At 73.0% G+C, this 57,671-nt stretch carries 44 protein-coding genes and 1 riboswitch (2 of these 45 cut by a window edge); of the genes, 17 read left to right on the top strand and 27 right to left on the bottom strand.

Annotation, left to right across the window (positions count from 1 at the left end):
• Positions 1–657, top strand: the 3' portion of a protein-coding gene (locus BKI49_RS22960) for a bifunctional helix-turn-helix transcriptional regulator/GNAT family N-acetyltransferase (RefSeq protein WP_095936150.1). It extends 270 nt beyond the left edge of the window; only the last 657 of its 927 coding nucleotides appear in the window; its start codon lies beyond the left edge, outside the window; its stop codon occupies positions 655–657.
• Here BKI49_RS22960 and BKI49_RS22955 read toward each other — a convergent pair.
• From BKI49_RS22955 to BKI49_RS22925, 7 genes are all read right to left on the bottom strand, one after another.
• Positions 654–1,646, bottom strand: a complete 993-nt coding sequence (locus tag BKI49_RS22955) for a hypothetical protein (protein WP_257004914.1) — start codon at positions 1,644–1,646, stop codon at positions 654–656. The genes BKI49_RS22960 and BKI49_RS22955 overlap by 4 nt on opposite strands.
• 33 nt (positions 1,647–1,679) lie before the next feature.
• Positions 1,680–2,042 carry a hypothetical protein gene (locus BKI49_RS22950; RefSeq protein WP_095936149.1) on the bottom strand — a complete coding sequence of 121 codons (363 nt, stop codon included), beginning with the start codon at positions 2,040–2,042 and terminating at the stop codon, positions 1,680–1,682.
• Positions 2,042–3,718: a hypothetical protein gene (locus tag BKI49_RS22945; protein WP_095936148.1), complete on the bottom strand. Its 1,677-nt coding sequence runs from the start codon at positions 3,716–3,718 to the stop codon at positions 2,042–2,044. Before BKI49_RS22945 ends, BKI49_RS22950 begins: the two co-directional genes overlap by 1 nt.
• A 204-nt stretch (positions 3,719–3,922) precedes the next feature.
• The gene (locus BKI49_RS22940; RefSeq protein ID WP_095936147.1) at positions 3,923–4,912 is read right to left on the bottom strand and encodes a malate dehydrogenase; all 990 of its coding nucleotides are present in this window, start codon (positions 4,910–4,912) and stop codon (positions 3,923–3,925) included.
• Between the two features lie 1,087 nt (positions 4,913–5,999).
• On the bottom strand, positions 6,000–7,244 hold the full coding sequence (locus tag BKI49_RS22935) for a helix-turn-helix domain-containing protein (protein WP_095936146.1): 1,245 nt from the start codon (positions 7,242–7,244) through the stop codon (positions 6,000–6,002).
• A gap of 784 nt (positions 7,245–8,028) precedes the next feature.
• Entirely contained in the window at positions 8,029–8,697 is a 669-nt protein-coding gene (locus BKI49_RS22930; protein ID WP_095936145.1) for a response regulator transcription factor, read from the bottom strand.
• Positions 8,694–9,866, bottom strand: a complete 1,173-nt coding sequence (locus tag BKI49_RS22925; RefSeq protein WP_095936144.1) for a sensor histidine kinase — start codon at positions 9,864–9,866, stop codon at positions 8,694–8,696. Before BKI49_RS22925 ends, BKI49_RS22930 begins: the two co-directional genes overlap by 4 nt.
• 245 nt (positions 9,867–10,111) lie before the next feature.
• Between BKI49_RS22925 and BKI49_RS22920 the strand changes: the two genes are divergently transcribed.
• The gene (locus BKI49_RS22920) at positions 10,112–10,552 is read left to right on the top strand and encodes a hypothetical protein (protein WP_095936143.1); all 441 of its coding nucleotides are present in this window, start codon (positions 10,112–10,114) and stop codon (positions 10,550–10,552) included.
• Positions 10,553–10,626: 74 nt separating this feature from the next.
• Here BKI49_RS22920 and BKI49_RS22915 read toward each other — a convergent pair whose 3' ends face one another.
• Together BKI49_RS22915 and BKI49_RS22910 are read right to left on the bottom strand one after the other, a co-directional pair.
• On the bottom strand, positions 10,627–11,148 hold the full coding sequence (locus tag BKI49_RS22915) for a DUF3017 domain-containing protein (RefSeq protein ID WP_095936142.1): 522 nt from the start codon (positions 11,146–11,148) through the stop codon (positions 10,627–10,629).
• Positions 11,138–11,992: a bifunctional methylenetetrahydrofolate dehydrogenase/methenyltetrahydrofolate cyclohydrolase gene (locus BKI49_RS22910; RefSeq protein WP_095936141.1), complete on the bottom strand. Its 855-nt coding sequence runs from the start codon at positions 11,990–11,992 to the stop codon at positions 11,138–11,140. The genes BKI49_RS22915 and BKI49_RS22910 overlap by 11 nt, the downstream gene beginning before the upstream one ends.
• Positions 11,993–12,260: 268 nt before the next feature.
• Here BKI49_RS22910 and BKI49_RS22905 point away from each other — a divergent pair, with 268 nt between their 5' ends.
• The 3 genes from BKI49_RS22905 (at position 12,261) to BKI49_RS22895 (ending at position 15,445) form a co-directional block, all read left to right on the top strand.
• Positions 12,261–12,899 carry a hypothetical protein gene (locus BKI49_RS22905; RefSeq protein WP_095936140.1) on the top strand — a complete coding sequence of 213 codons (639 nt, stop codon included), beginning with the start codon at positions 12,261–12,263 and terminating at the stop codon, positions 12,897–12,899.
• 150 nt (positions 12,900–13,049) lie between these two features.
• A complete protein-coding gene (locus tag BKI49_RS22900; RefSeq protein WP_095936139.1) occupies positions 13,050–13,796 on the top strand; it encodes an FHA domain-containing protein in 747 nt (248 codons plus the stop codon).
• Entirely contained in the window at positions 13,793–15,445 is a 1,653-nt protein-coding gene (locus BKI49_RS22895; protein ID WP_095936138.1) for a serine/threonine protein kinase, read from the top strand. Before BKI49_RS22900 ends, BKI49_RS22895 begins: the two co-directional genes overlap by 4 nt.
• Before the next feature lie 122 nt (positions 15,446–15,567).
• On the opposite strand, the gene purH is transcribed toward BKI49_RS22895, so the two are convergent.
• Both purH and purN read right to left on the bottom strand, forming a co-directional pair.
• Positions 15,568–17,157, bottom strand: a complete 1,590-nt coding sequence (gene purH / locus BKI49_RS22890) for a bifunctional phosphoribosylaminoimidazolecarboxamide formyltransferase/IMP cyclohydrolase (protein WP_095936137.1) — start codon at positions 17,155–17,157, stop codon at positions 15,568–15,570.
• Positions 17,154–17,822: a phosphoribosylglycinamide formyltransferase gene (purN, locus tag BKI49_RS22885; protein ID WP_095936308.1), complete on the bottom strand. Its 669-nt coding sequence runs from the start codon at positions 17,820–17,822 to the stop codon at positions 17,154–17,156. The genes purH and purN overlap by 4 nt, the downstream gene beginning before the upstream one ends.
• Before the next feature lie 364 nt (positions 17,823–18,186).
• Here purN and BKI49_RS22880 point away from each other — a divergent pair, with 364 nt between their 5' ends.
• Entirely contained in the window at positions 18,187–19,032 is an 846-nt protein-coding gene (locus BKI49_RS22880) for a hypothetical protein (RefSeq protein ID WP_095936136.1), read from the top strand.
• Positions 19,033–19,372: 340 nt separating this feature from the next.
• Here BKI49_RS22880 and BKI49_RS22875 read toward each other — a convergent pair whose 3' ends face one another.
• Positions 19,373–21,457 carry a cell division protein PerM gene (locus tag BKI49_RS22875; protein ID WP_306453570.1) on the bottom strand — a complete coding sequence of 695 codons (2,085 nt, stop codon included), beginning with the start codon at positions 21,455–21,457 and terminating at the stop codon, positions 19,373–19,375.
• Between the two features lie 96 nt (positions 21,458–21,553).
• Between BKI49_RS22875 and BKI49_RS22870 the strand changes: the two genes are divergently transcribed.
• A complete protein-coding gene (locus BKI49_RS22870; RefSeq protein WP_095936135.1) occupies positions 21,554–22,693 on the top strand; it encodes a helix-turn-helix domain-containing protein in 1,140 nt (379 codons plus the stop codon).
• Positions 22,694–22,804: 111 nt separating this feature from the next.
• Here the strand turns inward: BKI49_RS22870 and sucD are convergent, their stop codons facing one another.
• The 7 genes from sucD to BKI49_RS22830 all read right to left on the bottom strand — a co-directional run bounded on the left by sucD (position 22,805) and on the right by BKI49_RS22830 (position 33,524).
• Positions 22,805–23,689 (bottom strand): succinate--CoA ligase subunit alpha, encoded by an 885-nt coding sequence (gene sucD / locus BKI49_RS22865; RefSeq protein WP_095936134.1) that lies wholly within the window; start codon positions 23,687–23,689, stop codon positions 22,805–22,807.
• Positions 23,690–23,711: 22 nt separating this feature from the next.
• Positions 23,712–24,890, bottom strand: a complete 1,179-nt coding sequence (gene sucC, locus BKI49_RS22860) for an ADP-forming succinate--CoA ligase subunit beta (protein WP_095936133.1) — start codon at positions 24,888–24,890, stop codon at positions 23,712–23,714.
• A 453-nt stretch (positions 24,891–25,343) separates the two neighbouring features.
• Entirely contained in the window at positions 25,344–27,005 is a 1,662-nt protein-coding gene (locus BKI49_RS35100; protein ID WP_095936132.1) for a hypothetical protein, read from the bottom strand.
• 192 nt (positions 27,006–27,197) lie between these two features.
• Positions 27,198–28,265: a hypothetical protein gene (locus BKI49_RS34825; protein ID WP_179332530.1), complete on the bottom strand. Its 1,068-nt coding sequence runs from the start codon at positions 28,263–28,265 to the stop codon at positions 27,198–27,200.
• A gap of 218 nt (positions 28,266–28,483) precedes the next feature.
• Positions 28,484–29,611 (bottom strand): VWA domain-containing protein, encoded by a 1,128-nt coding sequence (locus tag BKI49_RS22840; protein WP_095936307.1) that lies wholly within the window; start codon positions 29,609–29,611, stop codon positions 28,484–28,486.
• Positions 29,612–29,763: 152 nt separating this feature from the next.
• Positions 29,764–32,373, bottom strand: coding sequence for a DUF5682 family protein (locus BKI49_RS22835; RefSeq protein ID WP_095936129.1), 2,610 nt, complete (start codon positions 32,371–32,373; stop codon positions 29,764–29,766).
• Positions 32,370–33,524, bottom strand: coding sequence for an ATP-binding protein (locus tag BKI49_RS22830; protein WP_095936128.1), 1,155 nt, complete (start codon positions 33,522–33,524; stop codon positions 32,370–32,372). Before BKI49_RS22830 ends, BKI49_RS22835 begins: the two co-directional genes overlap by 4 nt.
• 133 nt (positions 33,525–33,657) lie before the next feature.
• Between BKI49_RS22830 and BKI49_RS22825 the strand changes: the two genes are divergently transcribed.
• Positions 33,658–35,010: an SWIM zinc finger family protein gene (locus BKI49_RS22825; protein WP_095936127.1), complete on the top strand. Its 1,353-nt coding sequence runs from the start codon at positions 33,658–33,660 to the stop codon at positions 35,008–35,010.
• A 61-nt stretch (positions 35,011–35,071) separates the two neighbouring features.
• A complete protein-coding gene (locus BKI49_RS22820) occupies positions 35,072–36,694 on the top strand; it encodes a DUF5691 domain-containing protein (protein ID WP_095936126.1) in 1,623 nt (540 codons plus the stop codon).
• Positions 36,695–37,624: 930 nt separating this feature from the next.
• On the opposite strand, the gene BKI49_RS22815 is transcribed toward BKI49_RS22820, so the two are convergent.
• Positions 37,625–38,041, bottom strand: coding sequence for a coenzyme B12-dependent isobutyryl CoA mutase small subunit (locus tag BKI49_RS22815; protein WP_095936125.1), 417 nt, complete (start codon positions 38,039–38,041; stop codon positions 37,625–37,627).
• A gap of 641 nt (positions 38,042–38,682) precedes the next feature.
• On the opposite strand from BKI49_RS22815, the gene BKI49_RS22810 reads away from it, so the two are divergent.
• Together BKI49_RS22810 and BKI49_RS22805 are read left to right on the top strand one after the other, a co-directional pair.
• On the top strand, positions 38,683–39,543 hold the full coding sequence (locus BKI49_RS22810; RefSeq protein WP_095936124.1) for an esterase/lipase family protein: 861 nt from the start codon (positions 38,683–38,685) through the stop codon (positions 39,541–39,543).
• Positions 39,544–39,876: 333 nt separating this feature from the next.
• A complete protein-coding gene (locus BKI49_RS22805) occupies positions 39,877–41,472 on the top strand; it encodes a M23 family metallopeptidase (protein ID WP_095936123.1) in 1,596 nt (531 codons plus the stop codon).
• 207 nt (positions 41,473–41,679) lie between these two features.
• On the opposite strand, the gene pcrA is transcribed toward BKI49_RS22805, so the two are convergent.
• Positions 41,680–44,130, bottom strand: coding sequence for a DNA helicase PcrA (pcrA, locus tag BKI49_RS22800; RefSeq protein ID WP_095936122.1), 2,451 nt, complete (start codon positions 44,128–44,130; stop codon positions 41,680–41,682).
• A 655-nt stretch (positions 44,131–44,785) separates the two neighbouring features.
• A riboswitch (cyclic di-AMP (ydaO/yuaA leader) is annotated at positions 44,786–44,957 on the top strand.
• An 8-nt stretch (positions 44,958–44,965) separates the two neighbouring features.
• Here pcrA and BKI49_RS22790 point away from each other — a divergent pair.
• Positions 44,966–46,159: a C40 family peptidase gene (locus BKI49_RS22790; protein WP_095936120.1), complete on the top strand. Its 1,194-nt coding sequence runs from the start codon at positions 44,966–44,968 to the stop codon at positions 46,157–46,159.
• Positions 46,160–46,269: 110 nt separating this feature from the next.
• Positions 46,270–47,232 carry a tellurite resistance/C4-dicarboxylate transporter family protein gene (locus tag BKI49_RS22785; protein ID WP_095936119.1) on the top strand — a complete coding sequence of 321 codons (963 nt, stop codon included), beginning with the start codon at positions 46,270–46,272 and terminating at the stop codon, positions 47,230–47,232.
• Between the two features lie 77 nt (positions 47,233–47,309).
• Here BKI49_RS22785 and BKI49_RS22780 read toward each other — a convergent pair whose 3' ends face one another.
• Positions 47,310–47,663 carry a hypothetical protein gene (locus BKI49_RS22780; RefSeq protein WP_095936118.1) on the bottom strand — a complete coding sequence of 118 codons (354 nt, stop codon included), beginning with the start codon at positions 47,661–47,663 and terminating at the stop codon, positions 47,310–47,312.
• 425 nt (positions 47,664–48,088) lie between these two features.
• Here BKI49_RS22780 and BKI49_RS22775 point away from each other — a divergent pair, with 425 nt between their 5' ends.
• Positions 48,089–49,150, top strand: a complete 1,062-nt coding sequence (locus BKI49_RS22775) for a C40 family peptidase (protein ID WP_095936306.1) — start codon at positions 48,089–48,091, stop codon at positions 49,148–49,150.
• 19 nt (positions 49,151–49,169) lie between these two features.
• Here the strand turns inward: BKI49_RS22775 and pdxR are convergent, their stop codons facing one another.
• Positions 49,170–50,792 carry a MocR-like pyridoxine biosynthesis transcription factor PdxR gene (gene pdxR, locus BKI49_RS22770; protein WP_095936117.1) on the bottom strand — a complete coding sequence of 541 codons (1,623 nt, stop codon included), beginning with the start codon at positions 50,790–50,792 and terminating at the stop codon, positions 49,170–49,172.
• Between pdxR and BKI49_RS22765 the strand changes: the two genes are divergently transcribed.
• On the top strand, positions 50,791–51,627 hold the full coding sequence (locus BKI49_RS22765) for a methyltransferase domain-containing protein (protein ID WP_095936116.1): 837 nt from the start codon (positions 50,791–50,793) through the stop codon (positions 51,625–51,627). The two genes, pdxR and BKI49_RS22765, sit on opposite strands and share 2 nt — an antisense overlap.
• 29 nt (positions 51,628–51,656) lie before the next feature.
• Here BKI49_RS22765 and BKI49_RS22760 read toward each other — a convergent pair whose 3' ends face one another.
• Positions 51,657–52,409 (bottom strand): LuxR C-terminal-related transcriptional regulator, encoded by a 753-nt coding sequence (locus BKI49_RS22760; RefSeq protein ID WP_095936115.1) that lies wholly within the window; start codon positions 52,407–52,409, stop codon positions 51,657–51,659.
• A complete protein-coding gene (locus BKI49_RS22755; protein ID WP_095936305.1) occupies positions 52,406–53,731 on the bottom strand; it encodes an ATP-binding protein in 1,326 nt (441 codons plus the stop codon). Before BKI49_RS22755 ends, BKI49_RS22760 begins: the two co-directional genes overlap by 4 nt.
• Positions 53,732–53,871: 140 nt before the next feature.
• Here BKI49_RS22755 and BKI49_RS22750 point away from each other — a divergent pair, with 140 nt between their 5' ends.
• Both BKI49_RS22750 and BKI49_RS22745 read left to right on the top strand, forming a co-directional pair.
• A complete protein-coding gene (locus tag BKI49_RS22750; RefSeq protein WP_095936114.1) occupies positions 53,872–55,251 on the top strand; it encodes a PspC domain-containing protein in 1,380 nt (459 codons plus the stop codon).
• A complete protein-coding gene (locus BKI49_RS22745) occupies positions 55,238–55,444 on the top strand; it encodes a hypothetical protein (protein WP_095936113.1) in 207 nt (68 codons plus the stop codon). The genes BKI49_RS22750 and BKI49_RS22745 overlap by 14 nt, the downstream gene beginning before the upstream one ends.
• Here the strand turns inward: BKI49_RS22745 and BKI49_RS22740 are convergent.
• Both BKI49_RS22740 and BKI49_RS22735 read right to left on the bottom strand, forming a co-directional pair.
• Entirely contained in the window at positions 55,441–55,971 is a 531-nt protein-coding gene (locus BKI49_RS22740; RefSeq protein ID WP_095936112.1) for a DoxX family protein, read from the bottom strand. The genes BKI49_RS22745 and BKI49_RS22740 overlap by 4 nt on opposite strands.
• A gap of 973 nt (positions 55,972–56,944) precedes the next feature.
• A protein-coding gene (locus BKI49_RS22735) for a hypothetical protein (protein WP_095936111.1) crosses the window boundary here: on the bottom strand, positions 56,945–57,671 show its 3' portion. The gene runs 635 nt beyond the window's last position; 727 of the gene's 1,362 nt are visible here — the last part of the coding sequence; its start codon lies off the right edge, out of view; its stop codon occupies positions 56,945–56,947.

The raw sequence follows: 57,671 nt of genomic DNA, 5'->3' as shown, positions 1-57,671 counted from the left end.
ACGGTCCACCCGCACGACAACCGGTTGCGGGTCGCCGAACTCACCGCGGCCGGACGGACCGAGGTGACCGAGCAGAACCGGCTGGCCGACGAGCTGGCGGAGGGACTGCTCGCCGGACTCGGCGGTCGGCAGCGCGACGAGCTGACCGCCGCCCTCGGTGCCGCCCAGCGGCTCCTGCGGCTCGCCGCGATCACGGTCGTACGCGTCGACGGCGCCTCGCGCGACGCCCGCGACTGCCTCGCCGCCTACGCCGCCGACATCGACGCCCGCTTCCCCGAGGGCTTCGACCCCGCCGCCCTCGTCCGGCCCCACGAGGTGTCGGGGGACGCCGGCGCCTTCCTCGTCGCCTACGAGGAGGGACGGCCCGTGGCCTGCGGGGCACTGCGCCGGCTCGAACCGGGAGTGGGCGAGATCCGGCATGTGTGGGTGCACCCCGACGCCCGCCGCCTCGGCCTCGCGCGGCGCGTCTTGCGCGGCCTCGAGGAGCACGCCGGCGCACTCGGCTGCACCGTCGTCCGGCTCGACACGCACGCGGTGCTCACCGAGGCGCAGGCCATGTACCGGGCGTGCGGGTACACGGAGATCCCGCGGTACGACGACAACGTGTACGCGGCCCACTGGTTCGAGAAGCGGCTGCCCTCCGCGGCAAAGCCCTAGGAACCGTTCGCGCAGTCGGCGCCGGTGGGGCAGAAGGAGTTCACGGCCGTCGTCAGGTCACCGGTCATGTCGCCGCCCTCGGGGCCGCTCGCGTTGATCGCGTACAGCGTGCCGTCGGCGGCCCGGAAGCGGTGGTCGACGACGTGCGTGGGTCCGTTGTCCTTGCTGTCGTAACGGTAGGTGACCTCGATCCAGTCGGAGCCCGACTGCCGTCCCAGGAACTGATAGCCGTTCAGCTTCCCCCAGATCGTCTCGGCCTTGTCCATCGACTCGGCCAGGGAGTTCTCCTTGACCTCGAACAGCATCAGCCTGCGGTCACCACCGGGGGACGTGTACGTGACGACCTGCGCCAGCTTGCCCCGCTCCTCCTTGCGCGCCCACCCGTCCGGCACGTCCACCGTGTAGCCGACCGGGTCCACCGCCCGGCTGTACCCGGGCGCGGGTGCCGCGACGGTGGGCTGCGCCGAGTCGGCGAAGGTGTCGTCGCTGCCGGAGGCCTGCCCGGTCTCCTGCGGGGGCGCCGGCTGCGTGGCCGTGACGGTCACCGCCGGCGACGACGCGCCGGCGTCCGTACGGCCTCCCTTGTCGTCCCTGGTCAGCGCCCATACTCCGCCGCCCACCCCGCCCGCGAGGACGGCCACGGCCACGATCACCACGAGCAGCCGGCGCGAGTCCGCCCCGCCGGAGGGCGGGCGGCCTCGGCCGGGAGCCGGACCGGGCACGGGCGGCTGCGGAAACGGGTACGGCGCCTGCTGCGGCAGCTGAGGCGGCTGCTGCGGGAGCTGTGGCGGCGGGGGAGGAACCGCGGGCGGATACCCGTCCGGGCGCAGGGTCCCCGCCTGGGTCGGCGCGGACGCCCACCACTGCGCCTGCGCGTCCGGCGGCGCCCCCGCGGCACCGGATCCGCCCGCGGCGCCGCTCCCGTCGCGCACGCCGGTCCCGTCGTCGTCGATCCACCGCTGACGGTCCGCGTCCCACCGCTGTGTCATCTCGTCACCCCCGTTCTTTCCGGACCGCTGCCGCTAGCCCGCGAGCTGTGCGATCACCTGCACGACGGCGGCCGTCGAGGCCAGCCCCGCGACCGCCGCCGCGGCGGTCTCCAGCCGCATGCGCAGCCGTCCGAGCCGCGCCGGGTCCGCCCGGCCCGTGCGCTCGATCTCCCCCTGCACCACGGCGAGTTCGCCGTCGAGCCCGGCCGTGTCGTCCGTCGCGGTGAGCAGCCGCAGATGGTCCCGCAGGGTGCGCACCGCCTCCAGGAGCTCCGCCGCGGTCCCGTCGGCGGCGCTCGCGCGCGGCGCCTCGTGGTACTCGGCCCTGCCGTGGTCACCGAAGTTCACCGCGCTGCGGGTGATCCGTTCGACCCGTCCGTCCGTACCGTCGCCCATCACTGGTCCCCCTCCGTGTACGACGCTCCGCCACTGCCCATGGCGACCGCGCTCTTGCTGATCCGGCCCACCACGTTGCCGCCGCTCATCTGCCCGATGAACTGGCCGCCCGCGGCGACGTTGACGATGTTCTGCTCGAAGAGTCCCGTCTCGCAGCCGCTGCGCCGCAGAGCCTCACGGACCCCGCTCGCGATGCGGTCCTGGACGGTCTTGATGTAGCGGCTGACGTCCATCTCCTGGAAGAGGGACAGCCGATCGGTGCTGCCCATCTCCCGCACGGACACCAACGGCGCGTCCGGCGGGGCCTGTTCGGGCCGGGCCAGCCAGACGCGCAGGCACTGGACGAGCGTGAACAGCCCGGACAGTCCGGCCACCACGCCCGTCGCGGGGGCGGACAGCAGGGTCCGCACCACCTCACGGCGCGTTCCGCCGTCCCGGGCGGCCGCGATGGCGTCCACCCGCCGATACTCCTCGTCGACCGGCCCGAGGACGTGCGGCACGACCTCCAGGACGAGCATGCCGCCCTGGGTGTGCACGCGGACCAGTACCGACACCACGACCTGCTCGTCCCACGCGCCGATCCGGATGCGCAGGAAGTGGCGGCGGGCCTCGCCGCCCTCGTCCACCGCCCCGTCGAGGTGCGCCCGGGCGGACGACGGCTCGTACACGCCCTCGTACCGGCCCACGCCCGACGGCAGATAGACGAATTCCTCCACCTCCAGGTCCTTGAGCCGGTCCCGGCTGGTCCGCGCGGCGGAATCGCGCAGCGCCTCCAGCTTCGGCACGACCAGGTCGAGGATCTGCCGGTTCGTCAGCCTCACCGCGGTCCGCTGCCCGTTCGCCGACCCGTCGACGCGCTGGTCCGGCAGGAGTCCGTCCAGACTGTCCCCCGCTTTCCGGGCGGGGGTGATCTCCATGGCGAACGACCAGGGCTCGTACGGCTTTCCGGCGCCGACGAAGGGCCGGTACGCGTCGTAGAGCGCGACGCCGGCGTGCTGCTCCCAGGTGACGGCACGCGCGATACGCGTCTCGCGCTCGCTCCCCCTGGGCAGCGGGACCGAGGTGCGGGCGAAGGCGTCACGGGCGAGTTCGACGCCCATGACCTCGGCCACGCGGGCACGGTGCAGGCCGACCACGAAGGCCATCAGGAGCGGGAAGAGCAGCGCGAAGGGGTCGTCGGGAAGGCTGGCGAGCGCGTAGGTCCAGTAGCCGAGTTCCAGGAACCGCGCCACGAAGGTGAGCCCCCAGGCGGTCGCCCGCCGCGGCAGGTGGAGGCGTGCGGTCTCGTCCCGGCTCACGGCGTACATCGTGGTGCCCCAGCCGGAGGCGGCCCGCGCGAGCCAGAGGAGCACGCAGACCGACGCGTAGTACAGCACCGCGACGGAGCCGGACAGCATCGCGATGCCCCCGGGGTCCGCCACCGACGTCTCCACGGCGAGGAACGAGGCCCAGATCACGAGCAGCGCGACCCCCGTCGAGGCCTCCCGGCGGCGCGCCCGTAACGCGTGGGCGAGCACGGCGACGACGTCCACACCGAGGGACGGCGCCGCGGGGCGCTCCTCGTGCCCGACGAGTTCGTCGATCACCCTGGCCCGGAAGGCCGAATCCAGATGGGCCCCGGCGCACAGCAGCCGAGTGGCCTCGCTGTGCGCGTACCGTCGCCCGGATCCCGTCACTGGGACCACCCCCGCCGTGTTTCCCCCGGCCGCCCCCCGGTTCTCTGGGCGGCTCGCACGTCACGACGATAGTGAGGTCTGCCCCTGCTGCACCCTTCTTTATGGCGACAAAGCACGCATGTTCGATACGTACTTTCCCTACGCACGCGTCGGCCCCCGCCCGGTATCGCTTCCCGGGCGGGGGCCGACGCAGGTGCGGGTGGCTCAGATGAGGCCGAGGGCGCGAACGGCCTCGCGCTCCTCCTCCAGCTCCTTCACCGACGCGTCGATGCGGGCGCGGGAGAACTCGTTGATGTCCAGGCCCTGGACGATCTCGTACTGGCCGTCCTTGGTGGTGACGGGGAAGGAGGAGATGAGACCCTCCGGCACACCGTAGGAACCGTCCGACGGGATGCCCATCGAGGTCCAGTTGCCGTCCGCGGTGCCGTTGACCCACGTGTACACGTGGTCGATGGCGGCGTTGGCGGCCGAGGCGGCGGAGGACGCGCCACGGGCCTCGATGATCGCGGCACCGCGCTTGGCGACGGTCGGGATGAAGTCCTCGGCCAGCCACTTCTCGTCGCCCACGACCTCGGCGGCGTTCTTGCCGGCGACCGTGGCGTGGAAGATGTCGGGGTACTGGGTGGCGGAGTGGTTGCCCCAGATGGTCAGACGCTTGATGTCGGCGACCGTGCTGCCCGTCTTCTTCGCGAGCTGGGTCAGCGCGCGGTTGTGGTCCAGGCGGGTCATGGCCGTGAAGCGCTCGGCCGGTACGTCCGGGGCGGCGGCCTGCGCGATGAGCGCGTTGGTGTTCGCCGGGTTGCCGACGACCAGGATCTTGACGTCGTCCGCGGCGTGGTCGTTGATGGCCTTGCCCTGCGGCTTGAAGATGCCGCCGTTGGCCTCCAGGAGGTCACCGCGCTCCATGCCCTTGGTACGCGGGCGGGCGCCGACGAGCAGACCGACGTTGGTGCCGTCGAAGGCGACGTTCGGGTCGTCCGTGATGTCGATGCCCTGAAGGAGCGGGAAGGCGCAGTCGTCGAGCTCCATGGCGGTGCCCTCGGCGGCCTTCAGCGCCGGCGTGATCTCCAGGAGGCGCAGCTTGACCGGCACGTCCGCGCCGAGCAGCTGGCCGGAGGCGATGCGGAAGAGCAGGGCGTAACCGATCTGGCCGGCCGCGCCGGTGACGGTGACGTTCACGGGAGTGCGGGTCATGGCGTTCTCCGTATGACAGCTGGCGGTGGGGCGTCCCTGCCCCGGGTGCAGGATCGTCCCTGGCAACCGCCGCAATGATCGATCAAAGGTTCCGATGATCGATCTCTCGGCGTCAAGAGAGATCCGCCCGTCAGGCTATCGCGCCTCCAGCACCCCGGACGTCCGGGTTCGTGTGGCCCAGCCCACAGACCGCCCGAGCGGTGGCGGCCGCCGGTCCGGGAGAGGGGGCGCGGCGGCCGCCACCGGGGTCACCGGGGCGGTGTCCGGGAGGGTTGCCCCTCCCGGACGACGCCGGATCCCGTGGGGTACGGAACGCCTGCCCCGATCCCTCCGGACCATGCGCCCCGCGTTCCCGCGCCCTCTGTACGTCCCCGGCCCCGATCGGCCTGAACGGCCTCGTCCTCAAACGCCGGACGGGCTGAGGGGGGCGTCCTCTGCTCCCGGGCGGGACGGGCCGGGGGCCCACCGGAACTCGTAAGGCACCCGGACCTGACCCAGATCGGCCTGGACGGCCTCGTCCTCAAACGCCGGACGGGCTGGAGGGTGGCTCCCTGCCCTCAAGGCGGGGCGGGACAGGAGCCAGCGCCGGACGGGACGGGAGCCGACGTCGAAAGGCGCAGGAGCTGCCGCCGGACGGGACAGTAACTGCCGCGGGGCGGGACGGGACGGGAGCTGCCGCCGGACAGCACGGGGCTAGCGCCGGATGGGAGCTGCCGCCGGACGGGCCGTGGCTACCAGGCCCCCTGGCCCCACTCGCACCCGTATCCGGACCCGCACGCGTATCCGCACCCCACTCGCACCCGCGCCCGTATCCGCACCCCACTCACACCCGCAGTCGCCCTTTCACGGAAGGGGCCGTGCCGGTGCATCACATGCCCGTTGCGGACGGCGCCACCAACCCACCGCACTGACTCGCCGGACCACACAAGGGCTGCAACGGGCGGATCACCGGCACGGACCCGACCCACCCACCGGACCGAAGGCGACCGAACCACCCACCGGCGGAACGCGCACGGCCCCGACCCACCCACCGGACCGGCGGCAACCCACCCACCGGACAGACAGCGAAACGCCCCCGCGACAACCGCTACTTCGTGCAGCCCTTCTGCCCGGACTTCAGCGTCGCGCACGCCGTCGCGTCGCCCGCGTCCTTCACCGCCACCATCGGCGTGTAGGCGTCCGTGTCCGCCTGGACCGCCCCGGTCTGCTTCGCCGCGCTGCCCGAGGACACGTCCACCTGGTCACCGGCCGCGGCCTGGGTGATGCGGGCCCAGGCAGCACCGCAGGTCTTGCTGTAGCGCACCTCGACGAGCGCCGTACCGACCGTCGCGCTGGACGTCGTCCTGGCCAGTTCGCCGCCGCAGCCCATGTTCTCCGGGTCCTTGCCGGTGCACTCGGCCCCGCTGCACTTGACCCCGGCCGGCAGATCGGGATTGGCGGCCGCGGAGGTCGCGGGCGACTTCGGCGTACCGCCCGCCTCCTTCTTGTCGTCCCCATTGGTGAGGAACACGGCCACAGCGACCACCACGAGCGCCCCCACGACCCCCGCGAGGAACATCGTCAGCCGCCGCTTCCGCCGCGCCGCGTCCGCCGCCGCACGGCGCGCTCCTGGGGGCCGCGCGTCCTGAGGCCCGCCCGGCCCCTCGCCCGGCCCCGCCGGTCCACCGGGCCGGGCCGGTCCGGCCGACGCGGAGGGCCCGTACCGCCCCACCGGATCCGACGGCGAGGGAACGACTCCCCAACTGCCGCCCCGCGCACCACTCCCGTACGAGGACGACTCGCCCGCGTCCGGCCCGGTCGGCTGCACCGGCACGGAGGACACAGAAGACCCCGACGAGCCGGACGATCCCGACGGCCCGGACGACGGCGCCGTGGGCGACACCCCCGCAGGCCCGGCGACCCCGGGCGTCACGGTCGTACTGCCGCCCTTGCGCGTGGCCTGCCGCCCGCTGCCCCCCTTGCCCGGAGCCGCCCCCGGCCCCGGCCCCGGCCCGAACTCACCGAGCGCGGCACGCGCCTGGGAGATCCGGATCGCCTCCATGGTCATGTCGTGGCGCATCTCCGAGCGGCTCCACGCACGCTCGGCCAGCTCCCACATGGTCGTCAGATGGACGGGATTCGTCCCGGTCACCTCGGCGAGCGCGACGATCGCGCCCTTGGGCGCGAGAAGCCGTCCGTTGAGGTATCGCTCCCAGGACGTCTTGCTGTAGCCCGTGCGGTCGGCCACAGCGGCGACGCTCAGACCGCTCCGGTCCACAAGCCGGCGCAGCTGACTGGCGAACTCCTTGACCTGCGGATCGAGTTCATCCGGCAAGGCCCTCCAACGAGGCATTGCTTCCCCCCTCTTCCCCCCGTACATGCACGACTGTTCCCCCTGCGCACGGCGCCTCCGCCGAGTCCCCGTTCTGGCTACCCACAGGGATGCGCACGGTCAGGATCTCAGTTCCCGGGATGGGGGCGCACGGGAGCATCGAACCGGGGCATGCACCGTTGCACGCCCGCCGGACCGCGGTCCAGTGTCCCACCGGCATCTTGTACGACCGGCCGAACCCCCTGCCCCCATCAGGACGCCCCAACCGCCCGGATTGCCCACGTTATCCCGGCTGTTGCCGTGGATCAGTGCACATCCTCCAACTTGTCAAGACATCGACACAACGGGAACACAAGAGCGACCTCAGGGACCACGGAAGCACTCGGCTCCCCCGGCAGCGACGGCACCACCGCGGACGGCGGGACGGAGCAGGAGCGTCGGGACGGAGCAGGAACGGCGAGCCGGGAGCGAGAACCGGACGGCACCCGCCGCCCGGCCGCGGTTCCCGGAGCTCAACGCGGACTCCGTACCGGAATGGTCACTTCCGTGCCACAGCGAACTGCCAGGTGTTGAAGAGCCTGTCGGCGGTGCACAAGGGTTGACCCAGGGCGGAACACCCGCCCGGCCGCGGCCCGTCCTTACTCGGGGGAGAGGACGGGCCGCTCTCGTACCCACCCCGCCCCAGGCGCTGCGGTACCCACGCGCCGCCACCACGGCCCCGGGCGGTGCCGTACCCGCGTGCCCCGCCCCGACTCCACCCGGAACGGCACCACCCCGCCGCACTCGGCCCCGAGGCGCGACCAGCTCAGCCCCGAGGCGTGACCAGCCCGGTCTCATAGGCGACGACGACCGCCTGCGCCCTGCTGTCCAGGTCGAGTTTGGTCATCGTGCGGTTGAGATGGGTCTTGACGGTCGCCTCGCTGATGTAGAGGCGGTCGGCGATCTCCAGGTTGGACAGACCGCCCGCGATGAGCTTCAGGACCTCCACCTCGCGCGAGGTCAGCGCGGCCAGGTCCGGCGGCGGCGCGGCATCCGGGGCGGCCCCCGCCTGCCGGGCGAACGCCTCGACCAGGCGCCGGGTGACGCTGGGCGCGAAGAGCGTGTCACCCCCGCCGACGGCGGCCACCGCGGCGAGCAGCCGCTCGGGCCCGGAGTCCTTGAGCAGGAACCCCGAGGCGCCGGCCCGCAGCGCCCCGTACACGTACTCGTCGAGGTCGAAGGTGGTGAGGACGAGGATGCGCGGGGCGGGCTCGGCCGCCTCGGCCAGGATGCGTTCGGTGGCGCGGATGCCGTTCGTGCCGGGCATCCGGATGTCCATCAGGACCACGTCGGGCCGCGTCTCGGCGGCGAGCCGGACCGCGTCGTCGCCGTCTTCGGCCTCCCCGACGACCTCGACGCCGGGCGCCGCGTTCAGCAGCCCCACGAGCCCGGCCCGGATGAGGTACTGGTCGTCGACGACGAGCACTGTGGTCATGCCGTGGTCTCGTCCCCCCGCCGTTCGGTCCGCGCGGAGGCGGGCAGGGTCAGCCGCACGGCGAAACCACCCTCGCTCTGCGGGCCGATGCTGATCGTCCCGCCGTAGAGCTTGGCCCGCTCCCGCATGCCAATCAAGCCGTGCCCGCCGGCTCGGGCCACTCTGTCCGGAATCACCTCCTCTCCGTCGTTCGTGACGGCGACGGTCATCTGGTGCTCCTGGTAGTGGAGTTCGACGGACGCGGTGGCATGCCGGGCGTGCTTCAGGATGTTGGTGAGGGCCTCCTGGACGACGCGGTAGGCGCAGAGTTCGACGCCGGGGGCGAGCGGGCGCGGGGCGCCCCGGACGTGCAGCTCGACGGGTACGCCCCCGGCGCGCACCCGCTCGACGAGGTCACCGAGACGTGCCAGTCCGGGCATGGGCGCGGCCGGGCTCCCGTCGCGTTCCTTGAGGTCCTCCTCGCGCAACACCTGGAGCATGCGGCGCAGTTCGTCGAGGGCCTCACCGCTGGTGTCCGCGATGGTGCCGAGCGCGGTGCGGGCGGTGGCCGGGTCGGAGTCGAAGACGAACCGGGCGAGGCCGGCCTGCACCGATATCACCGACATGTGGTGGGCGACGACGTCGTGCAGTTCGCGGGCCATGCGGCCGCGTTCCGCGGCGACTTCGCGGCGCGCCCGCTCGGCCTGCTCAACGCGCAGCCGACGGGTGAGTTCGGCGGAGCGCCGGGCCAGGAAGCCGAAACGCCACAGCACGGCGGAGAACAGCAGGGCCTGTGCGACGACGGAGGCCATGGCGTCGCTGTCGCTGACCAGTCCGGCGTAGACCCACATGGTGACGAGCAGCCCGGCGCAGAGGGCGGTGGTACGGGCCTGCCGCACCGACGCCACGGTGTAGAGGGCGAGCATCGGGCCGAAGGTGCACACGACGGGCCAGTAGCCCAAGGTGACGTAGCCGAAGGTCACCGCCTCGACCGTGCCGAAGACGACGAGGGGTGCCCGGCCGCGGAAGGCGACGGGCAGATGCGCGAGGACGACCAGCGCGTAGGCCGGCCTGTCGAGCGCCGGCCAGCCCTGCTTCGCCGACTCCTGTCCGAGCAGCACGGCCACGCAGACCATGGCGAGCGCGATCAGCGTGTCGACGGCGAACGGGCGGGGCGGCCGGAAGCGCATCGGCGCAGCGTAGCGCCGCTTCCCCGGCCCCGGCGTCAACCTTTCGCGGTACCGCGGAAGTTGCAGGAACCGCGGGCCTACCGCGGGTGGTGGTGCGGGAGTTCCAACCGTCGCGGGACGCGGAGGGCACGGGAAGGCCCGTACGTTCGGTGACCACGACAGGGGCCCGACCACCGGCCCCGCACCACACAACACGGGACCGGCCCGACCACCGGCCCCGTATCCGAGAAGGGGAATCGGAACCCATGAGCACTTCCGCGAGCACGTCCACAACGTCCGCAAGCACGTCCAGGAGCACCTCCACGGGCGCCCGCACAACCACCCGCGGACGCCTCGCCGTCGGCCTGGCCACCGTGGCCCTGCTGGGCGGCGGCCTCGCCCTCGCGCCGGCGGCGACCGCCGCGCCCAAGGCGCCGACGGCCGACTCCTGCACCCAGAACTGGTCCGTCTCCAGCGCCCAGGGCTACGCCAACGGCAAGTGGTGCAACCGCAACACGAAGGTCACCGGGACGGTCCACGACACCAAGTCCGACGGCCGGTGCCCGTTCGTGCGCGGCCTGCTGAACGGCGGCGGCCACGTCGACAGCGACTGGGCGGGCCCGAAGGGGGACTCCTCGCCGGTCAGGCTCTACGCCCCCGGCGGCAAGTCGTTCCACAAGGTCCAGATGATGTACATCAACTGCTGACGACCGCCCCGAAAGCACGGTGGCCCGCACCCTCCGGGGGAGGCGCGGGCCACTGTCGTACGCGGACCCCGGACTCAGCGCACCGTGAAGTGCAGCGTGTCGTCCAGGAACGGGATCACCAGCCACGGACTGGGCTGCGCCATCATCGCGAGCAGCACGATCGCGACACCCAGCACGCCGTACGTGACCATGTCGGTGAAGCGGGAGCGGACCGCGAGCATGCCCACGTCGGGCAGCATCCAGCGCATCACGGCGCCGGCCAGCAGCGCGGCGCCGATCAGGATCGTGCCGAAGCGGAACACGTCGAGCGCGGTCAGCAGCAGTCCGAGACCGACGGCCGACAGCACGGCGAGGATCGGCCACTGCCGGGCGGGCGCGGGGGCGTCCCCGGGCGCGGCCCGGCCGCCTCCCTCGGGGCGTGCGGTGTCCCGGGTGAACAGCGGGAAGCGCCGCGTGGTCCGCCGTGGCCTGCCCTCGGCGTCGGGCGCGCTGATGGCGTCCCGCACGGTCCCCTCGGCGTCCTCGACGGCCGAGTCGGCGCCGGCGTTCCGCGCGCCGCGCGCCTCGCTGTCCTCGGAACCTCGCTCAGCCGACACTGCGCTCCGCCGCCTCCACCACGTTCACGAGCAGCTGGGCGCGGGTCATCGGGCCGACGCCGCCCGGGTTCGGGGAGATCCACGCGGCGACCTCGGCGACGTCCGGGTGCACATCTCCGACGATCTTGCCTTCGGCGCTGCGCGAGACACCGACGTCGAGGACGGCCGCGCCCGGCTTCACGTCCTCGGCCCTGACGAGGTGCGCCGAGCCCGCCGCGGCGACGATGATGTCGGCCCGCTTGAGGTGCGCGGACAGGTCGCGGGTGCCGGTGTGGCACTGGGTGACCGTGGCGTTCTCGCTGCGCCGGGTGAGCAGCAGCGGCATGGGGCGCCCGATGGTCACGCCGCGGCCGACGACCACGACCTCCGCACCCTTGATCTCCACGCCGTACCGGCGCAGCAGGGTCAGGACACCGTTGGGGGTGCAGGGCAGCGGGGCCGGCTCGTTCAGCACGAGACGGCCGAGGTTCATCGGGTGCAGGCCGTCCGCGTCCTTGTCCGGGTCCATCAGCTCCAGGATGCGGTTCTCGTCGATGCCCTTGGGGAGCGGCAGCTGGACGATGTAGCCGGTGCAGGCGGGGTCCTCGTTCAGTTCCCGCACCACCGCCTCGATCTCCTCCTGCGTGGCGGTCGCGGGCAGCTCACGCTGGATGGAGGCGAGGCCGACCTGGGCGCAGTCGCGGTGCTTGCCCGCGACGTACTTCTGGCTGCCGGGGTCGTCCCCGACCAGGATCGTCCCGAGGCCGGGCGTGACGCCCTTCTCCTTCAGGGCCGCCACGCGGGCGGTCAGATCGGACTTGATCGCGGCTGCGGTGGCCTTGCCATCGAGAATCTGGGCGGTCATGGCTCCATCCTCGCGGATGACCCGGTCATGGTTCCAATCCGGGCACCCGGCGGCCCGCCGACGACCGCCGGGACAATGTCCCGTCATGATCACTGATGTTGCACTTGCACAACACATAGGGAATGTGGCTGGACAAGTAAGAGGGGCTTAAAGAACCATGAGCAGCACAGTGCCGCGGGCAGTACCGGGGGGACGGACCGCTCTGTAGAAAATTCCTCCGACCGTGCCCCGCGTCGTCCCCGCACCAGGCAACGGAGGAACACCCGCCATGAGTTTCGGCGACCCGAACAACCCCTACGGGCAGCCGCCGCAGCAGCCTCCGGCCGCTCCCGGCTACGGCTACCCCCAGGCTCCCGGCGTACCCCCGCAGGGCTACGGATACCCGCAGCAGCCGGCGTACCCCGGCTACCCGGGCTCGAACCAGATGCTTCCGCAGACGATGCCGGGCCTGCTGGTCACCGCCCGCGTCTTCCTGTTCATCATCTCCGCGGTGCAGACCCTCGCGGCGCTGGCCTACTTCTATATCGCCGCCTTTGTGAACGATGTCTCTGACGCGGCGAGCGACCTGAGTTCCTCCAGCGACGATCCGTTCGACGCGCTTGGCGCCGGCGGGGATCTCGCCGCGGGCATCATCGTGCTCTTCGCTCTCGTCTTCGCAGGTCTCGCGGCCCTTTCCATCACGCTCGGCGTGAAGTTCAGCAAGGGTGGCCAGGGTGTCCGCATCACGACTGTCATCTATGGTGCGCTCGGCGGAATCGTCGGCCTGATCCTGCTTTTCATCGGCCTGGACTCAGGGTTGGCGTCGGCCGTCATCCTCCCGCTGATCTGGGTGGTCTTCGCCGCCATCATCACGGCCGCTCCCGTCGTCTCGAGCGGCACCGCCTGGTTCGCCCGCCCGCGCTACTGAACACCTCGGCGCAGGCGTCGAGTTCGCAGCACTGAACAGTTCACGCCATTCGCTCCAAGGGCCGTGTCTCACCCGCACAAGGGGGCGACACGGCCCTGGTGCTTCTGCCTACCCTGAATCCCGTAGCCGCGCGTGCACGGGAGACGGACCTTGTACAGCATCATCGTGGTACCTCCGCCGACCACGGAGGGCGAGCACGAGACCCCCCAACTCCGGCTCGCTCCGGGCGAGCGCCTCACCTTCGGACGCTCCCCGGCGGACAACGGCCTGACGATCGCCCACGAGGGTGTCTCCCGCGCGGCCGGCGAGATCACCGCGCACAGCGCCTACTGGATCCTCAGCAACCTCTCCGCGCACCAGACGTACGTCGTGGAGAACCCGGAGGGCGCGGGCGAGCACATCAAGGTCGGCCCGGGGCGGCTGGACGCCCCCGTGCCGTTCGAGTTCTCCCGGATCGTGCTGCCTGCGGCGGGCGACCTGCTGCCCATCGAGGTGTGGGCCCCGCGCCACGACTACCTGCGCTCCCCCGGGGGCCTGGACGGGGCGACGACCGCGCCGGCCTTCTCGGTCGACCGCACCAAGCGGTACTTCGCGGTACTCGCCGCGCTGTGCGAGCCGCGGCTGCGCGGCGCACCGCACGCCCCGCTCCCCACCGTCGACCAGGTCGTGGACCGGCTGATCCCGCACTGGCCGTCCGTCACCCGCACCACCGTGCAGTGGAACATCGACTACCTGGCCGTGAAGCTGCGCCTGAAACCCGGACCCGACACGGCGGACACCGGGCCGCGCCTGAACGGCAAGAAGGAGTCGCTGGTCTCGCTGGCGCTCCGTTTCGACCTCGTCCGGGAGGACGACCTGGTCGTCCTGGCCGCGTCCCGGGACCGGACGGCACGGTGAGCGATCCCTACGCGGTACCGGTGCCCGAGGGGTACCGGGTGGGGGCCTGGGAGGTCGGCGCGCCCATCGCCACGGGAGCGTTCGGGAGCGTGTACGAGGCCCGCCTGCGCACCGACGCGCCCCCGCCGAGGGCACGTCCCGCGGACCCGGACGAGAGCGCGCCGCCCCCGGGAGTCGACGGCCCCCACGGTCTTCCCGGCACGGCCGCGCTCAAGTTCCTGCCGACCGGCACACGCACCCCGCGACAGCTGACCCATCTGCGCGAACTGGCCGAGCGTGAAGTGGAACTGCTCCGCCGGCTGCGCTCCGCGCCCCGGCTGATCCGGCTGTACGAGACCCTGACCGTCGACGACCCGGAGCGCCCCGGGCTCGACGGCGCCACCGTGCTCGTCCTGGAGAAGGCGGAGGGCTCCCTCGCCGCGCTGCTCGCCCGTACACCGCGTCCCGGGGACGGGCCCGCGCTGCTCGCCCAGATCTGCGAGGGGCTGGCCCAGCTGCACCGGGCGGGCTGGGTGCACGGTGATCTGAAGCCGGCCAACGTCCTGCTGATGCGGGACGGTTCGGCGCGGCTCGCCGACTTCAACATGGCCGCGGAGCTGGAGGGCACTCACGCGTACACGCCCGCCTTCTCGACGCCCGACTACACCCCGCCCGAGCTGCTGTGGTCCGAGATCGGCGAACGGGGCCGGCGCATCAGGCCGTCGGCCGACGTCTGGGCCTTCGGCGTGCTCTCGCATCTCGTCCTCACCGGCTCCTATCCGCTGCCCGGCGGCACCCCGTCGGCTCGCCGGGACGCGGCCGTCGCCTACGCGCGCGGCACCGACGAACTGCGTCTGTCGCCGCTGCTGCCGGAAGCCTGGCGGCAGATCGTGCGGGACTGTCTGGCCCGGACGCACCGGGAGCGGGTCGGCGGCGAGGCCCTGCTGCGGCGGGTGGAGAAGGCGGCGGGCGCACCCCGCTCCCCTCGCGCGCTGCCGCGGCGCGTGGACGGGAGACGGACGGTGCGCGGTGGCCGGGCCGTGCTCGGCGCGGTGGCCGGGGTCGTCACGGCGGCCGTCGTCGGGTACGGGATCAGCGCGCTCGCGGACGACGGCTCCGGCCGTCCGCGGCCCGGGACGGAGAACAGCGCCACGGCGAGCACCCCGGGGACGGGTGCGGCACACTACGGCGCGGCCGAACTCCGCACCGACAAGGGGATCCCGGTCGCCTACCGCAGGCTGATCGTGGACTCGGCGCACGACTGTGTGCAGGCGCAGGTCACTCCGGCGCTGATCGCCGCGATGCTGAAGGCCGAGAGCGACTTCGACGCCCGGCTCGCCGACCCCGCCCTGGACGAGTACGGGATCGCCCGCTGGACCCCGCGTGTCCTGCGCTTCTACCTCCGCTCCGACGGGAGACCGACCGAGCGGATCCCCGAACCCCCGTTCACCCCTGCCCAGTCGGTCCCGGCCGTGGGCCGCTACCTGTGCGCGATCGCGCCGCGCCTGGACGTGGGGCTGAAGGGCGACGAACGGGTGCTGATCGCCGCCTCGTACCGGACGTCGTACAAGAAAGTGAACGACGCGGGCGGAGTTCCCCCGAAGGTCCGCGCCTACGCCGACCGCGTCGCTCACTACCTCAAGGAGTACACCCCGCCGGGAAAGAAGTGACCCTGGGACTTCCGAGGTACCCCGGCGACGGGCACGGCCTCCGGCTCCCGAGGGGGAGGCCGGAGGCCGCGGTGTCGGCGCCGCCGGGCACGGCCGTCGCTGCTGCCGCGCCCGGGCGTCCGTCAGTGGAAGAAGTGGCGCGTGCCCGTGAAGTACATCGTGATGCCCGCCTTCTTCGCGGCCTCGACGACCAGCTCGTCACGGACCGAACCGCCGGGCTGGACCACGGCCTTGACGCCCGCCTCGGCCAGGATCTCCAGACCGTCGGGGAACGGGAAGAACGCGTCGGAGGCGGCGTACGAGCCGCGTGCGCGCTCGGCGCCGGCCCGCTCCACCGCGAGCTTCGCGGAGTCGACGCGGTTGACCTGGCCCATGCCGACACCGACGGAGGCGCCGTCCTTGGCGAGCAGGATCGCGTTGGACTTCACCGCGCGGCAGGCACGCCAGGCGAAGGCCAGCTCGTCGAGCTCGCCCTGGCTGAGCGCCTCGCCCGTCGCGAGGGTCCAGCTCGCCGGGTTGTCGCCGTCGGCCTGGAGGCGGTCGGTGACCTGGAGCAGCGCGCCGCCGTCGATCTGCTTGACCTCGACCGGGTTCGCGGGAGCGCGGTGGGCGCGCAGCACGCGGATGTTCTTCTTCTTGGTGAGGGCTTCGAGGGCGCCGTCCTCGTACTCGGGCGCGACGATGACCTCGGTGAAGATCTCGGCGACCTGCTCGGCCATCTCCTTCGTCACCGGCCGGTTGACGGCGATCACACCGCCGAACGCGGACAGCGGGTCGCAGGCGTGCGCCTTGCGGTGCGCCTCCGCGACGTTCGACGCGACCGCGATGCCGCACGGGTTGGCGTGCTTGATGATCGCGACGCACGGGTCGGTGTGGTCGTACGCGGCACGGCGCGCGGCGTCCGTGTCCGTGTAGTTGTTGTACGACATCTCCTTGCCGTGCAGCTGCTCGGCCTCGGCGAGGCCGCCCGTGCCGTCGACGTACAGCGCGGCACCCTGGTGAGGGTTCTCGCCGTAGCGGAGGGTGTTCTTGCGCTCGTAAGTGGCGCCCAGGAAGTCGGGGAAGCCGCTCTCGTCGGCGGCCGCGTAGTCGTCCGCGAACCAGGAGGCGACGGCGACGTCGTACGCGGCGGTGTGCTGGAAGGCCTCCGCGGCGAGCCGCTTGCGGGTGCGCAGGTCGAAGCCGCCGCCCTTGACGGCGGAGAGGACGTCGCCGTACCGGCCCGGGCTGGTCACCACGGCGACCGACGGGTGGTTCTTGGCGGCGGCGCGGACCATCGAGGGGCCGCCGATGTCGATCTGCTCGACGCACTCGTCGGGCGTCGCGCCGGAGGCGACGGTCTCGCGGAACGGGTAGAGGTTGACGACGACGAGGTCGAACGGCTCGACGCCCAGCTCCGCCAGCTGCCGCTGGTGATCGGGCAGCCGCAGGTCGGCGAGGATGCCAGCGTGGACCTTCGGGTGCAGAGTCTTGACGCGGCCGTCCAGGCACTCGGGGAAGCCGGTCAGCTCCTCGACCTTGGTGACGGGGACACCGGCCGCGGCGATCTTCGCGGCGGTGGAGCCGGTGGACACCAGCTCGACACCGGCTTCGTGCAGCCCGCGCGCGAGCTCCTCGAGCCCGGTCTTGTCGTAGACGCTGACGAGCGCGCGCCGGATGACCCGCTTGGTGCCCTCGGTGTTCTCGGCCGTGACTGTGCTGTCGGCGGTCACTGGATAACTACCTTTCGTCCCTCAATGCGATAGCCGTTGCGGGCGAGCCGCCCCACGACATCGACGAGCAGCCTTCGCTCGACTTCCTTGATGCGCTCGTGCAGAGCGCTCTCGTCGTCCTCGTCCCGGACCTCCACCACGCCCTGCGCGATGATCGGCCCGGTGTCGACGCCGTCGTCGACGAAGTGGACGGTGCATCCGGTGACCCGCGCGCCGTAGGCGAGCGCGTCGCGCACGCCGTGGGCTCCCGGGAAACTGGGCAGCAGGGCGGGATGCGTGTTGACGAACCGCCCCCCGAACCTGGCGAGGAATTCCTTCCCCACGATCTTCATGAACCCGGCGGAGACGACGAGATCGGGCTCGTACGCGGCGGTCGCCCCGGCGAGCGCCGCGTCCCACTCCTCGCGGGTGTCGTAGTCCTTGACCTTGCAGACGAAGGTCGGCAGCCCGGCCCGTTCGGCGCGCGCGAGCCCCTCGATGCCCTCCCGGTCGGCGCCCACGGCCACGATCTCGGCGCCGTAGCCCTCGGTGCCCGCGTCCGCGACGGCGTCGAGCAGTGCCTGCAGGTTCGTACCTGATCCGGAGACCAGCACGACGAGGCGCTTGGCCTTGGCCACGGCGGGGCCCTTTCTCGGGGAAGCGTTTGTACGGTCGTACGAATGCATCGCGCCCCGGGATACGGGGAAGTCTACGAAGCGGCCGACCGTCAGCAACGATACCGGCACACCGGACGGCCCCCACGGGACGGGGGCGTGGCCGGAAGGTAGCGTCTGGAGAGGATCCACCCGGGAACGTCCGGCAAGGATCCGTCCCGGAACGCCGTCCCGCGCGGGGAACGCCCCGTGCGCGCGGGACGTTGACCAGGGACGGGCACGAACACCCGCGGCGCGGGCCCCGGAACCGGGGCGCGGGCCCTGCAAGACATCCGGGGCGCGAGTCCGGGGTAGGACGCTCGGGGCGCGCGTCGCGAGCACGACGTCGTGCGGACACGCCGCCCGCCAGAACCACCAAGGGGAAGACGCACACCTGATGCCGGACCGCAGTCTCCGACTCCCTCCGCTGCTGCTGCGCGAGCGGCGCCCTTCGCCCACCCCTCCCCGGTCGGACGGGGAGGCGCCGGCGGGTGGGCAGGGCTCCTCGGGCGGCCACGGCCGAGCCGACGGGAACGGCTCCTCGGGCGACGGCGGCCCCGACGGTCCTCCCCCGCCCTCGGACGACAACCCGTTCGCCCCGCCGCCGGAGGGCACGCCCGACCGGCCGTGGCAGCCCCGGCGCCCGGCGAACGGCGGCGACAGCGAGGACAACGGCAACTCCGGGCAGCCCGGCGGCGGGTACACGCCGTGGGGCAGCCAGTGGAGCGACCGCCAGCCCGGGCCCTCGTCCGGCGGCGGCTTCGGCGACCGGCCCGGTGCCCCGCAGGGGCAGGGCGGCCCCGAGGGCCCCGGCGGCGGTCCCGGCACCGGTATGCGCTGGGACCCGACCGACCCGGCCCAGCGCCGCGCACGCTACGCGCTGCTGTGCGGCATGTGGGCGTTCTTCTTCGCCCTCTTCAGCTGGCCGTACGTGGCGCTGCTGCTCGGCGCGCTCGCCCTGTACTGGGGCGGCAGCTCCCTGCGCGCCAAGCCCCGCACCCCGGACCCGGACGCTCCGGCGCCCGCACCCGAGGCCGGCGGGCGGCCGCAGAGGACGGCCGCGGTGAGCGGGATCGTCACCGCGTCGCTCGCCATCGTGATGGTCGCCGCGACGTTCACCGCGCACCTCGTGTACAGCGACTACTACTCCTGCACGAACGACGCGCTCACGAACGCGGCGAAGCAGTCCTGCAACGACCTCCTGCCGAAGGAGCTCCGAGGCGTCCTCGGCACGAACGGCTGACCTCCGGCCCACCGCCGCGCGGGGACATCCGCGCGTCGCGAGGACGGTCCGGTCCGGCCGGATCCGGCGGCGACCCGTCGGTCACGCACCGCCCGGGCGCGGTCCCGGGGCTCCCCGGCCCCGCGTCGGGTCCCGGGGTTCCGCGGCTCCATCGGCCTCCGCGCCCTCACGCCGGGTTCCGGCGGCCCGGCAGCCCGGCAGCCCGGCAGCCCGGCAGCGTCTCGCACGTCCGCGTCCCACGTGTTCGTGGGCTCCAAGCCCTCACGCCGGATCCCGGGGCTCCGGCGGCCCCGCGACGCCCCGCAGCCCCGCGTCCCACATGCTCGTGGGCTCCACGCCCTCACGCCGGATCCCGGGGTCCCGGCGGCCCCGCGACGTCCCCCACGTCCGGTTCCCACGTGTTCGTGGGCTGCACGGCGTCACGCGGGCCCGGGTCCCGAGGCTCACGGGCCTCGTGCGAAGCCGGGTCCCGGGGGTCCGAGGACCCCGGGACGTCGCGTGAGAGCAGGTACCGGGGGTCCGTGAGGTCCGTGGTGTCCCGCGGAGCCGGGTCCCGGGACTCCGACGGCCTGTCGGCGTCGCGCGGGGCACGGCCCCGGGGCTCCACGGCGTCACGCCCGTCCGGCCCGTCCGGCCCGTCCGGCCCGTCCGGCCCCGACGGCTCCGACGGCTCCGGACGCTCCGCGGTGTCGCGGACGGCCGGGTCCGGGAGTCTCGCGGCCTCGCGCAGGGCCGCCCAGCGGGCCTCGCGGGACGCCTCCTCGTGCCAGGGGAATCCCTCGGCGTCCGCGGCGGGCTCGTGCCGGAAGGGCCCCGTGGCGTCCGCGGGGTCCTCGTCCCACAGGGACCCAGGGGTGTCCACGGGCAGGAAGTCGTACGGCTCGAAGTCGTCGGCAGGTCCGCGGCCGGCCGCCACGGCCCCGCCGGCGGGCACTCCGGCCGACGGCTCGCCCAGGTCGTCCCGCGGTCGCGGGCGCGACGGCCCGTACGGCCGCGATCCCCACGGCAGCCGGAAGGGAGAGAAAACCGGACGGCGCCGCAGGATCGCCCCGGCGGCCGAGGAGCCGCCGGCGGCGGCCACCCGCGGCCCACGCCGCACCCGCCGCCCCCGCAGCCCCACCGCCACGGGCACGCCCACGGCCGCCGCCCACAGCGCCGCCGCGGGCCCGACCTGCCACCACACGGGCCCGAAGTCGTTCAGCGCGGCCACCCCGAGCGGCCCTCCGGCCAGCGCGGCGAGCAGGCCGAACGCGCCGCCGCACAGTCCGGCGGCCAGCAGCGCGGCACCCGCCGTCCGCTTCCGGGACCATGCCTCCTGCGCCGTTCCGTCCTGCGGTACCGCGACAGCGACCACGAACCACGCGACCGTCGCCCCGGCGGCGACGGGCAGCACCCCGGTCGCCCAGCCGAACGGCCCCTTCTCGCCCGGCACGGCCGCCAGCAGCGGAAAGGCGGGCAGCAGGTCGGTCGAGGCGCGGGGCCCCGCCGCGGCCACGGACAGCGGCCCGGCGACATGCCCGGTGCCCAGGACGACCCCGGGGCCGAGCCCGTAGGCCGCTCCCCAGACCGCCGCGTTCGGGACCAGCGCGAGACAGAGCAGCAGGACGGCGAGACGGCCCGACCACACGTCCGTGAGCTGGAGGAACGAGTCCCGGGCCACTGCCCCGTGCCACACCAGCGACACCGCCACGAGCAGGGCCCCGCCCCCGACGAGCACCGCCGTCCCGGCCCCGGCGGCCCGCAGCGCACCGGCGAGGAGCCGGTCCTCGCCGCCGAGGAGCCGTTCACCGACGGCGACGAGACGGCGTACGGCTGCGGCCGGACGGGCGGGCAGGCGTCGCGGGACCCGCGAGGTCCAGGGCGGCAGCGGGCCCCGGGGGCGCCCGTACGCCGTCCAGACCCCCGCCCCCGCAGCCCCCGCGGCGAGCAGCGGCAGGCACACCGCGGCCCATCCCCAGGAGGGCCGCAGCGCGCCGCCCGAGGCGTACAGGGCGGCGGCCGTACCGACGGACAGGTAACCGGCGACGACCCCGGCCCAGGCCGTGGCGGGAGCCGCCCGCACCTCCTCGGCCGCGTCCCTGCCGGCCCGGTGCACCAGCCACAGGGGCAGTGCCAGAAGGAGCAGCGGTGTCACTCCGACCGGCATGGGCAGGCCGGAGAGGGTGTCGGTGCGGATCAGCTCGACGCCGTGGGCGAGGAGCCACAGGGACGCCGCGACGTGCAGGGCTCCGCCCGGACCGCTGTCCGGATACGGAGAGCTGATCCACAGGGCCATGACGAGGACGGCGGAGGAGCCGAGTCCGAGGCCCGCCGCGACGGCGCCGTCGAGGAGGCCGGAGCCCAGTCCGGGTGATCGGTCGAGCAGCCGGACGAGCAGAATCGGCAGCGGCGGCCTGCGGTCGGTCGTGTGGGTCACGCCCGCCATGCTCCCAACGACACGCGCTTTCCCGTCGTAACAGGCGAACCCCGGATGTGTCGCTCAATATGCATCTATGTACTTTTTCGTACGAAAGGGCGCCTCGTGACGCGGAGTCCTCAGACCCCCCTGCCCGGCCCCAAGGAGCGCCGCCGCCTGCGCGAGGCCAAGTCGCTGACCCAGGCCGAGGTCGCCACGAAAGTGGGCGTCACTCGCGAGACGGTGCGCTCGTGGGAGTCCGGCCGTACGACGCCACGCGGCCGCAAACGGGAGGCGTACGCGAAACTGCTCACCGAACCGGCCTCCTCCGAGGCCGGGGTGACCACCCGTCAGGAGCAGTCCTTGCCCGCCCTGGTGGGCGCCGCCACCGGTCCGGGCGGCTACGCCGCGGGCCCCCCGGGGCAGGCACCCCTGCCCGGGACAGCCCCGGACCCGCTCCCCGCGGACGGGCTGACGCCCGCTCAGGCCTTCGACGCGCTCTACGCGTTCTGCGCCCCCGCCCTCGTACGGCAGACGTATCTGCTCACCGGGCGGCGTGAACTGGCCCGCGAGTCCGTGGAGCGCGCCTTCCAGCAGGCCTGGCACAACTGGCCCGAGGTGGCCATGGACCGGGACCCCGCCGGGTGGGTGCGGGCGACGGCGCACGAGTACGCCCTCTCCCCCTGGCACCGGCTGCGCCCCCGCCACCGGCAGCCGGAGCCGCCGCCCGCCGACGCGGCCGACCGCGCGCTCCTGGACGCCCTGCTGACGCTGCCGCCCGTGCACCGGCGCACACTGCTGCTCTACGACGGCGTAGGGCTCGACCTGCCGGAGACGGCGGCCGAGACGGAGGCGAGCACGCCCGCCGCGGCCAACCGGCTGCTGCACGCGCGTGAGACGCTCGCGACGCGGCTGCCCGACCTGGCGGTGCCGGACGTGCTGCACCGGCGGCTCGCCGAGCTGGCGAGCACGGAGCGGCTGCGCGCCGCCAAGCCGCGTACGGTCCGCTGGGGCGGCGAGCGCCGCGCCGAGCGCTGGACCCGGGCCGCCATCGCGTTCACGGTGCTGCTCATCGGTGCGACGACGCTGACGCTGCGGACGGCCCCGGACCACTACGAGGCCCCGCTCGCGCCCGGTGAGACCGTCAACGGCCTGCCGCCCCGCTCCGCTCCGGGCCCGCTGTCGGACGAGGAGCTGCGGCTGCGCGCCAAGCTGAAGTCGGAGACGGTGAACGGTCCGGGACGGCTCGTGCCGGACGACCGCTGACACCCCGTACGAGACGTCCCGGTGCGTTCGGAGTCTTCAGGGCGTCCGGACACGCGGGTGGGCCCGCACCCCCTCAAGGGGTGCGGGCCCACCCGCGTGGTGCTGCTGGGCTCAGCCCGCGAGGATCTCGCGCGCGAGCTTCGCCGTCTCGGTCGGCGTCTTGCCGACCTTGACGCCGGCGGCCTCGAGGGCCTCCTTCTTCGCGGCGGCCGTGCCGGAGGAGCCGGAGACAATGGCGCCGGCGTGGCCCATGGTCTTGCCCTCGGGCGCGGTGAAGCCGGCGACGTAGCCGACGACCGGCTTGCTCACGTTGGCCTTGATGAAGTCGGCCGCACGCTCCTCGGCGTCGCCGCCGATCTCACCGATCATGACGATCAGGTCGGTGTCGGGGTCGGCCTCGAACGCGGCGAGCGCGTCGATGTGCGTGGTGCCGATGATCGGGTCGCCACCGATGCCGACGGCCGACGAGAAGCCGATGTCACGGAGCTCGTACATCATCTGGTACGTCAGCGTGCCGGACTTCGAGACCAGACCGATGCGGCCCGGCTTCGTGATGTCGCCCGGGATGATGCCGGCGTTGGACTGGCCCGGGGTGATGAGACCGGGGCAGTTCGGGCCGATGATGCGGGTCTTGTTGCCCTTCGACTTCGCGTACGCCCAGAAGGCGGCGGAGTCGTGGACGGCGATGCCCTCGGTGATGACGACCGCGAGCGGGATCTCCGCGTCGATGGCCTCGACGACGGCGGCCTTGGCGAAGGCCGGCGGCACGAAGAGGACGGACACGTTGGCGCCGGTCTTCTCCATGGCCTCGGCGACCGAGCCGAAGACGGGGATCTCGTGGCCGTCGATGTCGACGGACGTGCCCGCCTTGCGCGGGTTGACGCCACCGACGATGTTCGTGCCGTCGGCCAGCATGAGCTTGGTGTGCTTCATGCCCGTGGCACCGGTCATGCCCTGGACGATGACCTTGCTGTCCTTGTTGAGGAAGATAGCCATGGCTGTGGTGTTCCCTCGTCCCTTACTTGGCCGCGGCCAGCTCGGCGGCCTTGTCGGCCGCGCCGTCCATGGTGTCCACGCGCTGCACGAGCGGGTGGTTGGCGTCCGACAGGATCTTGCGACCCAGCTCGGCGTTGTTGCCGTCGAGACGCACGACCAGCGGCTTGGTGACTTCCTCGCCCTTGTCCTTGAGCAGCTGGAGCGCCTGGACGATGCCGTTGGCGACCTCGTCGCAGGCGGTGATGCCACCGAAGACGTTGACGAAGACGGACTTGACGTCCGGGTCGCCGAGGATGATCTCCAGGCCGTTCGCCATGACCGCGGCGGAGGCGCCACCGCCGATGTCGAGGAAGTTGGCGGGCTTGACGCCACCGTGGTTCTCACCGGCGTACGCGACGACGTCCAGGGTGCTCATGACGAGACCCGCGCCGTTGCCGATGATGCCGACCTCGCCGTCGAGCTTGACGTAGTTGAGGTTCTTCTCCTTGGCGGCGGCCTCGAGCGGGTTGGCCGACGCGTGGTCGACCAGCGCCTCGTGCTCCGGCTGACGGAACTCGGCGTTCTCGTCCAGGGAGACCTTGCCGTCCAGGGCGATGACGTCGCCGGAGGCGACCTTCGCCAGCGGGTTGACCTCGACGAGGAGCGCGTCCTCGGCGACGAAGGTCTTCCACAGCGTCACCAGCACGTCGGCGACCTTGTCGGCGACGTCGGCCGGGAACTTCGCGGCCGCGACGATCTCGCGGGCCTTCTCCGGGGAGACACCCTCGTTGGCGTCGATCGGCGTCTTGGCGACGGCGTCGGGGCGGGTGGCCGCCACCTCCTCGATCTCCATGCCGCCCTCGACGGACGCGATGGAGAGGAAGGTGCGGTTGGTGCGGTCCAGGAGGAAGGAGACGTAGTACTCCTCCAGGATCTCCGGAGCGGTCTCGGCGATCATCACCTTGTGGACCGTGTGGCCCTTGATGTCCATGCCGAGGATGTCCGTCGCACGCGCGACGGCCTCGTCCGGGGTGGCGGCGAGCTTCACGCCACCGGCCTTGCCACGTCCGCCGACCTTCACCTGGGCCTTGACGACGGACTTGCCACCGAGACGCTCAGTGGCTGCGCGGGCCGCCTCAGGCGTGTCGATGACTTCACCGGCCAGCACCGGTACATCGTGCTTGGCGAAGAGGTCCCTCGCCTGGTACTCGAACAGGTCCACGCGCTTCCGTCCCTATCAGTGATCTCGCGGTTCGTTGGATGCGTGGGCGTGCCGCGAAGGGCAACGTGACGTCCGCTGTCACAAGGGTGGCGCACACGGTGTCCGAGCGCGCGGCATGTCCGTCTCGCAGGTTATCGCCGCTGGCGGCGGGTCCCTAAATCGCGGGTCACACCTGAGCGGTGATACCTGTCACATGATGCCTCACTCACTGGCACCGCGTGCCGCATGAGCAGGGCCTCACCGGGTTGGGGTTGACCCGGTGAGGCCCCTTGAACAGCCCCGAAGGGCTCAGACAGGGCGGTCCCCACCCCAATGGGGACCGCTCTGCCCATCCGCGGGGTTCCGGTCGGACGATCCGACGGGTTTCGGCCGTCCGGGTCCGTCGGCCCCGAGGAGTCGATCGGGTGCCGTACGACCGCCCTCGCCGCGGGCGGGTCGTACGGCGGGGGTGCCTCAGGCCCCGTACGTGCCGTACGAAGCGCCGGGCAGGTAGCTCGGGGCGACGGACTCGGCCACGCCCCGGACGCCGTCGACGGCGTGGCCGGCCAGCGGGCCGCCGGTCGCCGCGGCGGTACCGGTCAGGTCCTGCGCGAAGGGACCGGCCTGTGCGACGACACCGGCCGCGAACGGGTCGACCTGGCCGACCACGCCGTCCGCGAACGGCCGCACGTCGCCCGTGACGCCGTACGCCAGACCGGTGGCGCTGCCCGCGATCCCGTCCGCCACAGGCTGCACGAAGTCCACGACGGGCTGCGCCGCGTCGGCCACTCCCGTGGCGAAGGCCGGCACGTCGCCGGTGACGACGCCCTGCGCGAACGGGGCCACCTGGCCCGTGACGCCGTACGCGAACCCGCCCGCGGCCCCCACGACACCGCCCGCGAACGGCTGGACGTCACCGACCACACCGTGCGCGAGCGTGCCCGCGTCCGCGCCGGCCTGGCCGGCGACCGGGACGGCGCCGTGCACCGCGGCCTGAGCCACGGGCGGCAGCACCGAGCCGGCCGTGTCGCCGACGACCTGGCCGACGGCTCCGTGGACGACCGGCTGCGCGTCACCCACGACGCCGTACGCGAGGCCGCCCGCGTCACCCGCGACACCATGCGCGAGCCCCGTCGCGTCGGCCGTGGCGCCGTACGCCACCGCCGTCACGCCGTCCACCGCGCCGTGGGCCAGCGTGGTCGCGCCCCCCACGGCCCCGTACGCCAGCGGCGCGACATGGCCGACAGCGTGCTCCGCCACCGGAGTGACGCCCTGGACAGTGCTCGCGGCGACGGGCGGCAGCGCCGACGCGGCCGTCTCGTCCACCACCGGGATCGCGATGCCGGTGGCGGTGCCGACGGCGCCGCCGACCTGTGCGGGAGCGCCGGTCGCCGTCCGCGCCGCCGTGCCCGTGGCACCGGCGGCCGTGTTCCCGGCCGTCCGCTGCGCCGTGGCGACGGTCTGCCGGACTCCGGTCCGGGCGGCCGAGGGCAGGCCGGCGGCGGTGCGCTGGACGGCGGCGAGCTTGCTCTGCGCCCCGGCGAGCGCCTCCTCCACCTCCGGCGCGAACGCCGAGAGCGGGCCGAAGAGGTAGTCGATCTCGCCCTGCGGGGTGCCGGCGTCGGCGACGTTCTGCCGCGCCGTGTCCGCCGTGTGCCGCGCGGTGGCGGTCCCGGCGTGGGAGAGGTGGGTGGCGGCGGGGACCTCGGCCTCGACGTAGCGGCGGGCGTGGTCGGCGGTCGTCGCCGCGCCCTGAGCGGTCCTCGCCGTGTGCTGTGCCTTCGTGGTCGCCGTCGTGGCCGCCGTGGTGGCGGTGCTTCCGGCCTGTGCGACGTGGCTGCCTGCCGTCGCCCGCGCCTGGGCGACGGCGCCCGGGACCGAGGAGGTCACGTCGTCGACGGCGGTGCCGCCGGTGACGGCGGACACCGTGTCGTGCACGTCGTTCGTCACGTTCCCGACGGCGGCGTCGACGGTGTCGGTCACCGCGCCGACGGCGTCGGTCACGCCGGCGCTCGCGTCGGGAGCGGACACGGACGACGTCGGCAGTTCGTCCGCGCTCGCGGCGGCGGAGCCGAGCGCCCACGCGCCGGTGACGCCGGCGGCTATGACGATGGAACGGCGGATGTTCTTGTTCATGCTGCGTCAGATCCTTCGGGATTCCGAGAGTTCGGGAGATTCCGGGGAGTCGCTGAACACCGGTGGGATCCGGTGGATTCAGGTGAGTTCCTTGGGCTTCCGTCCGGGATTCGGAGGGGTGCCCGGACGGCGGGCAGACCTGTTCCGCCCCGCGTGGCAGGTCGCTCGGCGGGGAGGGGAGGAGAGGGCTGCCTAGCCGGGGAAAACGGGAATGTCCCGGTACCTGTCCCGGGTCTCGGCCGCGGTCACGACCGCGGAGGCGCCGGGCACGAGCCGCAGCGGTGACCGGTGGACGGGGGTGATGGCGTGCGGATCGCCGTGCCGCGGCGCGCCGTTGTCGACCGCGGAACGGTCGATCAGCGTGCCGGTCGTGTCGTCCGCCGGCGCCTGACGCACGGGTGACTGCACCGTCGGTACGCCGTCGTGGGCGCGGTGCGCCGCACCCGCCCAGGCGTCCGCGCCGCGCGCGCCGGGGCCGAACACCGGGGCGGTGGACGGCGCGTGCTGGCGTCGCGTCGCGTGCTGCCCGGCCGCGGCGGGCCGGTTGTTCTGCGCCGCCCCGCCGTGAGCGGGCGACACGGAGCCGGCCGGCAGGGGCTGCGCACCCGTGGGCGGGAGCGCGGGCAGGTCCGGCAGACCGGGAAGCCCCGGTGCGGCCGGGAGTGCGTCGGGCGGGGTCTCGGGCAGTCCACCGGTGACCGTCTCCACCAGGTCGCCGACCGGCCGTACGACCGCACCGGTGGCGGGCCGCACGAGATCGTCGACCGGCTGGACGACGTGCCGGACGGTGTCGGTGACGGTGTCGGTCACGTGCGTGACCACACCCGCGACGGGGGCGAGGGCGCCGTCGACGGTGGGGGCGGAACGACCCGCCCGGGTGTCGTGCGACGCGGGTGCCCCAGGTGCCGCCTGCGCGGCCCGTGTTCCGTCCGTCGTACGTGTCGTGGGCGCGGGCACTGCCGTGGCGGGCGCGGGCGCCGTCTCGGCCGTGGACTTGGCCTCGGCCGTGGACTCGGACTGGGCCGTGGACTTGGCCGTGGACTCGGCTCGGCCGTCGTCCGGGACGGTGGCCGTCGGCTCGGAGGCTCCCTCGGAGTCGCGGCCCGTTTCCGGTCCGGTCCCCGGGGTGCGGGGCGCCAGCACGTGGTGCACCGCGTCCGCCGTCGACCGGACGACCCCCGCCGCCGGCCCGGGCACTGTCCCGTCGGCGGCCTGCGCCCGCTCTCCACAGAGGAGGGCGATGGCGAACAATCCACCCATCAGCAGCGCCAATTGCAGCGCACGCCGCCCAGCCGCCTCACGCGTCACGCGCGAAGCGGCACCGGACAGCACGGCTGACAGGGGCAAGAGGGGGAGGGTCCTCCCGTGCGAAGGGCAAGAAGGTGGCACTGAGCCGCGTCGATCCTTGCACGGGACTCCCGAGGTTGCGCAAGTCCCCTGTTACCGATGGGTACTCATGTCCGGATTTTCTGTTCCGCTCACCTGGTGTCCGGTATCGGCAGTGGTCGCTTCTCGATCGCGGCCGCCATGACCTCGGGGAACAGGTCGGGCGTGCAGGCGAACGCCGGTGCGTCGAGCGCCGCGAGCGCCGCCGCGTGCTCACGGTCGTACGCGGGCGCCCCTTCGTCGGACAGCGCGAGCAGCGTCACGAACTGCACCCCCGACGCCTTCATCGCCGCGACCCGCTTCAGCATCTCGTTGCGTATGCCGCCCTCGTAGAGGTCGCTGATGAGGACGACCACCGTGTCGGCGGGCCTGGTGATCTGGGACTGGCAGTACGCGAGGGCCCTGTTGATGTCCGTACCGCCACCGAGCTGGGTCCCGAAGAGGACGTCCACCGGGTCGTCGAGCTGGTCGGTGAGGTCGACGACGGCGGTGTCGAAGACGACGAGGCGGGTGGCGATGGACCTCATCGACGCGAGGACGGCCCCGAACACGGAGGCGTACACGACGGAGGCCGCCATCGAGCCCGACTGGTCGATGCAGAGGATGACCTCCTTCTTCACGGACTGCGAGGCGCGGCCGTACCCGATGAGCCGCTCGGGCACGATCGTCCGGTACTCGGGCAGATAGTGCTTGAGGTTGGCCGCGATCGTGCGGTTCCAGTCGATGTCGTGGTGACGCGGCCTGCTGATCCGGGCGCTGCGGTCGAGAGCTCCGGTGAGGGTCGCCCGCGTACGGGTGGCGAGCCGCTTCTCCAGGTCCTCGACCACCTTGCGCACGACGGCCCGTGCCGTCTCCTTGGTCGTCTCCGGCATGGCCTTGTTCAGGGAGAGGAGGGTGCCCACCAGGTGAACGTCGGCCTCAACGGCCTCCAGCATCTCGGGCTCCAGCAGCAGCGTGGAGAGCCCGAGCCGGTCGATGGCGTCGCGCTGCATGACCTGCACGACGGAGGACGGGAAGTACGTCCGGATGTCGCCGAGCCAGCGCGCCACCGACGGCGCGGACGCCCCGAGCCCCGCCGAACGCGACCGCCCCGACCGCGCCTGGTTCCCCCTCCCGTACAGCGCGGCGAGCGCTCCGTCCATCGCCGCGTCCTGCCCGGCGAGCGCGCATCCGGTGCCGTCCGCCTCGTCGCCCCCGAGCACGAGCCGCCAGCGACGCATCCGCTCACCGGCCGCGTCGGTCACCGCAGCCGGACCGGGGGTGGCGACGGTGCCGGGCGCGGTGGTGCCGGCGGTGGGGCTGGTGGTCGTGCCAGGTGCGCCGGGCGTGCCGGGTGTAGTGGTGGGCGTGCCGGGCGGGTTCAACGGTGCGGTCATCGGGCCGCCTCCACAAGGTCGTCCAGGTCGGTCACGTCATCGGATTCGTCCAGCCCGAGCAGCAGGCTCAGCACCGGCAGCACGGCGTCCGCGCGCCCCAGGTCGAGGCCGGGCGCGAACCCGGGCATCCCGGAGGCGGTGGCCTCGGTGCTCCCCGCCGCACGCGGGCCGCGCCTGAGCAGTTCGCCCAGCGTTCTGCGCACTCCGGCCTCGTACGCCGAGAACGTCCGCCGTAGGAGCGGCAGTACGTCCGTGAACGCCTCCGCGGGCACGCCGGTCAACCACGCGTCCACCAGCCCGAGCAGCCGCTCGTCGTGCACGAGCAGCATTCCGCCACCGGAGCCGCCTCCGACGAAGCCCTCGATCCACGCGGCCGCGTCCCCGGGTGCCGTCCCCGGCGACAGCACCAGCCCCATCAGCCGGGCGGCCTCGTCCTGCGCCAACTCCCCGTCGTCCAGGAGCAGTCGCACGGTCCGTCCCCGGACCACCCCCGGGACCATGTCGCGGGCGGTCAGCACCCGCAGCACGGAGTGCCAGCGGTGGCGGATGCCGACGGACGGGTCAGCCCGGCCGGAGGACGGGGAGCCGCTCGATGGCGAGGAACCGCCGGGGGACGGGGAGCCGCCGGACGGCGGGGAACCGCCGGAGGACGGGGAGCCGGCCGGTGACGTCGTGAGCGTCTCCGCCAGCAGCCCGACCGCGCCGTGCACCGCGTCCACATGACGCCGCATCTCCTCGGCGGCCTCCGCGTCGAGGGAAGCGCAGGCCGGCGGCAGTCCGACGAAGATCCGCTCGGCGAGACCCTCGGCCACCCCGGTGAGGGCGTGGGTGTCCGTACCCCGCACGTCGCCGTACCGCAGGGAGCGGACGAGGGCGGGCAGTGCCTGTGCGAGATGGCCGACGTCCGCGTCGAGAGCGGCCCGGTCGGCGAGGACCCGCATCACGACGGGCAGCGCCTCGGGCAGTTCGGCGAGGAGGCAGCGCTCGGAGAGCGCCGTGACGTCCGCGAGCGAAGGCGCCGAGACGGCGTCCGCCTCGGCTCTGGCGGTGGCGGCGGCCAGTACCGTCGTGCCCCACACGCCGGCCTCGGCGACCCGTACGGACAGCTCCGGTTCCCAGCGCAGCCGCCAGGTCTCCCGGAACGTGCCGGTGCTGCCGCGCGACGCCGAGGGCTCACCCCAGGACACGCCCAGGAGCCGCAGACGGTGCAGCAGTCTGCTGCGCCCGGCGTCGGTCTCCTTGCGCAGGTCCAGCTCCAACTCCCGCTCCAGCGCCTCCGGTTTCATCCGCAGCCGCCGCTGGAGTCGTGCCAGGTCGCGCTGCAACGGCACGGCGGGCGCCGATTCCGGCACCTCCCCGAGCACGTCGCCGACCACCAGCCGGTCCCGCACGAGCGACAGCGGGACGTCCGAGCCCTCGCACATCACGGCCCGTACGGCATCGGTGGTCTCGGTGAGGCCCGGCAGGGGGCGGCCACGCATCGCGGCGAGCGTGTCGGCCAGCCGCACCGCCTCGATCACATGGGCCGAGGAGACCCCCTGGTCCTCCTCGCGCAACAGCCGGGCCACCTTGGTCATCCACCGCTCGACCGGGCGGTCGGGGGCGCTGAACAGATGCCCGTACCAGCCCGGGGAGTCGATGCCCGCGCCGTACCCGCTGACGCGGGAGAGCCGGCGGTGCGTCCACGGCACCCAGGTCAGGTCGGGCTTGACCTTGGGCAGGCCCTTGAGCAGCGCCCGGTCGGCACCGACCGTGGTCTTCCGGCGCAGCGCGGGCACGTGCCAGGCGCCGCACACGACGGCCACGTCGTCCCCGCACTCGCGCTGGGCCGCCCGGATCTGGAGTCGCATGTACGCCTCGCGCACCAGGTCCCGGTCGTGCCCGCCGACCCCGTACGCCTCCCGGAGCGCGCCCATCGCCTCTTCGAGCACGGCGAACGGAGCGAACGGGTCTCCCCTCGCGCCCGCCCGGTGCTCGACGACGTCCTCCCACCAGCGCTCGGGGTCGTCATAGCCCGCGGTCTCGGCGAGGACGGCCAGGGGGTCGATCCGTACGGCCGCCTCGGTCACCTCCACCGCGGGGGACGACTCCTGGTTGCGCTCCGGCCCCTCACCGTCGCGCCTCCGCTCCTCCTCGCCGCTCTCCTTCTCCTCTTTCTTCTCCGCCTCTTCCTGCTCCCCCTCCTTCTGTTTCTCCTTCTGTTCCTCTTTTCTCTCTTCCCGCCGCTCCTCTTCCTTCTCCCGCGGAGAGTCCCCGTCTCCCCATGCCAGCGTGTGGGCTGCCGGGAGGTCGATGAAGCGGGCCGGGACTCCGTGGTCCAGCGCCCATCGGATCGCCACCCACTCCGGCGAGAACTCGGCCAGCGGCCAGAAGGCCGAGCGGCCGGGCTCGTCCACGACATGGGCCAGGAGGGCGACCGGGGGCCGCATGTCCTCGTCGGCGGCGAGCGGGACGAGCGCATCCGCCTCCGGGGGCCCCTCGATCAGCACGACCCGGGGTGCCGCCGCGTCCAGCGCGGCGCGCACGGCTCGCGCGGAACCAGGCCCGTGGTGCCGCACGCCGAGCAGCAGCGGCCCCCGCTCCCGGTCGCTCCGGGCTCCGCTCATGCGCTCACCTCGCGGCAGGCCCGGTAGAAGTCCTTCCAGCCGTCCCTCTCACGGACGACCGCCTCCAGATACTCCTGCCAGATGACTCGGTCGGCCGCCGGGTCCCGGACGACGGCGCCGAGGATGCCTGCCGCGACGTCGCCCGCCCGCAGGACGCCGTCCCCGAAGTGGGCGGCCAGGGCGAGGCCGTTGGTCACGACGGAGATCGCCTCGGCGGTGGACAGCGTGCCGCTGGGCGACTTCAGCTTCGTGCGCCCGTCGGCCGTGACCCCGTCGCGCAGCTCGCGGAAGACGGTGACGACGCGACGGATCTCGTCGATGCCGTCGGGCACGGCGGGCAGGTCGAGGGAGCGGCCGATCTGCTCGACACGGCGCGAGACGATGTCGACCTCCGCGTCGGCGCTCTCCGGCAGCGGCAGCACCACCGTGTTGAACCGGCGGCGCAGCGCGCTCGACAGTTCATTGACCCCGCGGTCGCGGTCGTTGGCCGTGGCGATCAGGTTGAACCCGCGGACCGCCTGCACCTCCTGGCCCAGCTCCGGGATGGGCAGGGTCTTCTCGGACAGGATCGTGATCAGCGTGTCCTGCACGTCGGCGGGGATACGGGTCAACTCCTCCACGCGGGCCGTCATGCCCTCGGCCATGGCCCGCATGACCGGGCTGGGCACGAGAGCGTCGCGGCTCGGGCCGTGCGCGAGCAGCTGCGCGTAGTTCCAGCCGTACCGGATCGCTTCCTCCGGCGTGCCCGCCGTGCCCTGGACGAGCAGCGTCGAGTCGCCGCTGACCGCTGCGGCCAGGTGCTCGGACACCCAGGTCTTGGCCGTGCCCGGCACGCCGAGCAGAAGCAGGGCGCGGTCGGTGGCGAGCGTGGTGACGGCGACCTCGACGATACGGCGCGGCCCCACGTACTTCGGTGTGATCACCGTGCCGTCCGGCAGGGTGCCGCCCAGCAGATAGGTCGCCACGGCCCACGGCGACAGCCGCCAGCGGGCCGGGCGCGGGCGGTCGTCCTGCGCGGCCAGCGCGTCGAGTTCGGCCGCGAAGGCGTGCTCGGCGTGCGGTCGCAGCGCCTCGGCCGCCCCCTCGACAGTGGCTCCCGCGAACTCTTCCGCGGGCGCCTCGGCGGACGTCGGTTCAACGGACACGGACATGGCTCGGTCCCCCTCCAGCTCGGCCGGTTCGGATCTGGTTCCACCGTGCACCACGGCACTGACAATGCGCTCTGACCTGCACAAACGGCTTCGCGAGGGTCGATTGTCAGTGGCGGGACCTACCTTCGATGGCATGACACAGCAGGGGGTGCGCTGGACGGCGGATCAGGTGCTGGCACTGGCGCCTGACGCCGCGTCACGCAAGGCGGGAAGCAAACTCGGCGCGGCCGGGCCGTGGTCCGAGGCGGGCAGTTCTGACGAGGGGACCGTGTGGGGACTGTGCAAGGGAAGTGGCAGCAAGCCGTATCAGACGGTCATCGACATCGCGGACTCCACCGGGCCCGCCTACAAGTGCAGCTGTCCGAGCCGGAAGTTCCCGTGCAAGCACGCGCTGGGGCTGCTGCTGCTCTGGGCGGGCGGCGACGGCACGGTGCCGCATGCGCAGGCACCGGACTGGGCCGAGCAGTGGATAGAAGGACGAAGAGCGCGCTCGGAGAAGAGGACGGCGGGCGGGGCATCTGGAGCGTCCTCGGCGGGTGATCCGGAAGCGGCGCGGCGCAGGGCGGAGCGGCGCGCCGAGCGGATCACGGCCGGTGCGGCCGAGTTGGAGCAGCGGCTGGCCGACCTGCTGCGCGGCGGCCTCGCCACGGCCGAGCAGGCGGGATACGGGATGTGGGAGGAGACGGCGGCCCGCATGGTCGACGCGCAGGCGCCCGGCCTGGCCGCGCGGGTACGGGAGTTGGGGGCGATCCCGTCGTCCGGGCCCGGCTGGCCCGTGCGCCTGCTGGAGGAGTGCGCGCTGCTGCACCTCCTCGACCAGGGCTGGCTGCGGCGCGAGCTGTTGCCGGACGGCCTGGCCGCGACGGTCCGTTCACGGGTCGGCCTGTCCGGCTCGGCGGACGGTCGGCCGGTGCGGGACCGCTGGCTGGTCCTCGCGCAGTACGACACGTCGGACGCCCGGCTCACGACGCGCAGGATCTGGCTGTACGGCGCGGAGTCCGGGCGTGCGGCCCTGCTCCTCTCTTATGGGGCGGCCGGCCGCGCACCCGAACTGGCGCTGCCCGTGGGGCTGGCCTTCGAGGCGGAGGTGTCCGCCTATCCGGGCGCCGGTCAGCTGCGGGCCGCGCTCGGCGAGCAGTTCACGCCTCCGGCGCCCGCGACGATACGGCCGCCGGGCACGACCACCCTTCAGGCCGTCGAGCGCTACGGCGAAGCGCTGCGGGCCGACCCGTGGCTGGACTCGTACCCGGTCACCCTGGACCGGGTGGTGCCCACCCCCGACGGCGACACCTGGCAACTGGCGGACACCGATGGGGACTTGGCCCTGCCTCTCACTCCGGCCTCCCGTTCCCGTCCCGATCTCTGGCGTCTGGTCGCGCTCTCCGGCGGCGCGCCGGTCACGGTCTTCGGCGAGTGCGGCCACCGCGGCTTCACCCCGCTGACGGCCTGGCCGGAGGGCGCCGGGGACGCGGTGCCCCTGTGCTGACGGCACGGCCGGCCGGCACCACCCGCACGGGCCACACCCCATCCGTACGGAAAGGACGCTCATGAACACGACCTCGACCCCGGCGGACGCGCCCGCCGGTGGCTCCTGGGAGGAGCTCGTGACCGTGGCGCTGCTCGGCACGGAGCGGCGTACGCCGCCGGGACTGCGGCCCGGCCGGGAGGCACCGGTGACATTGCTGGACGCCGCCGCCGTGGAGACGCTGCGGCGGCGGGCCGGCGTCCGCCCCGCGCGGGCCGCGGCGCGCCCGGAGCCGGCGGCGCGGGATGCCCGGCCGTCGCTGCCGCCCGCGGCGGCCCGCAGGCTGGCGATGCTGCTCGCGGACCGGCCGGGCACGGGAGGTGGGGGCCGCAGGGGGACGGCACCGGACCTGATGGAGCTGCTGCCCCAGTGGCTCCAACTGGCCAACGCGCGCGGCTTCGCGGCACCCCCTCAGGCGTTGCCCGCGCTCCTGGACGCGGCCCGCGGCCGCACGGATCTGCGGCCGGCCGCCCTGGCCTTCGCGGGACCGCGGGCGGTGTGGCTGGCGCGGCTGAACCCGGAGTGGCGGTTCGCGCTGCGCTCGGCACCGGGCGGTGGTGCCGCGCTGCCGGGCCCGGAGGAGACCGAGCGGGTCGAGCGGTTGTGGCAGGAGGGACTGTTCGCGGAGCGGGTCGCGCTGCTCGCCGCGATACGCGCCCATGATCCCGATGCCGCAAGGGAGTTGCTGACCACGACGTGGGCGACGGAGCGGGCGGAGGACCGGCTGATGTTCCTCGATTCGCTGCGGTCCGGGCTGTGCCCGGCCGACGAGCCCTTCCTGGAGCGGGCGCTGACGGACCGCAGCCGCAACGTACGGGCGACGGCCGCGGAGCTCCTGTCCGCGCTGCCCGATTCCGCGCTCGCGGCCCGGATGGCGGCACGGGCCGGTTCGTGCGTGGCCGTGGACCGTACGCGGGGCACGCCCACGATCGTCGTCGAGGCTCCGCACGAGTGCGACGCCGGCATGGAGCGGGACGGAGTGGTGCCCAAGCCGCCCACCGGTCGGGGTGAACGGTCCTGGTGGCTGGGCCAGTTGGTCGAGGCGGCCCCGCTGCGCGTCTGGCAGAAGCGGCTCGGGGGGCGCACGCCGGAGGAGATCGTGGCGTTGCCCGTCGCGGACGACTGGCAGGGCGAGCTGCACGCCGCCTGGTGCCGGGCGGCGGTGCGCCAGCGTGATCCCGGATGGTCCAGGGCGCTGCTGGGCGCGCCGGCCGCGCCGGAGGCCGGGGGGCCCGGGGCGGTCTCCCTGGCCGAGCGGTCGAAGCTGCTCGCCACGCTCGGCTCCACGGAGCGCGCGGAGTGGGTGGCGGGGTTCATCGGGACGCACGGGCTGTCGGAGGCGTTCCAGCTGCTGGGGGTGTGCGCGGTGCCCTGGGCGGGGCCCCTGGGGCGGGCGGTGGTGGACGCGCTCAACATCGCGCGGGACGCCGGAAGCTATCCGTGGAGCTTCAGCGGGGTGATGGGGCTCGCGGAGCGGTGTCTGGACCCGGCGGAGGCGGGGCGGCTCGAAGGGCTCACCTCCGTGCCCGACGAGTCGGAGAACGCGGCGCCGGGAGCCGGCAGCTACTGGGCCGAGGCGTTCCAGCGCCTCGTCACCACGTTGCGGTTGCGCGCGGCGATGGCCTCCGAGCTCGGGGAGCCGTGAGGTGCCCCGCCCCGCCGGCCCGCCGTGAGGGGCCGCGACCGACCGGGCCCGCTTCGGCAGCGTCTCGCCGCCGGGGCCCTGTCGGGGAGCCTCGCCCCAGCACGCCCACCACGGGGCATCGCCCGACGGGCGCACCGCGACCGCCGGACCACGGCGGGGCGCACCAGGAGACGGCACCGGGACCGCCCGGCCCCTGTCGGGGAGCCTCTCCCCGCCCAGCCCACATCGGGGGCTCACCCAGCACGCCCACCACGGCGCATCGCCCGAACGGCCGCACCGGGGGACGGCACCGGGACCGCCGGACCAAGGCGGGGGGCTCACCCAGCCCGGCCCACCTCGGCGGCCTCGCCCCACCCGACCCACATCGGCGGGCTCACCCAGCCCGACCCACATCCGGGGGATCACCCAGCCCAGTCCACCTCGATGGCAGCACCCGAACGGGCGCACGGGGGACGGCACCCGGCCCACCGGCCCCCGACCCACCCTCGAAGCACGCCAGGCCCGGCCCGCACCCAAATGGAGGACGCGTACCGGCCCCCGCCCACATCCACGCGCCCACAGCCGGCGCCACCGATCGCCCCGGTGGCGCACATCGCAGCCCCGGTCCCCCGGGTCGCCCGGGTCCCCTGGACATCGGCCCCCCGGGACAGCAACGAGCCCCGTGCGCCGCGCGCACGGGGCTCGTCCCGGAAGCCGTAGCCGGACAGCCTGCACCGTGGTCGGTCGGCGGCTCGGCCGAACGCCACGGTCCGTCTCGCCGTGCTGGACCAGACCGCGCCACGCCCGGCTCGATCCGCCCGAGGGCGACCCCCGAGCGTCACACCCCGGCCGGCCACCCGACAGACCGCCCGACCGCCCGGCGCCGCAAGCAACCACAGGCAGCCGCAGACAACCCCGAGCCGCATCCCGGCCGAGGACGACCGCAGAGCGTCACGCCTCCGCCGGCTGCCTCACGTTGGCCCGCACCCAGTCCACGATCGACACGGTCGTCGCGCCGGGGGTGAAGATCTCCGCGACGCCCTTCTCCTTGAGAGGGGCGATGTCCGCCTCGGGGATGATGCCGCCGCCGAAGACCTTGATGTCCTCCGCGTCGCGCTGCCTCAGGAGCTCGATCACGGCCGCGAAGAGCGTGTTGTGGGCACCGGAGAGGATGGAGAGGCCGATCGCGTCGGCGTCCTCCTGGATCGCGGTGTCGACGATCTGCTCAGGGGTCTGATGGAGCCCGGTGTAGATGACCTCCATACCGGCGTCGCGCAGCGCCCGCGCGATCACCTTGGCCCCGCGATCGTGGCCGTCGAGCCCCGGCTTTGCCACGACCACGCGGATCGGACCGGCTGCCACACCCATCACTGCCTCCATGAACCGACTACATCAACCTGCACCGACACCGATTGTGACTGCCGACACATGGCCACCGACTACTGACTATTCACACATATCGCAGAATCTGCCGCTCACCACACCGGATGTGCCTCGCAGCCCGGGCGCCCCGGGGCCTACGGCCGGGTAAGTGAACGAACGTTATCGCCAGCATCCCGCACCCGGCAGTTTCGCGGTGGAGACCGAGGGGGAAATCACACACTGGGACAAGTTCGCCGCGCATCGCTCCGAATCCGGCGGCACCAGCGCCGCACGGACGTGCGGCACACAGGCCTCGGCCGGAGCCCTGCGCACAGGAGAGCCGCACAGGTGGCCTCGCCACCACGGCGTCAGCGGGACACCGTGGCGATGAGGGCACCGGGGACGGTCCGACAGCAAGGAGCCAGGCCGGTACGAGAACCACGGGACGACGAGGACGGCTCCACGACACCGCCGCAGGGTCGCACCGACGGCGAGGAGTCCAATCACTTCCCCCGGCAGGGCGCCACGTAGCGTCACGGTGCACGGTGCACCGCGCACGCGCTGTCGGTCACCGCCACCACCACGGCTCTCCATGAGGGCACACGGGGGACGGAGCGGTCCTGCCGCGTGCCGACTGGAGGTCGGCCATGAAGGTCACCAGGGCAGCGACGCCCTTTCTCCCCCTCTGTCAGCTTCTGCTTCCGAGCAGACTGGCCGGGCTTTCAGTGACCCTCCTGAAAGCGACGGCTCTGGAGATCGCGATCCTCGCCGGTCACCTCCTCCTCTACCCCTCCGGCATCGTCCAGGAGCGCCGCTCCACTCCCGCGCTCCCCTCACCCGACACGGCGCAGCTCCCCACCGAGGCCAAGCCCCCGGTCGTCCTGCTGCACGGCTTCATCGACAACCGCTCCGTCTTCGTCCTGCTGCGCCGCAACCTCGCCCAGCACGGCCGGCAGCACGTGGAGTCCCTCAACTACTCGCCGCTGACGTGCGACATCCGCACCGCCGCGGAACTGCTCGGCCGGCACATCGAGGAGATCTGCGAGCGCACGGGCCATCCGCGGGTGGACATCGTCGGGCACAGCCTCGGCGGCCTGATCGCGCGGTACTACGCGCAGTGCCTCGGCGGCGACGCCCACGTCCGCACCCTCGTCACGCTCGGCACCCCGCACTCGGGCACCCGGGTCGCCCCGCTGATGAACGCGCACCCGATCGTGCGTCAGATGCGCCCCGGCTCCGAGGTGATCGAGGAACTGGCCATGCCCGCACCGGGCTGCCGGACCCAGTTCGTCAGTTTCTGGAGCGATCTGGACCATCTGATGGACCCGCTGGAGTCGGCCTGCGTCGACCACCCCGACCTGCTCGCGCACAACGTCCGCGTGAGCGGCGTCGGCCATCTCGCCCTGCCGGTGCACCCGGCCGTGGCGACCGGCATACGGCAGGCGCTCGACATGGAGGAGGCCGACATCCGGACGGCCAGCCGGGCGGGAGGTCTGACGGTCGCGTGACGACGGCCGGCGGTCGCGCGGCGGTGGGCGCCGCGTGACCGCCGTCGGCGTTCGCGCGACGGCCGTTTGACGCGCTCGTCGCCGTCACTTCACGGTCGCCGGCACCCGGAGAACGGCCCCACGACACCCGTCGGACAGCCCCACGACACCCCTGGCGCTTCGAACATTCATCGAACACCAGGCCAAAGTCGTGCCCACACTCCCCCGAAACACGGCCGAATGCCCGTTTCCCGAGAACGGGAAACCTGACGAAGATTGTCGCGCCCGCGTACCGCCGGGTACAGTCGCCGCACTGCTCTGCCAGCCCCTGTTGTCGAGGCGAAAGAGAAGTTGGTGAACGACCGTCACCCGTCGGGGACCGTGACTCCCCCGGCTCCGGCCTCCGATGCCGCCTCGGCGCTCCATGCGTCGTACGGCGCTCAGGATGCCCAGTACGGCGACTTCACCACGTACGACGCCTACGCCGCCCATGGTTATGACGCGGGTGCCGGCGCGACCGGTTCCTATGCGACCGCGACCTTCGAGGCCGACCCCCTCTTCGGGGACATGTCGGGCCAGGGCACGGGGTCCTACGACGCCACGCAGTGGGGCACCGGCAGCCACCAGACGCTGAACTACGACCCGTACGCGGCGCAGCACCAGGCGGCCTACGACACCGGCAGCTACGAGACGACTGCATGGGCGTCCGGCTACCAGCAGCTGGCCGACATCCCCGCGCAGCACCCGAGCCCGGAGGCGTCGGGACAGTGGGACGCCGGTGCCTGGCTCCAGCCGGACCCGTCGGTCGACCACTCCCAGCAGTGGAGCGCGCCGGCCCAGGAGACGGGCGCGTACGACGCCACGCAGTGGAACACCGCCGGCGGCCACGACCCGTACGAGGCGTACGAGTATCCGCAGCAGGACGCGTACGAGCAGCAGCTCGCCCAGCAGGAGACGTACGAGCAGCCGCACGGCCACGCCGAGGCGTACGAGCAGCCCGAGACGCATGCGTCCGTGCCCTTCGAGCAGCAGGCGACCGCCACCTTCGAGCACGTCTCGTACGACCAACACATCGATGCGGACGACGAGTTCGAGTCCTTCACCGACGACGTGGACGCACCGGCCGACGACGACGGCGACTACGAGGCCCCGCTGCTCGACGACATGGAGGAGGTCGTCCCGACCCCCCGTGCCGCGTCGCGCTCGGGCTCCCGCTCCCGTCGCCGCAGCCCCGCGAAACGTTCCGCTCTGCTGACCGTCGCCGTTCCCTCGGCCTGCGTGATGGGCGTCGCCGGCATCGCCGCCGCCTCCGTGGGCAACCTCGGCGGGGACGATGGCAAGGACACCACGGCGAGCGCCCCGGACCCCACGGCCGTGAAGCCGTCCACCGCCAACAACAAGCTGGACACCCAGCTCCAGAGTCTGTCCGCGGGCGCGGACGACTTCGCCGACCGGGCCAGCCGCACGCAGGAACGTATCGACCTGAAGGCCCAGCAGGCGGCCGACAAGAAGAAGGCGGCGGAGGAAGCGGCCCGCAAGGAGCGGCTGCGTCCCAAGTTCGCCATCCCGGTGGCGCACAAGGGCCTCAGCGCCTACTTCGGCCAGGCGGGCATCAACTGGATGTCCGTGCACACGGGCATCGACTTCCCGGTCTCGTACGGCACGCCGGTGATGGCCGCGACCGACGGAACCGTCCGCACGCAGTGGAACAGCGCGTACGGGAACATGATGATCGTCACCGCGAAGGACGGCACGGAGACGTGGTACTGCCACCTCTCCACGTACAAGGTCGCCTCCGGCACCGCGGTGCAGGCCGGCGACCAGATCGCCTTCTCCGGGAACTCCGGCAACTCGACCGGCCCGCACCTGCACTTCGAGGTCCGGCCGGCCGGCGGTTCGGCGATCGACCCGCTGCCGTGGCTGCGCAGCCACGGACTTGACCCGACGTAACGGCCCCGGGCCCACACCACTGTCCCGGCCTCGCAGCGCTTTTGCCCCGGGACCAGCCTCACTCTCGCGAGCCCGGGCCCGCTTCCCGAGGCGCGGCCGACGACGCCGCGAAGCCGTACGCCGTGGTAGGCGCTCTCCCTCGTAGGTGTCCTACGGGCGGGCCGGGCCCGGCGGGCCTGTCGAGCGACAGGCCCCTCGGGCTCCGGGCTACAGCTTCTCCACCGGCGCGTACCGCAGCAGCAGCCGCTTCGGCTTCGCCTCGCCGAAGTCGATCGTCGCCTCGGCGTTCGCGCCCGTCCCCTTCACGCCGACGACGGTGCCGAGGCCGAACTGATCGTGCGTGACCCGGTCACCGACGGCCAGCGAGACCACCGGCTTCTCCGAGACCCCACGCCGCGTCGCGAACCCGGCCGCCCCCGAGGCCGCGGACCGCGAACGCGAGGACGACAGCGAGGCGGCGATCCCCGACGCCGGACCGGAGGACACGGGAGCCATCGCCCCGGTGCGCTTCCAGTCCAGATGGGTGGCCGGGATCTCCTCCAGGAACCGGGACGGCGGGTTGTACGAGGGCTGGCCCCAGGCACTGCGCATCGACGACCGCGTGAGGTAGAGCCGCTCCCGTGCGCGCGTGATGCCGACGTAGGCCAGGCGCCGCTCCTCCTCCAGCTCCTTGACCTGTCCCAGCGCGCGCATGTGCGGGAAGACGCCGTCCTCCATGCCGGTCAGGAAGACCACGGGGAATTCGAGGCCCTTGGCGGTGTGCAGGGTCATCAGGGTGATGACGCCGTTGCCGTCCTCCTCGTCCGGGATCTGGTCGGAGTCGGCGACGAGCGCGACCCGCTCCAGGAACTCGGAGAGGCCTCCCGCGGTCTCGCCCTCGCCGGACTCCTGCTCGAACTCCAGGGCCACGGCGGCGAGTTCCTGGAGGTTCTCGATCCGGGTCTCGTCCTGCGGGTCGGTCGAGGCCTGCAACTCTGCGAGGTAGCCGGTGCGTTCGAGGACCGCCTCCAGGACGGTGGCCGGGCCGGCGCCCGACTCGACGATCGTCCGGAGGTCCTCCATCAGCGTGTTGAACCGCTTGACCGCGTTCGTCGAGCGGGCCGCCATCCCGTACGCCTCGTCCACGCGGCGCAGCGCCTGCGGGAAGCTGATCTTCTCGCGCTGCGACAGCGCGTCGATCATCGCTTCGGCGCGCTCGCCGATTCCGCGCTTGGGAACGTTCAGGATGCGGCGCAGCGGGACCGAGTCCTCGGGGTTGGACAGCACCCTGAGGTACGCGAGGACGTCCCGGACCTCCTTGCGCTCGTAGAAGCGGACGCCGCCGACGACCTTGTAGGGCAGGCCGACGCGGATGAAGACCTCTTCGAAGACACGGGACTGCGCGTTGGTGCGGTAGAAGACGGCGACGTCGCCCGCCTTGGCCTCGCCCGCGTCGGTGAGACGGTCTATCTCGTCGGCGACGAACTGGGCCTCGTCGTGCTCGGTGTCGGCCACGTAGCCGGTGATGTTGGAACCGGCGCCCGCGTTGGTCCACAGGTTCTTCGGGCGCCGTGATTCGTTGCGCTCGATGACCGCGTTGGCCGCGGAGAGGATCGTCTGGGTGGAGCGGTAGTTCTGTTCGAGCAGGATCGTCGTCGCGTCCGTGTAGTCCTCCTCGAACTGGAGGATGTTGCGGATGGTCGCGCCGCGGAAGGCGTAGATCGACTGGTCGGCGTCACCCACGACGCACAGCTCGCCGGGGTCGCTGTCGGCCGGCCCCACCAGCTCCCTGACCAGGGCGTACTGCGCGTGGTTGGTGTCCTGGTACTCGTCGACCATGACATGGCGGAAGCGGCGGCGGTAGTGCTCGGCGACGTCCGGGAAGGCGCGCAGCAGATTGACCGTCGTCATGATCAGGTCGTCGAAGTCGAGTGCGTTGGCCTCGCGGAGGCGGGACTGGTAGAGCGCGTAGGCCTGGGCGAGGGTCTTCTCGAAGCCGTCGGCGGCCTGGTTCGCGAAGTCCTCCTCGTCGATCAGCTCGTTCTTCAGGTTCGAGATCTTGGCGCTGAAGGACTTCGGCGGGAAGCGCTTGGGGTCGAGGTCCAGGTCGCGGCAGACCAGGGCCATCAGACGCTTGCTGTCGGCGGCGTCGTAGATCGAGAAGGACGACGTGAAGCCGAGCTTCTTGCTCTCGCGGCGCAGGATGCGGACGCAGGCGCTGTGGAAGGTCATCACCCACATCGCGTTGGCGCGCGGGCCGACGAGCTGCTCGACGCGCTCCTTCATCTCGCCCGCGGCCTTGTTCGTGAAGGTGATCGCGAGGATCTGGCCGGGGTGGACGTGCCGCTCGGCCAGCAGATGGGCGATCCGGTGGGTGAGCACGCGGGTCTTGCCCGAGCCCGCGCCGGCCACGATGAGCAGCGGGGAGCCGGAGTGGACGACGGCGGCGCGCTGATTCTCGTTCAGTCCGTCGAGCAGCGTCGCCGGGTCCGGGGCAGGGCGGTGCGCGCCGTCGCGGTAGTACGCGTCCCGGGCCGGGGGCAGGTCGAAGCGGCCGCCGAACAGGTCGTCCGGAATCGGCTCCGGCGCCTCGTCCTCGGGCGGCGGCGGGGGCTCTTCCTCGTGGGCCCCGGAGGGCTTGAGGTCCGCCAGGAAGCTGTCGTCAAAGAGGCTGCTCATCGCTCTCCGAGTCTAGGCCGCCCCACCGACAACCGGCCGCCGCCCCGGAAAGTCCGCCCCGATCGGGGTGCTCGTCCGTCTCCGCGGCGGTCCATGGAAGCCGATGATCTTCCCGGACCGGCCTCCGTGAGCCCGGCCCCTCCGCGGTCCGCTCCCGGGCCCGCCGACCCCGTCCCCCGCCCGCCCGGCTCTTGAGCCTCTCGCGCCGCCCGCGCGGCTCTTGAGCCTCTCGCGCCGCCCGCGCGGCTCCGTGAGCCCAGCGCACGGCCCGCCCTGACTCCGCGAGCCCCGTGCCCTGCGCCGGCTCCGGCTCCGACTCCGGCATCAGCACCGGTGCCGGTGCCGGCACCCGCGCCCGCGCCCGCGCCCGCGCCCGCGCCCGCGCCGAAGGCCCCTCCCCGCCGCCTCCGCCGTCTCCGCCGTGACTCACATCACCCTCAGAGCCCTCGCGGTGCGTCCCGCACCCCGCCGAGACCCCTTCATCTCCGTCACCCTCCAGAGCCTCCGGGCCACGATCGGTGAGAGTGACGCTTTTCATGGCCAAGGTCACGAAAATGTATCGGGCATATCGCACATCAACCTTCACAGCAGCCACACGAATTGGCTAGCGTGCCGCACAGGCCGCTCGACCCCCACCGGCGAACATCGCCGGGCCGTGCGGCCTCCGCCGAATTCGGCCTGCCCTCGCGGCGGCCGGAACCGGGGACCCACCGACCTTGGGGTGAATCGGTCCAACTGCCTTGTGGGGCAAGGACCGTAGGGCAAACCTTCCGGATCCACCCGCCCGAACCCGACAGCTAACTCGGTAGGCGGATGACGGAAGGAGTCGCCTCTCTTGGCGTCGCACCGCAAATGGCGTCCCGCGGGTTCGCGTATGGCAGGCATACGTACCCCCGCTCTCGCGACGGCCGCCCTCACCTCCGTGGCCCTGCTCTCCCAGACGGCGAACGCGTCCCCCTCCGCCGAGCCCAGGCCGAGCCTCGAAGAAGTCGAGAAGAAGGTCAACGACCTCTACCACCAGGCCGAGACGGCCACCGAGAAGTACAACGCGACCAGGGAGAAGACGGCCAAGCAGCAGGAGCGCGTCGACACCCTGCGCGACGACGTCGCCAAGCGCACCGAGAAGCTCAACTCGGCGCGTGAGGAACTGGGTTCGTTCGCGGCCGCGCAGTACCGCACCGGGGCCGCCGCCCCCGACACCGCGACCCTCCTGCTCGCCGACGACCCGCAGGACTACTTCGACCAGACCCAGCTGATGAACCGTCTGACCACCCGCCAGAAGGCGGCCGTCGACGACTACGTCACCGAGCAGGCCGCCACCACGAAGAAGCGCACGGAGGCCGCCAAGAGCCTGGAGACGCTGTCCTCCTCGCAGGACGCGCTCAAGAAGTCCAAGGCCGACGTCCAGAGCAAGCTCACCGAGGCGCGCGACCTGCTCTCGAAGCTGACCGCGGAGGAGAAGGCCCGGCTCGCCGCGATCGAGAAGAAGAAGCAGGAGGAGGCCGCGCGCAAGGCGGCGGAACTGGCGAAGCAGCAGGCCGCCGCCGAGGCCGCGAAGAAGGCGGCCGCACAGGAGTCGTCGTCCAGCGACACCAGCACCGGCTCCACGGGCTCGACGGGTTCCACCGGCTCGACGACCACCGGCTCGACGACCACGGGCTCGTCGTCCACGGCGAAGGCGGACAAGGCGGTCGCCTTCGCCCGCACCCAGATCGGCAAGCCGTACGTGTGGGGCGCCACCGGACCGGACTCGTACGACTGCTCGGGCTTCACGCAGGCCGCCTGGAAGGCCGCCGGGGTCTCGCTCCCGCGCGTCACCTACGACCAGGTGAACGCGGGCACGACCGTCTCCCTCTCCGACGCGCAGCCGGGTGACCTGGTGTTCTTCTACGACGACATCAGCCACGTCGGCCTCTACATCGGCAACGGCATGATGATCCACGCGCCGAAGCCGGGCGCGTACGTGCGCGAGGAGTCGATCTACTACGACGGCACGTCGGCGATCCACAGCGTGGTGCGCCCGGCGTAGGCCGTCCCGCGGACGGCGGTCCGTGGCGGGCACGCGCGCGTGGGGCCTATCGGGCGCCCCGCGCGCGTGCCCCACGGGCAACTCGCCCGTCGGTCCATAGCATCGTCCGCATGCCAGCCTTCTCCCAGCTCCGCGCCTGGTGGGCGGAGCACCCGCCCGCCGCCGGTGCCGCCGTGATGGCCACGGGCATCGTCTCGGTCGGGCTGCACATGGCCGACCACGAGACGCTGTCGCGTATCGCGCTGGTCCTGGCCTGCGTGGCCTGGGTCGGGCTCGCCGCGGACTTCGTCCTGCGGCTGCTGCGGGAACGGCCGCGCTGGGTGGGAGAGGCGTACACGCCGGCCGGGCTCACCGCCGTCGCGGCGACCACCGTGCTCGGGACGCGCCTGTCCGCCCTGGGTGGGCAGGTCGCCGCCGAGGCCCTGCTCGCCCTGTCTGCCGTGCTCTGGCCCGCGCTGCTGTGGTGCGTCGTACGGCACTGGAAGCGCCGGATGCCGGGAGGCGTGTTCCTCGTCTGCGTGGCCACGCAGGGGCTCGCCGTGCTGGCGGCCACGCTCGCCGTGGCCGTCGGCCCGGCGTGGCTCGCGCACGCCGCGCTCGTGCTGTTCTGGCTCGGTCTCGTGCTGTACGTGGTGGCGTACGCGCACTTCGACATCCGCGAGGTGGCGCGGGGGGCCGGGGACCAGTGGGTGGCGGGCGGCGCGCTCGCCATCTCGGCGCTGGCCGGGGCCAAGCTCGTCGCGGCGCACCACGTGAACCCGTACCTGTGGAACGACGACGACCAGAGCGTCCTGCGCACCGTGACCGTCGTCGTGCTGGTCCTCGCGGTCGCCTGGTACTGCGTCCTCGTCGTCTCGGAGCTGATCTGGCCGCGCCCGCGCTACGACGTACGACGCTGGGCGACGGTCTTCCCGATGGGGATGACGGCGGTGGCCGCCCTGACCGTGTCGTCCGCGCTCGACTACCCCTGGCTCCGGGGATGGGGGGACGCGCTGCTGTGGATCGCGGTGGCGGCGTGGCTGGCCGCCACGGTGGGGGCCGCCCGGTCCGCGGCGGCGTTCGAGCGGGCCTGAGCGGACGGCGACGCCCCTTCGCCGCGCTCAGGCCTTCGCCGCGCCCGGGCATCTGCCCTGCCGGGGCCGCTGCGCGGTCAGGTCCAGAGGACGGCGATGAAGATGTTGGCGGTCGTCAGCAGGCCGACGAGCCCGAAGAGGCGCTTGTCCACCTGCTCGTCGTCCCGCTTCACGTAGACCAGCCCCAGGATCACGATCAGCAGGGCCAGCTTCACGCCGATCTTGATGTTGTCGACCGGGTTGTCGTCGGCCTGGTTGAGGCCGACCAGCACGACACCGGTGACCAGCATGGTCAGCGCGCCGTGCAGCATCGCGGGGACGAAGCGGGCGGTGCCCCGACCCATCGCCTTCATCTGGGTGAGGAAGCCACCGAGGAGCGAGGCGATGCCGATGATGTGCAGGCCGACGAAGAGATGGATGAGTACGTCCATGAGGCCGGAGCCTAATCGGATGCCTCTGCCCCGCTTGTCACCGGCCCACCCCGTGCACCCCGCAGCACCGGCCCACCCCGTGCACCCCGTAGCACCGGAGTGCCGCCGGATGCCCCGGATTCGGCGCTTCGGTCATTGCACCGCGTGAAGTCGGTGACGGCAGGCGGGGATCACGGCCGCATCCGGTCATCGGGCGCTCCAGTCCCATCAGTTCCGTACATGCTGTTACCAACCCGTCACTCTCAGGTTTAGCGTCCTCCACCAGGTGACCGGCTCCCCATCGCCGTCCGGGCCAGGGACGGCCGTCGGCCACCTCCGCCGAGAAGGTCCGGCGGCGGCTCGTTCCCCCTGTGCGGGCCGCCGCCGGACGCGCCACCGCTTGACCGCGATCCCCTGAGCGGTCGTACGGAAGGATGTGGGCCCTCGTGGCAGCGCACCGCAAGCCCAGACAGCGCTCGCTCGGCGGGAACACGGCCCGCACGGCCGCCACCATCGCTCTCGCCGGGGCGGCCACGGCGACCGGCTTCGACGGGACCGGACATGCCGATCCCCAGCTGTCCCCCGCACAGGTGAAGGCCAAGGTCGACAAGTTGTACGAGGAGGCCGAGGTGGCCACCGAGAAGTACAACGGCGCCAAGGAGAAGGCCGACAAGGCGCAGAGCCGGCTCGACGAGCTGCGCGACGAGGTGGCGCGCAAGCAGGACCGTCTCAACTCGGCGCGTGACGCGCTGGGTTCGATGGCCGCGGCGCAGTACCGCAGCGGCGGCCTGGACCCGGCGCTGCAACTCGCGCTCTCCGACGATCCCGACCAGTACTTGGAAGGTGCCGCGTTCGCCGAACGGGCGGGCAGCCGGCAGGCCACGGCGGTGTCCCAGGTCCGCAAGCGGCTGCAGGAGATCGAGCGGCTGCGCGGCGCCGCGCACGTCGAGGTCGCCTCGCTCAAGTCGCGGCAGGCCGAGCTGAAGCGGCACAAGAAGACCATCAACGGCAAGCTCGCCTCGGCGCGGCGGCTGCTGGGACAGCTCAGTGAGGAACAGCGTGCGGCGCTCGGGGAGGCGGGCGGCATCGGACACGCCTCGCGTTCCTCGGCCCGCGACCTGACATCCGTGACGCCGTCCGGCTCGGCCAAGGCTCCCAACTCCCGTGCCGCGGCCGCCGTGTCGTACGCCTACGGAAAGCTCGGCAGCCCCTATGTCTGGGGCGCCACCGGCCCCGACGCCTTCGACTGCTCCGGCCTCATCCAGGCCGCCTACCGCTCCGCGGGCATCTCGCTGCCCCGCACGACGTACGCCCAGATCGACGCCGGCCGACGGGTCTCCCGCTCCGAACTCAGCCCCGGCGACCTGGTGTTCTTCTACTCGGGCATCAGCCACGTGGGCATCTACGTGGGCAACGGCCAGATGATCCACGCGCCGAATCCCACGGCGCCGGTGCGGCTCGCACCGGTCGACTCGATGCCGTTCGCGGGGGCCACGCGGGTGGCCTGAGCCCCGTGCGCCGCCGGTGTCAGCGGATGTCCCGTACCGCGGCGCCGATCGCCGCCACACCGTCGGTGACGGCCGTGGCCGGGGAGGCGGCATAGCCGAGGAGCAGACCGGGCGGGCCGGGACGCAGGCGGTGCCAGGACAGGGGATGGACCTTGACGCCACGCGCCAGGGCGGCGGCGGCCAGTTCGGTGTCCGCGCACGCCGCCGCCGCGCCCTCCTCGAAGGTGATCAGGAGGTGCAGTCCCGCCGCGGCACCGTGCACCACCGCGCCCGGCAGGTGGTCGCGGATCGCGGTGATCATGACGTCGCGGCGGCGCCGGTGCCGACGCCGCAACAGCCGCAGGTGGCGCTCCAGTTCACCCGACTCCATGAGCCGGGCCAGGACGAGCTGCGGCAGTGCGGCGTTGCCGAGGTCCGCGAACCGTTTCGCGGACACCAGCGCGTCGTGGAGCCCCGCGGGGGCGAGCAGCCAGCCCGTCCGCAGCGCGGGGGCCAGCAGCTTGGACACGCTGCCCGCGTAACAGACCCGCTCGGGCAGCATCGACCGCAGTGCGGGCACGGGCGGCCGGTCGTAGCGGTGCTCGGCGTCGTAGTCGTCCTCCACGATCAGACCGCCGTCCGCGGCCCATCGCATCAGCTCCCTGCGTCGCGCGCCGCCGAGTACGACGCCGGTCGGGAACTGGTGGGCCGGAGTGAGCAACACGGCCCGGTGCCCGGCCAGTTGGTCCACGCGGACTCCCTCGGCGTCGACGGCGACCGGCGGCGTACGCAGTCCCTGGCGGTTCAGGTGCTGTCGCACGCCGAGCGATCCGGGGTCCTCCACCGCGATCTCCTCGATCCCCTCCGCGCGCAGCACCTGGCCGGTCAGCGCCAGCGCCTGTGCGGTGCCCGCCACGACGATCACCTCGTCCGGGTCGGCCGCGATGCCGCGGTTCCGGGCCAGCCAGTGCGCCACGGCCCGGCGCAGCTGCGGTGTTCCACGCGGGTCGCCGTAGCCGAACCCCGAGGCGGGCAGTCCGGCGAACACCTCCCGCTCGGCGCGCAGCCAGGCCACCCGCGGGAACGCGGCCAGATCGGGGACGCCGGGTGAGAGATCGACACGGGCGGGGGCGGACCGTACGAGGTCGAAGACGTCCTCACCGGGTGGAACGCCGAACAGGTCCTGGCGAGAAGCCTGTCGGCGGGAGTCCCGCGGCCCGGGCGACGGGGGTGCGCGGTCCGGGGCGGCCACGACGACGGTTCCGCCTCGGCCGCGGCCCGCCACGTGCCCGTCCTCGGCGAGACGCCGGTACGCCTCGGTCACCACGCCGCGCGAGACATGCAGCTCCGCGGCGAGGACCCGGGTCGCGGGGAGGCGGCTCCCGAGCGGCAGCCGTCCGTCGGAGACCGCCCGCCGCAACTGTTCCGCCAGCCAGTCGGCCCGGCCGCCGGACGGGGCCTCCCCGATGTCGAGTTGCAGGAAGTCGGACCCCTCCGCCCTGCCACCGGCCCTGTCGCCGGGCTCTTCCCGTCCCTCGCGCTCCCCGTGCCGGAAGCCGGTCCCCGGCGGCTCACCCACCACCGGGCCACCGTTTATGGACCCGTCATCAGGCTCGCTTTTGGACCTGTCCACCGGACCATTCTCGGACGAGGCTCGTCTCATGACCACACCCATCGACTACGTCCACGGCTACTCCGCCCACGAGAGCCGTCGTCTCGGAGACCAGGCCGACACGCTCGCCGCGCTCCTGCACTCCGGCACGGCCTATCCGGCGGGCAGCAAGGTCCTGGAGGCCGGCTGCGGGGTGGGTGCGCAGACGCTGCACCTGGTGGCGCGGAGCCCCGGCGCGCGCTTCACCGCGGTCGACGTCTCGGCCGAGTCGCTCGCCCAGGCCCGTGCCCACGTCAGCACCCACGCGCCCGCGGCCCAGGTGACCTGGCAGCAGGCCGACCTGTTCGAACTCCCTTTTCCGGACGGCGAATTCGACCATGTCTTCGTGTGCTTCGTCCTGGAACACCTGGCCCACCCGCGCAAGGCCCTGGCCGCCCTGCGCCGCGTGCTGCGGCCCGGCGGGAGTCTCACCGTCATCGAGGGCGACCACGGCTCGACGTTCTTCCACCCGGACAGCGCCTTCGCGCACGCGGCGGTCGACTGTCTGGTCCGGCTCCAGTCCACGGCGGGCGGCGACGCGCTGATCGGCCGGCGGCTGCACCCGCTCGTCACCGCCGCGGGTTACGAGCAGGTCGTGGTCCGCCCCCGTACGGTCTCCACGGACCGCTCCCGTCCCGCCCTGGTCAACGGCTTCACCCGCAGCACCTTCATCGCCATGATCGAGTCCGTACGCCAGGACGCGCTCGCCGCCGGGCTGACGACCCCCGCCGACTGGGACCGGGGCATCGACGACCTCCGTCGCGCGGCTGCCGACGACGGCACCTTCCACTACACGTTCTTCAAGGCGGTCGCCGTGAATCCGGCGGAGCCCGGCCCGCTCGGCTGAGCCCCGCGGCGTCCGGGACCTCGGCCCGGTCAGACCAGCCGGCGCGCCGTGGCCCAGCGGGTCAGCTCGTGCCGGTTCGACAGCTGGAGCTTCCTCAGCACCGCCGAGACATGGGACTCGACCGTCTTCACCGAGATGAAGAGCTGCTTGGCGATCTCCTTGTACGCGTAGCCGCGGGCGATGAGGCGCAGCACCTCGCGCTCGCGCTGGGTGAGGCGGTCGAGGTCCTCGTCGACGGGCGGGGCGTCGGTCGACGCGAACGCGTCCAGCACGAAGCCGGCCAGCCGCGGCGAGAAGACCGCGTCGCCGTCCTGCACCCGGAAGATCGAGTCGACGAGGTCGGTGCCCGTGATCGTCTTGGTGACATACCCCCGGGCGCCGCCGCGGATCACGCCGATGACGTCCTCCGCGGCGTCCGACACGGACAGCGCGAGGAAACGCACCGGCTGCTCCGCGTCCGCCATCAACGGGGCGCAACGGCGCAGCACTTCGACACCGCCGCCGCCCGGCAGGTGCACGTCGAGCAGCACGACCTCGGGGCGCGTGGCGGTGATCACGGTGACCGCCTGGTCGACGTCGGCGGCCTCGCCGACGACCTCGACGCCGGTGCGCTCGGTCTGCCCGATCTCGGCCTGCACGCCCGTACGGAACATGCGGTGATCGTCGACCAGCACGACGCGCACATGGCGCCCGGCCCCGGCCGCGGCCCCTTGGGGCGCGGAGGCCGAAGGGGTCTCCTCAGCAGAACCGCCGGACTCCACAGGCCCGTTCGCGTCGCTCATGACGTCTTCTCCGCCCTCTCCATCTCCAACTCGACCTCAGTGCCGCCGTCGGGCACCGCGCGCAGTCGCGCCGTGCCGCCGTTGCGCTCCATGCGGCCGATGATCGATTCTCTAACGCCCATGCGGTCGGCGGGTATCGCGTCGAGGTCGAAGCCGGGACCGCGGTCGCGGACGGACACGAAGACCGTCCTGCCCTCGACTTCGGCGTAGACCTGTACGGCGCCGCCCTCGCCACCGTACTTGGCGGCGTTCACCATTGCTTCCCGCGCGGCCTGCATCTGTGCGCCGATCCGCTCGTCGAGCGGGCAGTCGCCGACGATGACGACCTCGATGGGGACGCCGTGTTTGTCCTCGACCTCGGCGGCATTGCGGCGCACCGCCTCGGCGAGGGTGTCGAGCTCCTCGGCCTCGTCCTTCCCGGTGCCCTCCGGCTTGTACAGCCAGGCGCGCAGGTCGCGCTCCTGGGCGCGGGCCAGTCGCCGCACCTCGTTGCCATTGTCCGCGTTGCGCTGGATCAGGGTCAGGGTGTGCAGCACGGAGTCGTGGACATGGGCGGCCACCTCGGCCCTCTCCTGGGCGCGGATGCGCATCAGACGCTCCTCGGAGAGGTCCTGCGTCATGCGGACGAGATACGGGCCGGCGAGGAGCGCTATGCCGACCAGGACGGCCAGCGCCGCCTGGAGCACGGAGCCGAGGTGCGCGGCCGAGCCCTGGAGGACGAATATCCCGGACACGCCCGCGGTGACGAGCAGGACACCGGCAGCGGAGCGCAGCAGCGTGAGCGTGCGACGACGGCGGCCGACCTCCACCCAGCGGGCCCGCCTGGCGTTGTCCGCCTGCCGCCAGACCAGGGCGACGCCCGCACCGACGAGGACCGTCGGCCACAGATACGCCTTGGCTCCCCCGCCGAGATTCACATTGCCGACGAAGATCATGGCCACGACGACCATGAGGAGCAACGCGACGATCTGGCCCCGGTCCGGCTTGCGGGCCACGAGTCTGCGGCGGCCGTCCGGCGAGGTCTCGGTACTGAAGGAGGGCGGGCGTCCGGAGTCGACCCCGCCGACACCGAGCGGCACGAAGAACCAGAACGCGGCATACAGCAGCGCTCCCAGACCGTCCGCCATGAACAGTCCGACGAACACGAGCCGCACCCAGATCACGGGCAGCCCGAGATGCCCGGCGAGCCCCCGCGCCACGCCCCCGAGCCAGCGTCCGTCGCTGCTGCGGTAGAGCTTGCGCGGGGGCCGCGGGTCGTCGACGGGCATCGCTGCGGCATCCGGCATGCCATCGATGTTCACACGCCCGGCGGACACGGGCATCAGGGTCCGCCCCGGATACACCCCTGATCTTCGGAAAACCGGCGCCCGCACCCTCCTCCACCCCCGTCAGGGCCGATATCAGGGTTGCGCCAGGGTCATCCCGACTCCCCTCACCCCTCCCCGCCCGTCACCATGGACCCATGACAGATCAGCAGCACGCGGCGTCGGAGCCGGACCCCGGCCCCGGCGGCCTCGGCGCCCCGCCCCCGGGCACCGGGCCGCGGGACGCCGTGCCGCCCGCCGAGGGCGAGCCGCCGCACGCGCCCGAGGTCCCGCGCAAGTTCCGGCGCGACCACCGGCACAAGATGCTGGGCGGGGTGTGCGCCGGTCTGGGCCGCCAGTGCGACATGGACCCGGTGATCTTCCGCGTCGTGCTCGCGGTGCTCTCCGCGACGGGCGGCATCGGTCTGATCTTCTACGGCTTCGTCTGGCTGTTCGTCCCGTACGACGACGATGACGAGAACGAGGTGCGCAAGCTCCTCACCGGCCGCGTGGACGGCCAGGCGCTGGCCGCCGTGCTCTTCGCCCTGGTCGGCTGCGGCGTACTGCTCTCCATGCTGAAGAACGGCAGCGTGCTCGCCTTCTCCGTCGTCCTCTCCCTCCTGCTGGCCGGCGCGGGCTACTGGTCGCAGCACCGCGGCGCCCCCGACCCCGACCCGCTCGCCGCCCAGGCCGTCGCCGACGCCCCGCCGGAGGCGCAGGCCCCGCCCGTGCCCGCGTCCTACCCTTCGTGGTGGCGCGACCCGATCGTCAAGGACGGGTCGCACGTGGGCGGCACCGGCTATCTGTGGGGGCCGAGCGACACCGGGGACCGGGACGTGGCGGCCGCGGTCTCCATCGCCCGCGGCACCTCGCGCCCCGGTGTGCGCACGAGGACCGAGCCGAAGCCGCGCGGTCCCCGCTGGATCGGCGGCTGGGTGTTCCTGCTCGCGCTCGTCGCCGGCGGCCTGGGCACGGGCCTCACCTGGGACGACCGGGCGCTCGGCACCAGCCTGCAGACCGGCCTGGCCTGCGCGCTGATCGTGTTCGGCCTCGGCATAGCCGTCAGCGCCTTCCTGGGGCGCACCGGCGCGGGATCGATCTTCCTGGCCGTGGTCACGGCGGCCCTGCTGGCCGCGTCCGCGGCGCTCCCCAAGGACATCACCACACAGTGGGTCCGGACGTACTGGACCCCCACGGCGGCCGCCGACGTCAGGGAGAACTACGACCTGGGCACCGGAGTGGGCACCCTCGACCTCACACACCTGGACCTCGGCAAGGGCCAGACGGTGACGACGACCGCCGAGGTCGGCATCGGCCGGCTCAAGGTCGTCGTCCCCAAGGACGCGACCGTGAAGCTGAGCATCGACGTGGGCGTCGGGGACATCCAGCTGCCCGGCGAAGGCAAGAAGGACGTGGACGTGGAGCCGGGCAAGTCCAAGGAACTGACGCTGTCGCCCACCGGCAAGGCCGGCGGCACGCTGGACATCGATCTGCATGTCGGCATCGGACAGGCGGAGGTGGCCCGTGCTGCGTCATGAGTTCCAGCCGGGAAAGCTGGTCGCCGGAGTCTTCCTCACCCTCGCGGGCGTGATCTACGCCGGCGACGCGGGCGGCGCCTGGCAGACGCCGTGGTTCGTGGTGATCCCCGTGGTCACGGGCGGCCTCTGCCTGGCGGGGGCGGTGGCGTCCGTCACCCACGCCGTCCGCAGACGCCGCACCGAACGCGGCTAGCTGAATCCCCCGGCGCGTTGCGCGCGCCGGGCCCGCAGGGCCGCGTCCACGGAGAAGTACGACGCGCCCGCGAGGACGAGGGGCAGCCAGGCCATCAGGTAGGCGAGGTCGTTGCCGTAGTAGTACGGGTCGGAGGCCCAGCTGACCGTCAGCCACAGGCTCAGCGAGATCAGCGCTCCGCCCAGCGCGGCCAGGCGGGCCAGCAGGCCGATCAAGGTGCCGATGCCGACGGCGAGTTCACCCAGGGCGATGGCGTAGCCGAAGCCGACGGGGTTCTTCAGGGCGAGGTCCACGAGGGCCGGGATGGCGGAGGAGTCCCGTGCGGAGCGCATGATGTCGCCGACGGAGCCGGAGCCGGCGCTCTGCATGAAGGCGCTGTCGGTGAGTTTGTCCAGGCCGGCGTAGATGAAGGTGACGCCGAGGAAGACGCGCAGCGGGAGGAGGGCGTAGCGGGTGGCCGTGTCCCGCCAGTCCCCTCGCTGGCCCGGGTAGGAGGTGTGAGTATCCATTCGCATACCGTGAGTCATCGCCGTCCGCCGCCTCTCACCCAGGTGCCGTTGCCCCTCAACAGACCATACGTATGACGATCGGCTTCCGCTCAATCCCCGCGCCGCCTTTTTTCGCGCGTCCGCGCGTCCCTCGCCGTCCGCCCGGGGGGCAACCCCACCCGCGTCTCCGCTGCCCCTGGCCATGACGTCCCCCGGAGCGCCGTGGATCGGCCTGAACGTCCTCGTCCTCAAGCGCCGGACGGGCTGGGGCACTGGCCCAACCCCGGCTACAACGCCCCCTCGGGGGGTGCGGGAAATCGGCCTGAACGTCCTCGTCCTCAAGCGCCGGACGGGCTGAAAGGTGCGCCCTCCGCTCCCGGGCGGGACGAGCCGGGCGGGGCCCACCGCAACTCGTAAGGCACCCGGAACTGACCCAGATCGGCCTGGACGGCCTCGTCCTCAAGCGCCGGACAGGCTGGGGGGTGCCGGACGGGCTGGAGAGGGTCCGGACGGCGCGGGAGCTGCCGCCGGACGGGACGGGAACTGCTGCGGGGCGCGACGGGACGGGAGCTGCCGCCGGACGGGCTGGAGACAGGGCCGGCTGAAGGGTGACCCCGGCTCCAGCGGCGGGCGGGAACCCGCGATGGACGCACCCGCACTCGCCCTCTCACCGAAGGGGCCGTGCCGGTGCATCACATGCCCGTTGCGGACGGTGCCACGAACCCACCGCACTGGCTCGCCGGACCAGACAAGGGCTGCAACGGGCGGATCACCGGCACGGACCCGACCCACCCACCGGACCGAAGGCGACCCACCCACCCACCGGCGGAACGCGCACGGCCCCGACCCACCCACCGGACAAACGGCGACCCACCCACCGGACCAGAGGCGGGGCCCACCCACCGGACCGGCAGCAACCCACCCACCAGACACACGGCGAGGCCCCCCGGACACACGGCGAAACGCCCCGACAACGCGCCCCGGCCCGCCGGGGACCACGCCCCGGCGACCGTCAGTCCGTCACATCGATCGCGTACCGGTTCGTCTCGACCCCGGCAGCCGTCACCACCTGCACCTCGACCCGACCCGGCTCCACGTCCACCGGCACGGGCACCGTCAGCAAGGCATCCGTGGGGTTGCTGAAGCCCCCGGCCACCGGCACCAGCGGCACATGCACATGCACGGCCCCGATCCGGACCACCATCCGCGACAGCCGGTCCGCCGCCTGCGCCCCGGGCGGCACGAACCCGGCCCCCCGGATCTCGATGTCGTCACCGGTACGGATGGGCGCGTCGAGATCCCCCGCCTCCCGGGACCGCACCACGGAGAGGATCACCGGCCGCCCACCCTCGGCGTACTTGCCCGCGAGGTACGTACCCGCCGACACCAGCACCAGCAGCGCCAGCCCCCACGGAAGATCCGGCAACTGCGCCGGCCGCCGAGCCAGCCGCACCGCCGCGAAGACGAGCGCCACCGCACTGATCACCACGTACTGGATGTCCGCGAAGCCCCCCTTCCCCGCATCGTCCGTGAGCAGATCGGCGGCCCGCGGCCGATCGGCCCGCACCTTCTGCAACCGCTGCCCCAGAACCCGCAGCCCCACCACTCGCCGCACCAGCACCGCCACCCCGCACACCACGGCGACGACAGTGACCACACCCGCGCCCCGCGCAAGCTCCAGCCCGGCGATCAGCTCGTCCCGACGGCCGTGCGCGGACGCCGCCGCGAGCTGCCCGACG

The sequence above is a fragment of the Streptomyces sp. Tue6028 genome (genome assembly GCF_002300165.1).
Classification (GTDB): domain Bacteria; phylum Actinomycetota; class Actinomycetes; order Streptomycetales; family Streptomycetaceae; genus Streptomyces; species Streptomyces siamensis.
The sequence above is the reverse complement of the archived record's forward strand: the minus strand, read 5'-3'. Positions and strand labels throughout refer to the sequence as shown.

Coding starts and splice junctions, on each gene's coding strand:
- BKI49_RS22955 (WP_257004914.1), bottom strand. CDS start 1,646: ATGACACAGCGGTGGGACGCGGACCGTCAGCGGTGGATCGACGACGAC.
- BKI49_RS22950 (WP_095936149.1), bottom strand. CDS start 2,042: ATGGGCGACGGTACGGACGGACGGGTCGAACGGATCACCCGCAGCGCG.
- BKI49_RS22940 (WP_095936147.1), bottom strand. CDS start 4,912: ATGACCCGCACTCCCGTGAACGTCACCGTCACCGGCGCGGCCGGCCAG.
- BKI49_RS22935 (WP_095936146.1), bottom strand. CDS start 7,244: ATGCCTCGTTGGAGGGCCTTGCCGGATGAACTCGATCCGCAGGTCAAG.
- BKI49_RS22930 (WP_095936145.1), bottom strand. CDS start 8,697: ATGACCACAGTGCTCGTCGTCGACGACCAGTACCTCATCCGGGCCGGG.
- BKI49_RS22925 (WP_095936144.1), bottom strand. CDS start 9,866: ATGCGCTTCCGGCCGCCCCGCCCGTTCGCCGTCGACACGCTGATCGCG.
- BKI49_RS22920 (WP_095936143.1), top strand. CDS start 10,112: ATGAGCACTTCCGCGAGCACGTCCACAACGTCCGCAAGCACGTCCAGG.
- BKI49_RS22910 (WP_095936141.1), bottom strand. CDS start 11,992: ATGACCGCCCAGATTCTCGATGGCAAGGCCACCGCAGCCGCGATCAAG.
- BKI49_RS22905 (WP_095936140.1), top strand. CDS start 12,261: ATGAGTTTCGGCGACCCGAACAACCCCTACGGGCAGCCGCCGCAGCAG.
- purN (WP_095936308.1), bottom strand. CDS start 17,822: ATGCATTCGTACGACCGTACAAACGCTTCCCCGAGAAAGGGCCCCGCC.
- BKI49_RS22880 (WP_095936136.1), top strand. CDS start 18,187: ATGCCGGACCGCAGTCTCCGACTCCCTCCGCTGCTGCTGCGCGAGCGG.
- BKI49_RS22875 (WP_306453570.1), bottom strand. CDS start 21,457: ATGGCGGGCGTGACCCACACGACCGACCGCAGGCCGCCGCTGCCGATT.
- sucD (WP_095936134.1), bottom strand. CDS start 23,689: ATGGCTATCTTCCTCAACAAGGACAGCAAGGTCATCGTCCAGGGCATG.
- BKI49_RS35100 (WP_095936132.1), bottom strand. CDS start 27,005: ATGAACAAGAACATCCGCCGTTCCATCGTCATAGCCGCCGGCGTCACC.
- BKI49_RS34825 (WP_179332530.1), bottom strand. CDS start 28,265: ATGGGTGGATTGTTCGCCATCGCCCTCCTCTGTGGAGAGCGGGCGCAG.
- BKI49_RS22840 (WP_095936307.1), bottom strand. CDS start 29,611: ATGCGTCGCTGGCGGCTCGTGCTCGGGGGCGACGAGGCGGACGGCACC.
- BKI49_RS22835 (WP_095936129.1), bottom strand. CDS start 32,373: ATGAGCGGAGCCCGGAGCGACCGGGAGCGGGGGCCGCTGCTGCTCGGC.
- BKI49_RS22830 (WP_095936128.1), bottom strand. CDS start 33,524: ATGTCCGTGTCCGTTGAACCGACGTCCGCCGAGGCGCCCGCGGAAGAG.
- BKI49_RS22825 (WP_095936127.1), top strand. CDS start 33,658: ATGACACAGCAGGGGGTGCGCTGGACGGCGGATCAGGTGCTGGCACTG.
- BKI49_RS22820 (WP_095936126.1), top strand. CDS start 35,072: ATGAACACGACCTCGACCCCGGCGGACGCGCCCGCCGGTGGCTCCTGG.
- BKI49_RS22815 (WP_095936125.1), bottom strand. CDS start 38,041: ATGGGTGTGGCAGCCGGTCCGATCCGCGTGGTCGTGGCAAAGCCGGGG.
- BKI49_RS22810 (WP_095936124.1), top strand. CDS start 38,683: ATGAAGGTCACCAGGGCAGCGACGCCCTTTCTCCCCCTCTGTCAGCTT.
- pcrA (WP_095936122.1), bottom strand. CDS start 44,130: ATGAGCAGCCTCTTTGACGACAGCTTCCTGGCGGACCTCAAGCCCTCC.
- BKI49_RS22785 (WP_095936119.1), top strand. CDS start 46,270: ATGCCAGCCTTCTCCCAGCTCCGCGCCTGGTGGGCGGAGCACCCGCCC.
- BKI49_RS22780 (WP_095936118.1), bottom strand. CDS start 47,663: ATGGACGTACTCATCCATCTCTTCGTCGGCCTGCACATCATCGGCATC.
- BKI49_RS22765 (WP_095936116.1), top strand. CDS start 50,791: ATGACCACACCCATCGACTACGTCCACGGCTACTCCGCCCACGAGAGC.
- pdxR (WP_095936117.1), bottom strand. CDS start 50,792: ATGAGACGAGCCTCGTCCGAGAATGGTCCGGTGGACAGGTCCAAAAGC.
- BKI49_RS22760 (WP_095936115.1), bottom strand. CDS start 52,409: ATGAGCGACGCGAACGGGCCTGTGGAGTCCGGCGGTTCTGCTGAGGAG.
- BKI49_RS22755 (WP_095936305.1), bottom strand. CDS start 53,731: ATGCCCGTGTCCGCCGGGCGTGTGAACATCGATGGCATGCCGGATGCC.
- BKI49_RS22750 (WP_095936114.1), top strand. CDS start 53,872: ATGACAGATCAGCAGCACGCGGCGTCGGAGCCGGACCCCGGCCCCGGC.
- BKI49_RS22740 (WP_095936112.1), bottom strand. CDS start 55,971: ATGACTCACGGTATGCGAATGGATACTCACACCTCCTACCCGGGCCAG.